At 67.4% G+C, this 56,524-nt stretch carries 49 protein-coding genes (1 of these 49 cut by a window edge); 21 read left to right on the top strand and 28 right to left on the bottom strand.

Annotated features, from left to right (window positions below; all coding sequences use genetic code 11):
• The 4 genes in view from ACF8LI_RS16435 to ACF8LI_RS16420 are tightly spaced (at most 11 nt apart) and all read left to right on the top strand, a layout consistent with a single transcriptional unit that may run on beyond the window.
• Nucleotides 1-73, top strand: partial view of an acetyl-CoA carboxylase gene (locus ACF8LI_RS16435; RefSeq protein ID WP_012201946.1) — the end only. 176 nt of this gene lie to the left of the window's left edge; 73 of the gene's 249 nt are visible here — the last part of the coding sequence; the start codon falls outside the window, past its left edge; its stop codon occupies nt 71-73.
• Nucleotides 74-84: 11 nt separating this feature from the next.
• Nucleotides 85-1,482 (top strand): acetyl-CoA carboxylase biotin carboxylase subunit, encoded by a 1,398-nt coding sequence (locus ACF8LI_RS16430; protein ID WP_047217518.1) that lies wholly within the window; start codon nt 85-87, stop codon nt 1,480-1,482.
• Entirely contained in the window at nt 1,479-2,390 is a 912-nt protein-coding gene (locus ACF8LI_RS16425; protein ID WP_047217519.1) for an allophanate hydrolase subunit 1, read from the top strand. The genes ACF8LI_RS16430 and ACF8LI_RS16425 overlap by 4 nt, the downstream gene beginning before the upstream one ends.
• A complete protein-coding gene (locus tag ACF8LI_RS16420) occupies nt 2,380-3,357 on the top strand; it encodes a biotin-dependent carboxyltransferase family protein (protein WP_047217520.1) in 978 nt (325 codons plus the stop codon). Before ACF8LI_RS16425 ends, ACF8LI_RS16420 begins: the two co-directional genes overlap by 11 nt.
• A gap of 119 nt (nt 3,358-3,476) precedes the next feature.
• On the opposite strand, the gene ACF8LI_RS16415 is transcribed toward ACF8LI_RS16420, so the two are convergent.
• Nucleotides 3,477-4,601: a CaiB/BaiF CoA transferase family protein gene (locus ACF8LI_RS16415; protein ID WP_392413367.1), complete on the bottom strand. Its 1,125-nt coding sequence runs from the start codon at nt 4,599-4,601 to the stop codon at nt 3,477-3,479.
• Nucleotides 4,602-4,734: 133 nt separating this feature from the next.
• On the bottom strand, nt 4,735-5,655 hold the full coding sequence (locus ACF8LI_RS16410) for a LysR family transcriptional regulator (RefSeq protein WP_047468272.1): 921 nt from the start codon (nt 5,653-5,655) through the stop codon (nt 4,735-4,737).
• A 126-nt stretch (nt 5,656-5,781) separates the two neighbouring features.
• On the opposite strand from ACF8LI_RS16410, the gene ACF8LI_RS16405 reads away from it, so the two are divergent.
• The 3 genes from ACF8LI_RS16405 to ACF8LI_RS16395 all read left to right on the top strand — a co-directional run bounded on the left by ACF8LI_RS16405 (nt 5,782) and on the right by ACF8LI_RS16395 (nt 7,757).
• Nucleotides 5,782-6,753, top strand: a complete 972-nt coding sequence (locus ACF8LI_RS16405) for a tripartite tricarboxylate transporter substrate binding protein (protein ID WP_016454189.1) — start codon at nt 5,782-5,784, stop codon at nt 6,751-6,753.
• 11 nt (nt 6,754-6,764) lie between these two features.
• A complete protein-coding gene (locus ACF8LI_RS16400; protein WP_160850985.1) occupies nt 6,765-7,229 on the top strand; it encodes a MaoC family dehydratase in 465 nt (154 codons plus the stop codon).
• Nucleotides 7,230-7,358: 129 nt separating this feature from the next.
• Nucleotides 7,359-7,757, top strand: a complete 399-nt coding sequence (locus tag ACF8LI_RS16395; protein WP_013799932.1) for a YkgJ family cysteine cluster protein — start codon at nt 7,359-7,361, stop codon at nt 7,755-7,757.
• A gap of 7 nt (nt 7,758-7,764) precedes the next feature.
• Here ACF8LI_RS16395 and ACF8LI_RS16390 read toward each other — a convergent pair whose 3' ends face one another.
• The 5 genes from ACF8LI_RS16390 to ACF8LI_RS16370 form a co-directional block, all read right to left on the bottom strand.
• Nucleotides 7,765-9,165: a HAMP domain-containing sensor histidine kinase gene (locus ACF8LI_RS16390; RefSeq protein WP_046239392.1), complete on the bottom strand. Its 1,401-nt coding sequence runs from the start codon at nt 9,163-9,165 to the stop codon at nt 7,765-7,767.
• Between the two features lie 4 nt (nt 9,166-9,169).
• Nucleotides 9,170-9,874 (bottom strand): response regulator transcription factor, encoded by a 705-nt coding sequence (locus ACF8LI_RS16385; RefSeq protein ID WP_017407046.1) that lies wholly within the window; start codon nt 9,872-9,874, stop codon nt 9,170-9,172.
• Between the two features lie 153 nt (nt 9,875-10,027).
• On the bottom strand, nt 10,028-11,233 hold the full coding sequence (locus tag ACF8LI_RS16380; protein WP_070080763.1) for a TolC family protein: 1,206 nt from the start codon (nt 11,231-11,233) through the stop codon (nt 10,028-10,030).
• A 265-nt stretch (nt 11,234-11,498) separates the two neighbouring features.
• A complete protein-coding gene (locus tag ACF8LI_RS16375; RefSeq protein ID WP_016447267.1) occupies nt 11,499-14,612 on the bottom strand; it encodes an efflux RND transporter permease subunit in 3,114 nt (1,037 codons plus the stop codon).
• A 21-nt stretch (nt 14,613-14,633) separates the two neighbouring features.
• A complete protein-coding gene (locus ACF8LI_RS16370; protein WP_392413365.1) occupies nt 14,634-15,782 on the bottom strand; it encodes an efflux RND transporter periplasmic adaptor subunit in 1,149 nt (382 codons plus the stop codon).
• Nucleotides 15,783-16,598: 816 nt separating this feature from the next.
• Between ACF8LI_RS16370 and dinG the strand changes: the two genes are divergently transcribed.
• Nucleotides 16,599-18,773, top strand: a complete 2,175-nt coding sequence (gene dinG / locus ACF8LI_RS16365) for an ATP-dependent DNA helicase DinG (RefSeq protein ID WP_392413363.1) — start codon at nt 16,599-16,601, stop codon at nt 18,771-18,773.
• A gap of 1,523 nt (nt 18,774-20,296) precedes the next feature.
• Here dinG and ACF8LI_RS16360 read toward each other — a convergent pair.
• Entirely contained in the window at nt 20,297-20,929 is a 633-nt protein-coding gene (locus ACF8LI_RS16360) for an acyloxyacyl hydrolase (RefSeq protein WP_016452298.1), read from the bottom strand.
• A 176-nt stretch (nt 20,930-21,105) separates the two neighbouring features.
• Nucleotides 21,106-21,651 (bottom strand): Spy/CpxP family protein refolding chaperone, encoded by a 546-nt coding sequence (locus ACF8LI_RS16355; RefSeq protein WP_047217526.1) that lies wholly within the window; start codon nt 21,649-21,651, stop codon nt 21,106-21,108.
• A gap of 309 nt (nt 21,652-21,960) precedes the next feature.
• On the opposite strand from ACF8LI_RS16355, the gene ACF8LI_RS16350 reads away from it, so the two are divergent.
• Complete coding sequence (locus tag ACF8LI_RS16350; RefSeq protein ID WP_016447273.1) at nt 21,961-22,998, top strand: recombination-associated protein RdgC; 1,038 nt, start codon at nt 21,961-21,963, stop codon at nt 22,996-22,998.
• Between the two features lie 64 nt (nt 22,999-23,062).
• On the opposite strand, the gene ACF8LI_RS16345 is transcribed toward ACF8LI_RS16350, so the two are convergent.
• From ACF8LI_RS16345 to ACF8LI_RS16310, 8 genes are all read right to left on the bottom strand, one after another.
• Nucleotides 23,063-24,250 carry an acetyl-CoA C-acyltransferase family protein gene (locus ACF8LI_RS16345; protein ID WP_047217528.1) on the bottom strand — a complete coding sequence of 396 codons (1,188 nt, stop codon included), beginning with the start codon at nt 24,248-24,250 and terminating at the stop codon, nt 23,063-23,065.
• Nucleotides 24,251-24,349: 99 nt separating this feature from the next.
• A complete protein-coding gene (locus tag ACF8LI_RS16340; RefSeq protein ID WP_047217529.1) occupies nt 24,350-25,138 on the bottom strand; it encodes an enoyl-CoA hydratase/isomerase family protein in 789 nt (262 codons plus the stop codon).
• A 7-nt stretch (nt 25,139-25,145) separates the two neighbouring features.
• The gene (locus tag ACF8LI_RS16335; RefSeq protein ID WP_047217530.1) at nt 25,146-26,981 is read right to left on the bottom strand and encodes a long-chain fatty acid--CoA ligase; all 1,836 of its coding nucleotides are present in this window, start codon (nt 26,979-26,981) and stop codon (nt 25,146-25,148) included.
• Between the two features lie 145 nt (nt 26,982-27,126).
• Nucleotides 27,127-27,945: an ABC transporter ATP-binding protein gene (locus ACF8LI_RS16330; protein WP_016447277.1), complete on the bottom strand. Its 819-nt coding sequence runs from the start codon at nt 27,943-27,945 to the stop codon at nt 27,127-27,129.
• Nucleotides 27,946-27,970: 25 nt separating this feature from the next.
• The gene (locus ACF8LI_RS16325; protein ID WP_016447278.1) at nt 27,971-29,152 is read right to left on the bottom strand and encodes an ABC transporter substrate-binding protein; all 1,182 of its coding nucleotides are present in this window, start codon (nt 29,150-29,152) and stop codon (nt 27,971-27,973) included.
• A 36-nt stretch (nt 29,153-29,188) separates the two neighbouring features.
• Entirely contained in the window at nt 29,189-30,226 is a 1,038-nt protein-coding gene (locus tag ACF8LI_RS16320) for a branched-chain amino acid ABC transporter permease (RefSeq protein WP_046239407.1), read from the bottom strand.
• A 22-nt stretch (nt 30,227-30,248) separates the two neighbouring features.
• On the bottom strand, nt 30,249-31,130 hold the full coding sequence (locus tag ACF8LI_RS16315) for a branched-chain amino acid ABC transporter permease (RefSeq protein WP_017406956.1): 882 nt from the start codon (nt 31,128-31,130) through the stop codon (nt 30,249-30,251).
• Nucleotides 31,127-32,011, bottom strand: coding sequence for an ABC transporter ATP-binding protein (locus ACF8LI_RS16310; RefSeq protein WP_392413359.1), 885 nt, complete (start codon nt 32,009-32,011; stop codon nt 31,127-31,129). Before ACF8LI_RS16310 ends, ACF8LI_RS16315 begins: the two co-directional genes overlap by 4 nt.
• 130 nt (nt 32,012-32,141) lie before the next feature.
• On the opposite strand from ACF8LI_RS16310, the gene ACF8LI_RS16305 reads away from it, so the two are divergent.
• Nucleotides 32,142-32,885, top strand: a complete 744-nt coding sequence (locus ACF8LI_RS16305) for a TetR/AcrR family transcriptional regulator (RefSeq protein ID WP_392413357.1) — start codon at nt 32,142-32,144, stop codon at nt 32,883-32,885.
• A gap of 200 nt (nt 32,886-33,085) precedes the next feature.
• Here the strand turns inward: ACF8LI_RS16305 and ACF8LI_RS16300 are convergent, their stop codons facing one another.
• From ACF8LI_RS16300 to ACF8LI_RS16290, 3 genes are all read right to left on the bottom strand, one after another.
• The gene (locus ACF8LI_RS16300; protein ID WP_392413355.1) at nt 33,086-34,564 is read right to left on the bottom strand and encodes an ATP-binding protein; all 1,479 of its coding nucleotides are present in this window, start codon (nt 34,562-34,564) and stop codon (nt 33,086-33,088) included.
• A gap of 160 nt (nt 34,565-34,724) precedes the next feature.
• Nucleotides 34,725-35,162, bottom strand: coding sequence for a Cu(I)-responsive transcriptional regulator (cueR, locus tag ACF8LI_RS16295; protein ID WP_392413353.1), 438 nt, complete (start codon nt 35,160-35,162; stop codon nt 34,725-34,727).
• Nucleotides 35,163-35,183: 21 nt separating this feature from the next.
• Nucleotides 35,184-35,378, bottom strand: a complete 195-nt coding sequence (locus ACF8LI_RS16290; RefSeq protein WP_392413351.1) for a heavy-metal-associated domain-containing protein — start codon at nt 35,376-35,378, stop codon at nt 35,184-35,186.
• A gap of 300 nt (nt 35,379-35,678) precedes the next feature.
• Here ACF8LI_RS16290 and ACF8LI_RS16285 point away from each other — a divergent pair, with 300 nt between their 5' ends.
• Nucleotides 35,679-37,382, top strand: coding sequence for a methyl-accepting chemotaxis protein (locus ACF8LI_RS16285; protein ID WP_016447285.1), 1,704 nt, complete (start codon nt 35,679-35,681; stop codon nt 37,380-37,382).
• A gap of 105 nt (nt 37,383-37,487) precedes the next feature.
• On the opposite strand, the gene ACF8LI_RS16280 is transcribed toward ACF8LI_RS16285, so the two are convergent.
• The 3 genes from ACF8LI_RS16280 to ACF8LI_RS16270 form a co-directional block, all read right to left on the bottom strand.
• Entirely contained in the window at nt 37,488-38,606 is a 1,119-nt protein-coding gene (locus ACF8LI_RS16280) for an alkene reductase (RefSeq protein WP_392413349.1), read from the bottom strand.
• A 287-nt stretch (nt 38,607-38,893) separates the two neighbouring features.
• Nucleotides 38,894-39,502: a glutathione transferase GstA gene (gstA, locus tag ACF8LI_RS16275; RefSeq protein ID WP_013799958.1), complete on the bottom strand. Its 609-nt coding sequence runs from the start codon at nt 39,500-39,502 to the stop codon at nt 38,894-38,896.
• Between the two features lie 95 nt (nt 39,503-39,597).
• Nucleotides 39,598-40,185: an NADPH-dependent FMN reductase gene (locus tag ACF8LI_RS16270; RefSeq protein ID WP_016447287.1), complete on the bottom strand. Its 588-nt coding sequence runs from the start codon at nt 40,183-40,185 to the stop codon at nt 39,598-39,600.
• Between the two features lie 302 nt (nt 40,186-40,487).
• On the opposite strand from ACF8LI_RS16270, the gene mnmG reads away from it, so the two are divergent.
• The 9 genes from mnmG to ACF8LI_RS16225 all read left to right on the top strand — a co-directional run bounded on the left by mnmG (nt 40,488) and on the right by ACF8LI_RS16225 (nt 51,038).
• Nucleotides 40,488-42,467 carry a tRNA uridine-5-carboxymethylaminomethyl(34) synthesis enzyme MnmG gene (gene mnmG, locus ACF8LI_RS16265; RefSeq protein WP_392413346.1) on the top strand — a complete coding sequence of 660 codons (1,980 nt, stop codon included), beginning with the start codon at nt 40,488-40,490 and terminating at the stop codon, nt 42,465-42,467.
• Nucleotides 42,464-43,126, top strand: coding sequence for a 16S rRNA (guanine(527)-N(7))-methyltransferase RsmG (gene rsmG / locus ACF8LI_RS16260; RefSeq protein WP_016447289.1), 663 nt, complete (start codon nt 42,464-42,466; stop codon nt 43,124-43,126). Before mnmG ends, rsmG begins: the two co-directional genes overlap by 4 nt.
• A 106-nt stretch (nt 43,127-43,232) precedes the next feature.
• A complete protein-coding gene (locus ACF8LI_RS16255) occupies nt 43,233-43,847 on the top strand; it encodes a LysE family transporter (protein ID WP_016447290.1) in 615 nt (204 codons plus the stop codon).
• Nucleotides 43,848-43,860: 13 nt separating this feature from the next.
• Nucleotides 43,861-44,631, top strand: coding sequence for a ParA family protein (locus ACF8LI_RS16250; protein WP_016447291.1), 771 nt, complete (start codon nt 43,861-43,863; stop codon nt 44,629-44,631).
• A gap of 2 nt (nt 44,632-44,633) precedes the next feature.
• Nucleotides 44,634-45,212: an alpha/beta hydrolase gene (locus tag ACF8LI_RS16245; RefSeq protein WP_017405073.1), complete on the top strand. Its 579-nt coding sequence runs from the start codon at nt 44,634-44,636 to the stop codon at nt 45,210-45,212.
• A 13-nt stretch (nt 45,213-45,225) separates the two neighbouring features.
• Nucleotides 45,226-46,161, top strand: a complete 936-nt coding sequence (locus tag ACF8LI_RS16240) for a ParB/RepB/Spo0J family partition protein (protein ID WP_016447293.1) — start codon at nt 45,226-45,228, stop codon at nt 46,159-46,161.
• Between the two features lie 195 nt (nt 46,162-46,356).
• On the top strand, nt 46,357-47,391 hold the full coding sequence (locus ACF8LI_RS16235) for a peptidoglycan-binding domain-containing protein (protein WP_016447294.1): 1,035 nt from the start codon (nt 46,357-46,359) through the stop codon (nt 47,389-47,391).
• 188 nt (nt 47,392-47,579) lie between these two features.
• Nucleotides 47,580-48,401 carry a hypothetical protein gene (locus ACF8LI_RS16230; RefSeq protein WP_047217538.1) on the top strand — a complete coding sequence of 274 codons (822 nt, stop codon included), beginning with the start codon at nt 47,580-47,582 and terminating at the stop codon, nt 48,399-48,401.
• A 336-nt stretch (nt 48,402-48,737) separates the two neighbouring features.
• Nucleotides 48,738-51,038, top strand: a complete 2,301-nt coding sequence (locus ACF8LI_RS16225; RefSeq protein ID WP_162233971.1) for an IPTL-CTERM sorting domain-containing protein — start codon at nt 48,738-48,740, stop codon at nt 51,036-51,038.
• Between the two features lie 16 nt (nt 51,039-51,054).
• Here the strand turns inward: ACF8LI_RS16225 and ACF8LI_RS16220 are convergent, their stop codons facing one another.
• The 5 genes from ACF8LI_RS16220 to ACF8LI_RS16200 all read right to left on the bottom strand — a co-directional run bounded on the left by ACF8LI_RS16220 (nt 51,055) and on the right by ACF8LI_RS16200 (nt 55,071).
• The gene (locus ACF8LI_RS16220; RefSeq protein WP_047217540.1) at nt 51,055-51,402 is read right to left on the bottom strand and encodes a cytochrome c; all 348 of its coding nucleotides are present in this window, start codon (nt 51,400-51,402) and stop codon (nt 51,055-51,057) included.
• Between the two features lie 96 nt (nt 51,403-51,498).
• Nucleotides 51,499-52,746 carry a sulfite oxidase gene (locus ACF8LI_RS16215; protein ID WP_272206649.1) on the bottom strand — a complete coding sequence of 416 codons (1,248 nt, stop codon included), beginning with the start codon at nt 52,744-52,746 and terminating at the stop codon, nt 51,499-51,501.
• A gap of 44 nt (nt 52,747-52,790) precedes the next feature.
• Entirely contained in the window at nt 52,791-53,378 is a 588-nt protein-coding gene (locus ACF8LI_RS16210; protein ID WP_016447298.1) for a hypothetical protein, read from the bottom strand.
• Nucleotides 53,375-53,950 (bottom strand): RNA polymerase sigma factor, encoded by a 576-nt coding sequence (locus tag ACF8LI_RS16205; protein ID WP_016452283.1) that lies wholly within the window; start codon nt 53,948-53,950, stop codon nt 53,375-53,377. Before ACF8LI_RS16205 ends, ACF8LI_RS16210 begins: the two co-directional genes overlap by 4 nt.
• A 98-nt stretch (nt 53,951-54,048) precedes the next feature.
• On the bottom strand, nt 54,049-55,071 hold the full coding sequence (locus ACF8LI_RS16200) for an AraC family transcriptional regulator (RefSeq protein WP_392413342.1): 1,023 nt from the start codon (nt 55,069-55,071) through the stop codon (nt 54,049-54,051).
• A 65-nt stretch (nt 55,072-55,136) separates the two neighbouring features.
• Here ACF8LI_RS16200 and ACF8LI_RS16195 point away from each other — a divergent pair, with 65 nt between their 5' ends.
• A complete protein-coding gene (locus ACF8LI_RS16195; protein ID WP_016452281.1) occupies nt 55,137-56,411 on the top strand; it encodes an MFS transporter in 1,275 nt (424 codons plus the stop codon).
• The last annotated feature ends 113 nt before the right edge of the window (nt 56,412-56,524 follow it).

Below are 56,524 nucleotides of genomic sequence, written 5' to 3'. Positions count from 1 at the left end.
GCGGGGCTTTGCCGTGGAGAACGGCGAACCCGTCGATCCTGGCCAAGCGCTGGCCGTCATCGAAACGGCGTGAGGCCCCGGACCATGACCGCCGCATTCGACAAACTGCTCATCGCCAACCGCGGCGAGATCGCGGTGCGCATCATCCGCGCCGCGAAGGAACTGGGCCTCAAGACCGTCGCCGTCTACAGCGACGCTGACGCGCAAAGCCTCGCGGTGCGCATGGCCGACGAAGCCGTGCGCATTGGCCCGGCGCATGCCACCAGGAGCTATCTGAGCGTAGACGCCATTCTTGAAGCGGCAGCCGACAGCGGCGCCGGCGCCGTGCATCCGGGCTACGGTTTCCTGTCGGAAAACGCCGTGTTCGCCGAGCGCATCGAGGCCGCGGGCCTGGTGTTCGTCGGCCCGACGCCGCACGCGATCCGCACCATGGGCGACAAGGCCGCCGCGCGCGCCGCGGCCATGAAGGCCGGCGTGCCCACCGTGCCCGGCAGCGTGGGCGTGGTGACAGACGCCGACACCGCCGTCGCGCTGGCAAAGGGCATCGGCTACCCCATCATGATCAAGGCCTCGGCCGGCGGGGGCGGGCGCGGCATTCGCGTGGCGCATGACGAAGCCGAGCTGCGCCAGCAGTTCGCCACCGCCACGGCGGAAGCGCAGGCCGCTTTCGGCAACGGCGAGGTATACCTCGAACGCTTCATCCGCCAGGCGCGCCACATCGAGGTGCAGATCCTGGGCGACGGCCAGCGCGTGGTTCACTGCTTCGAGCGCGAATGCTCGCTGCAGCGACGCCGCCAGAAAGTGTGGGAAGAAGCGCCCTCGGCCGCCATCAGCGAGGCCACGCGCGCGGCGCTGTGCGAATCGGCGCTGCGGCTGGCCCATGCCGTGGCCTACCGCGGCGCGGGCACGCTCGAATACCTGTACGACGACGACACGCGCGAGTTCTTCTTCATCGAGATGAACACGCGCATCCAGGTCGAGCACCCCGTCACCGAGATGATCACCGGCATCGACCTCGTGAAGGAGATGCTGCGCATCGCGCTCGGCCAGCCGCTGCGCCTGCAGCAGGAAGACATCCGGCTGACCGGCGCGGCCATCGAGGTGCGCATCAACGCCGAGAACGCCGCGAAGAACTTCATGCCGAGCCCGGGCCTTGTGTCGCAGCTCGTGGTGCCGGGCGGCCCCGGCGTGCGCTTCGACACCATGCTGTTCCCCGGCTGCACCGTGCCGGCGTACTACGACTCGCTGCTGGGCAAGCTGATCGTGCACGACACCGATCGCGCCGGTGCGCTGGCCCGCATGCGGCGCGCGCTCGACGAGCTGCAGGTCGAAGGCATCCACACCACGATCCCGCTGCACCGCGCACTGTGCGAGGACGCGGGCGTGGCGCAGGCCGCATTCCACACGGGCTTTCTCGAAACCTGGCTGGCGGTGAATCCGCTGGCCGACGCACCCGCTCCACTTGCGGAGGTGAACGCATGACCGCTGCCAGCACCCTCCCCGCCCAGGCCCGCTACAGCTTCGGCGGCGACGAGCACCTGTTCGTCGAGATCAGCGAAGAGATGTCGCTGCCCGCGTTCTTCAAGGGCATGGCCATCTGCAATGAGCTGCGCCGCCGCGCACAGGCGGGCGAGATCACGGGCGTGACCGAGATCTGTCCCGCCAACGCCGCCTACCTCGTGCGCTTCGACCCCGATGCGATCGCGCCCGACGCACTGCTCGCCATGCTCAAAGACATCGAAGCGGGCCTGGGCGATGCCGACCTGCAGATGCAGACGCGCATCGTCGAGATTCCCGTGCTCTACAACGACCCGTGGACACACGAGACGCTGATGCGCTTTCGCGAGCGGCACCAGGACCCGTCAGGCACCGACATCGAGTACGCGGCGCGCATCAACGGCCACGTCTCGGTCGAGGCCTTCATCGAGGCGCACTCGTCGGCGCCCTGGTTCGTGTCGATGGTCGGCTTCGTGGCCGGCCTGCCCTTTCTGTTCCAGATGGTCGAGCGCCAGCGCCAGATCCAGGTGCCCAAGTACCTGAGCCCGCGCACCGACACGCCCAGGCTCACGCTGGGCCACGGCGGTTGCTTCAGCTGCATCTACTCGGTGCGTGGTGCGGGCGGCTACCAGATGTTCGGTGTCACGCCCGCGCCCATCTTCGACCCGGCGCAACGGCTGTCCTACCTGAAGGAGCTGATGGTGTTCTTCCAGCCCGGCGACATCGTCAAGTACAAGCCCATTGACCGCGCCGAGTACGACCGCCAGATCGCGCAGGTCGAGGCCGGCACCTACGCGCTGCGCATCGCACCAGTGTCGTTCTCGCTCAACGATTTCCTGGCCGACCCGGGCGGCTACAACCAACAGCTCCTGAAAGTGCTCCATGGCGATTGAAGTGCTCAAGCCCGGCCTCGCGACCAGCGTGCAGGACGCCGGCCGCCCCGGCTACTACCACCTGGGCATTCCGCTGTCGGGTGCGCTCGACCAGCAAAGCCTGGTGCTCGCAAACCTGCTGGTCGGCAACGACGAAGGTGCGGCCGTCATCGAAAGCACGCTGCTCGGGCCCGAGCTGCAGTTCGACGCGCCCGCGCTGGTGGCCGTGACCGGCGCCGACGCGAAGATCAAGCTCAACGGCAATGAGGTGCCACGCAATACCGCATTCGCGGTGCAGGCCGGCGACAGGCTCGGCTTCGACTTCATGAAACTCGGCGCGCGCATGTGCATCGCCGTGGCCGGCGGCATCGACGTGCCGGTGGTGCTGGGCAGCCGCTCGACCTACGGCCTGGGCGCATTCGGCGGCTTCAACGGACGCAAGCTGCTGGCCGGCGACAGACTGCCCGTGGGTGTACCGTCCGCCGCCGCCCGCGCGGGTCGCACGGTGCAGGCCGCATTGCTGCCGGTGCTCGACAAGGAAGTGGTCCTGCGTGTGCTGCCGGGCATCTACTTTCACCGACTGCAGGAGGTGTCGGTGCAAAGCTTCTTTGCCGACACCTGGACCGTCGGTTCCGAGGCCGACCGCATCGGCTACCGCTACAAGAACGGCACGCCGCTGAAGTTCCACGAGCGCACGCCGCCATTCGGCGCGGGCGACGACCCGTCGAACATCGTCGATGCGGGCTACCCGTACGGTTCCATCCAGGTGCCGGGCGGACGCGAACCGATCATCCTGCACCGCGATGCGGTCTCGGGCGGCGGCTACGCGATGGTCGGCACCGTCATCAGCGCCGACATGGATCTCATCGCCCAGATGCAGCCAAACCACAAGGCACGCTTTGTCGAAGTCGATATGGCGCAGGCGCTCGAAGCACGCGCCGAGCGGCGGCGAAGAATCGAGCGCTTGCGCGCAGCGCTCGCGGCCTGAGCGCGACCCTCTTCGTCCCTCTCAAGAGAGCCGATGACAACCAAGGAAGCGGTCGAGTTCGCCACGCTCGAATGGGTTGCGTCGTTCAACCACCATCGCCCGCCTGGACCCATCGGGCATCACTCTTGCCGGCCTCGAGCCTGCCCGCCAAACTCCTCCCACAGCGCCTGCGTATGCTCGCCCAGCGCGGGCACGGCGCCCATGGCGGCTTCGGCATCCGACAGCGTGGCCGGGGGCAGCAGGGCCTGGACGCTGCCGGCGGGCGTGGCGACTTCGCGCCAGCGTTGGCGTGCCTTCAGCTGGGGATGGCTCCAGACCGCGTGCATGTCGTTGAGCGGCGCGTTGGCGATGCCGCCTGCATCCAGGCGCTGCATGGCCTGTTCGCGGCTCAGGTGGGCCAGCACGGATGCGATCACCGCATCGAGTTCCGCACGGTGCGCCACGCGCTGCAGGTTGGTGGCAAAGCGCGCGTCCTGCGCCAGCGCGGGCTGCTGCAGCACATGGGTGCAGAAGCTGTGCCATTCGCGGTCGTTCTGCAGGCCGAAGATCAGGCTCTGGCCATCACCGGCCGTGTACTGGCCATAGGGCGCGATGGAAGGATGGGTCAGCCCGCTGCGCGCAGGCGCCGCGCCGCCGTAGTGGGCGAAGTTCAGCGGGTAGGACATCCATTCGGCCAGCGCCTCCAGCATGGACACCTCCACGCGCAGGCCCCGGCCGGTGCGGGCGCGCTGCAGCAGGGCGGACAAAATGCCCGAGTAGGCATACATGCCGGCCGCGATGTCGGCGATGGAAATGCCCACGCGTGCGGGCTGGTCGGGCGTGCCCGTGACCGAGATCAGGCCGGCTGCCGCCTGGATCAGCAGGTCATAGGCCTTTTTGTCGCTGAGCGGTCCGCCTTCGCCATAACCCGATATATCGCAGACGATGAGACGCGGATATTTTTCATGCAGGCTGTCGAAATCCATGCCCATTCTCTGCATGGCACCGGGGGCCAGGTTCTGGATCAGGATATCGGCGTTTTCCAGTATTTTCCCGACGATATGCTGCCCTTCGGCGGTCTTGATATCTGCTGCCAGGCTTTGCTTTCCCCGATTGGCCCAGACAAAAAAGGATGATTCACCATGGACCTTGTCGTCATAGCCCCGCGCAAAATCCCCATCGGGCAATCGCTCCAGCTTGATGACCCTGGCCCCCAGGTCCGCCAGTTGCCGGCTGGCAAAAGGCCCTGCCACGGCGTGCTCCATGGCCAATACCGTCAAACCATCCAATGGGCGTGTCTGCATTTTCTTGAACGAGGCGAATATTCGATTCGCCGCATTCTAGAAGTGCGACCATCACCCAGCCAGTCGGCATTTTCTAAGCGGAATTCCAAATCTTCTAAGGCAGGGATTCCTGCACGGCGCCTTCCTCGGGCAAAGGCTGGGCCGCCACATAGGCCACGAAATCGCGGGCATAGGCGGGCAGGGTTTCGGGTTCGCGCGTGACCACCTTCTGCTCGCGCTGCGCCCAGGCCTCGTCCAGGCCCACGGCAGCCAGCCTGCGCGCCTGCAGCGCCGGCCGGGCAATGGAGCGCGGCACCAGCGCAATTCCCACGCCTTCCTGCACGCACTGCAGCACGGCCTCGAATGTTGGTGCGTGCACACGTACCCTGGGATTCATGCCCAGCCTGGAGGCCATGCCTTGGAGGTAGAGGAAGTTGCTGGTCTTGCGGCCGATCGAGACCAGGTCGTAGGTCAGCGCGGTTTCCAGCGGCACCCTGCTGCTGGCGGCCAAGGGGTGGCCAGCGGGCACCACGAACACCAGTTCATCGCGGCCATAGGTGATGGCGTGCAGGCCATGCAGATCGATCTGCCCGGCCACCAGGCCCACGTCGGCACTGCCGTCGAGCACGGCGCGCACCGTGTCTTCGCTCAGGCGCTCCTCCAGGTCCACATTGACGTTCGGATAATGGGCCAGATAGCGGCTGAGCACGGGCGCGATTCCCGTCAGCGTGCTGCTGTTGGCAAAGACGCGGATATGGCCTGATATTCCGTTGATGTGTCTTTGCATTTCTCCGTGCAGGCGGTCCACGCTGCCGAAAATGGAATCGGCGTATTTCTTGACCGTCATTCCCGCCGGGGTCAGCACCATGCCTTTGGACGTTCTTTCAAACAGCGATGCGCCCATGGCCTGCTCCAGATTCTTGAGCCGGTAGCTGGCCGATGGCGCCGTCAAATGCATTTCAGCCGCGCCTGCGCTGAGGCTTTTGGCCTGGGCAATCGCAAGGAAAACCCTGAGATCCGTCAATTCATATCGCATCCGTTGCATGCCCGCCTTGGGCATTTCCTTGGTTTTAGACGGTTTCTAACCGCCCTATCAATGATTCGACTGGCCGCATTGGCAGCGCATTTCTATAGTCGGCGCCAGGAGACAACGGAGAAAATTATGGACTTCAAGACGGCAAGACGCCAAACCCTTCTCACCGCCCTGCTTCTGGCCGCCGGCGCGGCCGCAGCGCAGGACTATCCGGCGCGCCCCATCAAGCTGGTGATTCCCTACGCGGCAGGCGGCCCCACCGACACCTTCGGCCGCGCCATGGCCGATGTCTGGAGCCAGAAGCTGGGCACGCCCGTGGTGATCGAGAACCGCACGGGTGCCGGCACCCTGGTGGGCACGGAGGCGGTTGCCAAGGCAGCCCCTGACGGCTACACCCTGCTGCTGACCACGGTGGCGCATGCCGTCAATCCCTACATCCACGACAAGCTGGGCTACCGCACGGAGGAAGACTTCGCGCCCGTGGGACTGCTCGCCAGGGCGCCGCTGGTGCTGGTGGTGGACAAGCGGCTGCCCGTGCAGAGCCTGCCGGATTTCCTGGCCTATCTGCGGGCGCGGCCCGGCCAGGTCAGCTATGCATCGGCGGGCGTGGGCAGCGCTCCGCACCTGGGCGCGGAGCTGCTGAACCTGATGGCGGGCACCCGGGCCCAGCATGTGCCCTACCGGGGCAGTGCGCCAGCCATACAGGACCTCATCGGCGGGCACCTGGCCTTCATGCTGGACAGCGCGCCCACAGGCCTGGCCCAGGTCAAGGCGGGCACGGTGCGCCTGCTGGCCACCACCATGGCCCAGCGCCTGCCGCAGACGCCCGACACGCCTGCCATTGCCGAGCAGGTGCCCGGCTACGAGGCCTATACCTGGAACGCCGTGTTCGCCCCCGCAGGCACGCCGCCAGCGCTGATTGCCCGCCTGCAGTCCAGCCTGCAGGCCACGGTGGACGATGCCGGGCTGCAGAAAAAGGCCTACGACATGGGCCTGGTGCTGGAAAAGCAGCCGCGCCCCCAGGCGCTGGCCGCCTTCCTCAAGCAGGAGCTGGACAAATGGGGCAAGGTCGCCCGGGCCGCCCACATGAGCGCGAACTGAGGAGAGTCGCCATGCCACGCCACCCATCCCTGTGCGCCCAGCGCTACTTTGACGACTTCGCGCTGGGCGAGGTCTTCGCCCTGCCCTCGCGCACCATGACCGATGCCCTGTTCGCCGCCTTCCAGCTGGCCAGCGGCGACAACCATCCCGTGCACTACGACGTGGAGTACTGCCGCGCGCGCGGCATGCCCCATATGCTGGCCCACGGCTACCAGGTGGCCATACAGACGGCGGCAGGCGCCGGCCTGTTCCCGCACATGGTCGAGGAATCGCTCAAGGGCTTTCTGGAGCAGGGCAGCCGCTTCCTGGCCCCCGTTTATGTAGGCGACACGCTGTACTGCACGCTGACGGTGTCCGAGCTCAAGCCCGGCAACACCACGGGCGTGCTGACCCTGGCCACCGAGGTGCTGAACCAGCGCGCCGAGCGGGTGTCCGACGGGTTTCAGAAATACCTGTTGAGGAAGCGGCCGGCCTGAAGGCCAGGGGATGGATGCAGGGGCGGCGTCCCCCAAAGACCCGCCCCCTCGCTTGGCTACGCCGGCGCGGCAACCGCCGCCGGGCTTTCTGGCGAAAAATAGCGGCCCTGCACACGCCCATCGCCCACCATGAGATCCCCCATCAGCATCGTCGACGTCGACCGCCTCGACTCCTGGAGCAAATACAAGCCCGGCATGTGCGACAGCTGTGCGGCCAACTGCTGCACCATGCCGCTGGAGGTGCAGCTGCCCGATCTGGTGCGGCTGGAGCTGGTGGATCCGTTCGAGGTGGACAACGTGGAGCCCAAGCTCATCGCCAAGCGGTTGATGAAGATGCGCTTGATCGACCACTACAACCCCAAGCACAACATCTTCACCATGGCGCGGCGCGCCAGCGGGGACTGCAATTTTCTGGATGCCAAGTCGCGGCGCTGCACGGTCTACGACAAGCGGCCCGAAACCTGTCGCCTGCACCCCAAGAAGGGGCCCAAGCCCGGCTTTTGCGCCTACGGTCACAAGGACCGCTGAAACGGCTTCAGGCCGTGGGCAACCCGGGCAGCCAGATCCTCGCCTGCAGGCCCGGATGCATGTTCTCGAAGCCCAGCTTGCCGCCATGCAGCTGCACGATGGCCAGCACGCTGGCCAGGCCCAGGCCATAGCCTTCGCGGTCCGATTCGGCGCGGTAAAAACGGGTGCTCATCTTCTCGCGCGTCTGCGCGTCCACGCCGGGGCCGCGGTCCTGCACGATGATTTCCACGCCCCATGCGCCGCCGTCCATGCCGTGTTCGTGGGCCACGCCCGCGCGCAGCAGCATGTCGGCGCCGTGGTCGCTGTCGGGCAGTGATCCGTACTTGATGGCGTTGTCCACGAGGTTGGCCACGGCGCTGGCCAGCAGGTCGCCGTCGCCCAGCGCCATGGGCGTGCCTTCGACCTGCAGCCGCAGCACGCCGCCTGCGTCCTCGACCAGCGGTTCGTAGAACTCCACCACGTCGACCAGCAGGGCGCGCAGGTCCACGGGCGCGAAGTTCTTGCGGCTGGCGCCGCTTTCCACTTCGGCAATCTGCAGCAGCTTGTCGAAGACCACGCCCAGCTCGGCCACTTCCTGGGCCACCAGCGCCAGCGTCTCGTTCTTTTCCTCGGGCGTGGCCTGCTGGGCATTGCGCAGGCGCAGCAGGATGCGCGTCAGCGGCGTGCGCAGGTTGTGGGCGATGGTGTTGGAGACATGGCGTATGCCGTCCATCAGCAGTTCCAGCCGGTCCAGCATGGTGTTGATGTCGCGGTTGAGCAGCGTGAACTCATCGTCGCGGCGCGTGACCGGGATGCGCTGGCGCAGGTCGCCCGTGGCCACGCGCGCCATGGTGCTGCGGATGTCGGCGGCACGCTCTTCCACCACGCGCCGGAAGGCCCCGGCGCCCAGTACGGCCATGCCCAGGGCCACCAGGCCGGCCAGCAGGCTGGCGCGGCCGAACAGCTCCTCCACATCGCTTTGCACCTGCATGTCGCTGCCCACGGCCAGCAGCTTGCCGTCGGACAGCTGGGCCACGGCCACGCGGCCCGCGATGATGCGGCCGTTGCGCCGCACCTTGAGATCGCGCACGCCCATCTCCGTCAGGCGGCGTGCGGGCACCACGTCGGCGTTGCCGATGATGGGATTGCCGTCGCCATCCATGAGGATGAGGATTTCGGTATCGGTGTTGACGCCGTCCAGCAGGGTCTGCTGGATCTCGGCCTCCAGCGCGGGCTCGCCGTACTTGTCGCGGTGCTCGACCAGGCGGCGCATGTGGTTCTCGGCCTGCCTGTCCATGCGCATGCGCAGCACGCCCACGGTCTGCACGTAGAACACCGACAGCACGATGGACATGGTCAGCACCAGCAGCACGCCGTAGGTCAGCGCCAGCCGGAAGGCCGTGGAGCTCCAGGGCTTGGCCAGCGACATGGGATCAGGCCACCTGCGGCAGGTCCTGCGGCCGGTCCGACAGGCTGTAGCCCACGCCACGCACGGTGTGGATCAGCGCGGGCTCGAAGCCCTTGTCCACCTTGCCGCGCAGGCGGCTGATGTGCACGTCGATGACATTGGTCTGCGGGTCGAACCGGTAGTCCCACACCGACTCCAGCAGCATGGTGCGCGTGACGATCTGGTGCGCGTGCTGCATCAGAAAGGCCAGCAGGCGGAACTCGCGCGGCTGCAGCGCCAGCGGCTGGCCCGCGCGCTCGGCGCTGCGCGTGAGCAGATTCAGCCGCAGGTCGGCCAGGCGCATCTCGCGCGCGGGGGCCGGGATCTGGGCGCGGCGCACCAGGGCCTCCAGGCGCGCCGAGAGTTCGGAGAAGGCAAAGGGCTTGGTCAGGTAGTCGTCGCAGCCGGCCTTGAGGCCGCGCACGCGCTCGTCCGTGGCCGACAGGGCGCTGAGCACCAGCACCGGCGTCTGCTTGCCCATGGAGCGCAGCGTCTGCAGGATCTGCAGGCCGTCGAAGCCGTTGGGCAGCATGCGGTCGAGGATGATCACATCCCAGCTCTCGCCCACGGCCATGGCGATGCCCTGCACACCATCGCTGCACACCGCCACCTGCGCGCCCTGCTGGCGCAGGCCTTCGGCGATGTAGCGCGCGTTCAGCGCGTCGTCTTCGATGATGAGATAGCGGTACATGCGGGCGGCAGGGCCTGACTCGAAACTGAGGCAGACACTATACGGCGCGCCAGACTCCGCCGAGATCGGTGGGGATGCCGGCATGTTGACCACCTCTTTCCAGCTAGGGGCAGGGCCGCGCGGCATCCCAAAGCACCGCGCCGCATGAAACCGTCAGGGCGCAGCCCACATCGGCAGATCGCCGCTGGCCACGCGCACCTGCCACTCGGCCAGCATCATTTCCTTGACCAGGTCCAGGTGCTCCAGGCGGTGCTCGTTGATCGATCCCAGCGAATCGATCAGCTCCAGGATGGAGCCCTGGCCCAGCTTGTAGGCGTCCTGGGCCATCTGGTTGAGCGGCGCGATCTGCGCCAGGCCCTGCTTTTCGTAGGCGCGCACGGCATCGCGGCGCAGCTTCAGCTGCCTGATGGCGCGCTGCAGCTCGGTACGCGCCTCGATCAGCGCGGCGTCGTAGCGCAGCTGGGCCTGCTCGGCCTCCACCTGGGCACGCGCGATGGGGCCTTCGCGGCGATCGAACAGCGGCAGCTCCACCGACACGCCGATCTGGTTGTAGTTGCCGTCCAGCCGGTTGCGCACCCGCGCCACGCTGATGCTGGGCGTGGGCAGGGCTTCGCGGCGTTCCAGCTCGACCTTGTGGCGCAGCTGGTCCAGCTCGGCCTGGGCGGCCACCAGGGCCGGCAGGCGCAGGCGCGCGGCCTCCCAAAGTTCCTGCTCGTGCAACAGCTGGGCCACGGGAACGGCCTGCAGGCTGCCCGTGGCGCGCGGTGCCCACTGGGGCAGGGCGGCCAGGGCGGCGGCGTGCGAGGCGGCATCCTGCCAGTCCGACTGGGCCTGGCTGACCTGCATGGCCATCTGGGCCTGCTGCAGGCTCAGGCGCGCGCCGTCATAGCGGCTGCGCGCACCGGCCTCGATCTGTCCGCGCACGATATTGCCCGCGCTGTTCAGGGCCTCCTGCGCCTCTTGCCAGACCTTCAGGCGCTGCTGCGTCATCAGCAGGTCGATGAAGGCCGTGGCTGCATCGTTGAGCGTGGTGGCCACGGCCACCTCGACATTGGCGCGCGCCGCCGTCTCGCCCTTGCGCGCGTTCTCCATGCGCAGGCGCCGCTGGCCGAAAATGGGCAGCGGCTGCTCTATGCCCCACTGCTTCTCGCCCGGCTTGCTGCTGTACGACGCCGAAGGATTGGGAAACGCCGCCGCCGTGCGGCTGTCCGCCTGCGCAATCCCGATCTGCAGTCGCTGCGCAGCCAGCTGGGGCTGGTTGCGCACCACCATCTGCAGATACTCCTGCATCCCCACCGGCTGCTGCGGCGCAGCCGCCGGAGCCACCTCGGAGGCAGGCGCCGCAGTGGTGGCCGGCACAGCCGCCCCGCCCGGTACAGCGGGTACAGCGGGTACAGCGGGTACAGCGGGTACAGCGGGTACAGCGGGTACAGCCTGCTGCGCAAGCGCAGAACCCGTCCCCCAGCACAGCGCCACAGCCACAAACAGGGCCCGATAACGGGCGCTGCCTGCAAAACCGGCGCGACCAAAAGCCAGGGACGCCGAGCAAGAGCCGCCTCGCGGCGAGGGCGTCGTCCCCCCCGCGAAGCGAGAGGGGGAAGCGGCGAAGCCGCTCAGGGGGCTATCACTCTTTTTCATCGAGTTCTTCCTGCGTCAACATGTTCTTGGGGCCCAGCAGCGCATAGAGCACGGGCAGCAGCACCAGGGCCACCAGGGGCAGCACCACCATGCCGCCCACGATCACGGAGGCGAAGGGCTTTTGCGTCTCGCTGCCCACGCCCGTGGACAGCGCCATGGGCAGCAGGCCCAGCAGCGCCAGCAGCGCCACGAGCACGATGGAGCGCATGCGCTCGGCAGCGCCCTCGACCAGGGCCTGCATCATGGGCATGCCTTGCCGTCGCAGCTCCTCCACGGCCGAGATCACCAGCAGCCCGGCCAGCGCCACCTGCCCCAGCAAGGCAATGAAGCCGATGGCCGCGCTGATGGACAGCTCGATGCCCGCCAAGTGCAGGGCCGCGATGCCGCCCACCATGGTGAAGGGCGCGCACAGCAAGATGATGCCGGCGCTGCGCGCCTGGCCCAGCGCGCCGAACAGCAGGGCGTAGACGATGATCAGCGACAGCGGCACCACGATCTTCAGGCGCGCGGCCGCGCGCTGCTGGTTCTCCCACTCGCCACCCCAGACGGCCTGGTAGCCCTCGGGGATCTTCACGTTCTTCTTGAACGTGGCCAGCGTGTCCTTGACCACGGAGCCGATGTCGCGGCCTTCCACGTTGAACTTGAGCGCCATGTAGCGCGCATTGCCTTCGCGGAAGATGGAGGAGTTGCCGATCTTGATGGCCACCTGGCCCACGGAGTGCAGCGGCACCGAGCCGCCCGCAGCGCCATTGGGCAGGGGGATGGCGATGTTGCGGATGCGTTCCTCGTCCATGCGGTCCACATAGGGCAGGCGCACGCGCACGGGCACGGGGTACTCGCCTTCCCACAGCGTGGTGGAGATGTTGCCGGCCAGCGCCGCCTCCAGCGTCTTTTGCGCGGTCTCCATGGCAATGCCCTGGCGCGCCAGCGCCTGGCGGTCGAACTCCACGTGCACCTGGGGCGCAGGCGCGTCGCGGTACAGGCCCAGGTCGACCACGCCGTCGATGTCCTTCACCAGGTCCACGGTCTGCTGCAGGATGGAGCGCAGCTGCGGAATGTCGGGGCCGAAGACCTTGAGCACCACCTGGCCGCGCGCGCCGGACGTCGATTCCTCCACGCTGTCGCGGATGGGCTGGGCGAAGTTGAACGACACGCCCGGAATCTCGCTGAGCGTGGCGCGCATCTGCTCGATGAGCTGGGGCTTGGTCAGGCCCTTGCGCCATTCGCCGTGGCCCTTCAGGCGCACCAGCACCTTGGCCAGGTTCAGCGTCTCGTTGTCGGTGCCGGACTCGGGACGGCCCTGCTCGGTGGTGACGGTGATGACCTCGGGGAAGGTCTTCAGGCGCAGGCGCACGTCGCGCAGCACTTCCTGGCCCTTTTCCAGCGAGATCGATGCCGGCATCTGCACCAGCACGTAGGCGTCGCCTTCATCGAGCTCGGGCAGGAATTCCGTGCCCAGCCAGGCGGCCGACAGGCCGGCCGCCACCAGGATGGCCAGCGAGGCGACCACCACCATGACACGGCGCCGCCCGGCGCCCAGCAGGCTGCCGATCCAGTGCTGGTAGCCGTGGTGCGCGCGGTCGAAGATCTTGGGCTCTTCCACCATCACGTGCTGGGGCTTGAGGAACAGCGCGCACAGCGCCGGCACCAGGCCCATGGCGAAGACCAGGGCACCCAGCAGCGCGAAGCTGTAGGTCATGGCCAGCGGACGGAAGATGCGGCCCTCGATGCTTTCCAGCGAGAACACGGGGATCAGCGCCGCGATCACGATGGCCATGGCGAACAGCGTGGGCTTGGCCACGGCCACGGCCGAGTCGATGATGATGTGGCGCATGTCCGCCTGCGTCTGCGGCTTGCGCAGGCGGGCGTTGCGGATGATGTTCTCGGCCAGCACCACGGCGCCGTCCACCATGATGCCGAAGTCGATGGCGCCCATGGAGATCAGGTTGGCCGGCATGCCCAGCAGGTGCAGGCCGATGAAGGCCACCAGCAGCGACAGCGGGATCACCGTGGCCACGATCAGCGAGCCGCGCAGGCTGCGCAGGAACAGCCACAGCACGCCCACGATCAGCGTGGCGCCGAACAGCAGGTTGTGCTGCACCGTGCCCAGCGTGTGGCCGACCAGATCGGAGCGGTCGTAGTTGGTCTCCATGTGCATGCCCTCGGGCAGGCCGCCGTCATTGAGCGCGGCCACCTTGGCATGGATCTGGTCCAGCACCACCGAGGGGTTCTCGCCGCGCTTGAGCAGCACGATGCCCTGGACCACGTCGTCGGCATCGTCCATGCCCACCGAGCCCTGGCGCGGCGTGTGCGACTGCACCACGCGCGCCACGTCGCCAATGGTCACGGGCGCGCTGCCGCGCATGGCCACGACCACGCCCTGGATCTCCTGCGGCGTGCGCAGCAGGCCGATGCCGCGGATGATCAGCGACTGCTCGCCGCGGCGCATCAGGCCGCCGCCCACGTTGCGGTTGGACTTGGACAGGGCATCGCTCACGTCTTCCAGCGACAGGCCCAGCGCATACAGCTTCTCGGGATCCACCTCGACGTGGTACTCCTTGACGAAGCCGCCGATGCTGACCACGTCCGCCACGCCCTGCACCTGCTTGAGCACGCGCACCACGCGCCATTCCTGCTCGGTGCGCAGCTGCGCCAGCGTGTGGCGGTCGCTCTTCAGGCGGTAGTAGAAGATCTTGCCCAGCGGCGTGTAGTCGGGCGCCATCTCGGGCGTGACGCCGTCGGGCAGATTGGCCTGGGGCAGGCGCTGCGACACCTCGGCGCGCGCATGGAAGCTGTCGGCCTCGTCATTGAAGACGAGGTTGATCATGGCCAGGCCGAAGTAGCTCTCCGAGCGCAGCGACACCAGGCCCGGCGTGCCGTTGAGCTCGCGCTCCAGCGGCTGGGTGATCTGGCGCTCCACCTCCTCGGGGGCCAGGCCCGGCGCCTGGGCAATCACGCCCACCTGCACATTGGTCACATCGGGATAGGCCTCGATGGCCGTGTGCAGGTACGAATACACGCCATAGATGGCGATGATCAGGGTGGCACACAGGGCGACGAGCCGCCGGTGCACCACAAACGCTATCAGGGAACGCAGCATTGATGGGACTCCTTGCCGCGATCAGAGCAGCTGGCTGGCTGCGCCGTCGAGCAGCAGACCACCGCGCACGACGATCTTCTCACCCGACTTCAGGCCCGACACCACGGGCACCATGCCGCGCGAGGGCCGGCCCAGCACCACGGTGCGGGCCTCGAACTGCAGCTCGCCGGTCTGCACGAAGACGATGCTGCGGCTTTCATCCTTGATGAGCACGGCCGTCACGGGGATCAGCATCTCGTGCTCGTTGGAGACCTGCAGGCCCACGCGCGCCTGCATGCCGGAACGCAGCACGGGGTTTTGCGCATCGAGCTGCACGATGACGGAGGCGCGGCGCGATTCCTTGTCCAGCGTGGCGCCCAGGTGGCGCACCGTGCCGGTCAGGGGCTTGGGCAGCTGCGGCACATCGACCTGCACGGCACTGCCCAGGCGGATGCCGGGCAGATCGCTTTCGAAGACATCGGCCACCACGTTCATGGCGGCGGGATCGCCGATCAGGAACAGCTCGCCGCTGGGCTCGACCGAGGCGCCGACCACGGCCTTGCGCTCGGCCACCACGCCGGCGCGCGGCGCACGCAGCACCAGCCGGTCGCCGCCGCCTTGCCCCAGCAGCGCCGACGTGCCCTGGGCACGCGCCAGCTCCTGGGCCGACTCGCGCAGCTTGGCCTGGGCCGCGCGCAGATCCACCTCCACGCCCACGCCCTTGTCCACCATGGTCTGCTGGCGCCGCACTTCCACGGTGGCCACGTCATGCGCGCTGCGGGCAGCTTCCACCTCGTAGCGCACGCGCAGCGCCTCGGGGCTGACCAGGGTGGCCAGCTCGTCGCCGGCCTTGACGATGTCGCCCACGTGGGCACGCACGGACACCACGCGCGCGGCCAGCGGCACCGAGACGGTGGCCACGCGGTCCTCGGCAAAGGTCACGCGCGCCGGCGCCCAGGCCATCTGCGTGCCCTGCGGATCGGCCACCGCGGCGATGTCCAGCATCTTCAGCGACTCGGGCTTGACCCGCACCACGCCGGCGGGCGTGGGTGCCTGCGCGGCAGGCTCGTTCTGTGCCGATGCCTTGGATGCATCGCAGCCCGCCACAAGGCAGGCCACGGCGATGACGGCGCATGCCGAGGCCGCCGGAAACCGGGCTGCCGTGGGCAGGCCCGCAAGTGTCTTGATCATTCTTGCCCCTTCAATCCATGCCTGGAGCGCAGGGACTGCAGCGAGCCGACCCTTGTCTCCTGAGATGAAACAGATGCTAGAAAACGCATCTTCCGGCGTGCGTGAAGCCTTCATTACCGTTTGGTAAGGCACTCGCATGCCCTGGGCTCGCCCCCGGGACCTGTCCCCGGCAGGGATGGTCTGTGCCTTTGGCGGACTTTTGCGAGATCCGGCGCGGTCCGCGGCGCACAGCCTGCGCGGTCCCGGACCTGCCGCCTGGCGTGGGACCCAGGCCAGGCCGCAGCGGCGGCAGACCTGTGGATATCCCGGGGAAAAATGCGCCCTGCAAAGCCAGAGATCTGCACAGGCCCTGTTTTCCACAGTGGTGACAACTTCCATCACCTTCTGCAAATTGCAGCAAACCTGAATTCTCGAAAAATTCGTTGCAAATCAACGATGAATCGCGAAAATCACTCCATCAATCCACAGGCATGCCAACAGCATGCACACAAGATTGACCACAGGCCGCACACCCTGGCAGCTGTGGGCAAGACTGTGGATGCAGCCACGCGCACAGCCATCAACGGCCATGGGAACAATCCAGGAACAGCCGGTGGACAGATGTCCATCCCGGCCACCGATACCCACCTGTACGCACATGCGATTGGCGGGTGCAGTGATCCATATGACGTGCAGCTTGTAGGCTGTACGGCATACGAAAAACGCGCTTTGTGCGCTGTATTCCATAAGATTTCGCATCTTATTTAATACATATCACTGTACGAATCCTTATAAACAGACGGACCAAAGTGATCCATCTGGTCGAAATACGCCGAAATGCATGAAAAAAAATGGGCTGACCAAGCCCTGAAATCCTTCGATGACGTGGTCGGAGCCATCCCGGGGTTCCGAAATCGTGAGGGGCAGCGAAAAATGGCAGCCCAGGTCGCGCAGACCTTGAGCCAGGCCCAGCTGGGAAAAATCGATGAGGGCGCGCCGGAGCCCACCCGGTCCATTGCCGTGGTGCAGGCCGGAACGGGGGTGGGCAAATCGCTGGCGTACAGCATTCCCGCCATTTCGATGGCGCTGGCGCGCGGCACCCGGGTGCTGATTTCCACGGCCACCGTGGCGCTGCAGGAACAGCTGGTGAACAAGGATCTGCCCGCGCTGGCCCAGCAGCTGGAGCAGCCTTTCAAGTTCGCGCTGGCCAAGGGCCGGGGCCGCTTTGTCTGCAAACTGAAGCTGGAGCGGCTGGCCAGCACCGGCGAGGCCCAGGACGAGGATCTGGACGATCTGTTCGCCGAAGAAAAGGCGCAGGCCCAAAGCCGCGTGGCACGCCCGGCCCAGGAGCTGGAGGCGCGCATGCAGTTCTACAAAAGCATGGCCAACGCACTGGCGTCCCAGGCCTGGGACGGCGACCGCGACTCTCTGGAGACCCCGCCCGAGGCCGAGGCCTGGAGCCCCGTGGCGGCCGAATCCTCGTCCTGCACCGGCAAGCACTGCCCGGCCTTCAGCAACTGCGTCTATTACGAGCGCCGCAAGGACCTGGTGGCCGCCCAGGTCATCGTGGCCAACCACGATCTGCTGCTGTCCTCCCTGGGCGCGCGGCTGCTGCCCGAGCTGGACAACTGCCTGCTGGTGCTGGACGAAGCCCACCATCTGCCCGCCACGGCGCTGGGCCAATTCGCCGGCGAGATGGACCTGAGCCGCCTGGGCTGGATAGACAAGCTGACCAGCCGCGCCCTGCGCGTGAACACCCTGGTCGAAGTGGAGGAACTGGCCGACCTGCCCAGCCATGCCAGCCAGTTGCGCCAGCAGCTGCAGGAACTGGCGCGCCTGGTGATGGAGCTGTACGGCGATACGCTCAAGTCACAAAAGGACAGCTGGGGGCCGGCGCGGGTGCGCGCACCGCGCGGCATGCTGCCCGAGCCCCTGCTGGAGCCTCTGGGCAAGGCCGCCCACCATGCCAACAGCTTTCTGGATGCGCTGCGTGCCATCTCCAAGGCACTGCGCGCCGCCATCAAGGACAATCCAGAGGAAGCACGCAGGCTGTCTACAGCTTATGCACAGGTTGGCGCACTGGCTCCCCGCCTGGAATCCGTCTATGACACGGCCCAGCTGCTGATGCAGCAGCCGGCGCAGGATGACGACAGTAGCCGCGTGCCCAATGCCAAATGGTTCACGTTGGAGACAGATGGCGAGTACATCGTGGTCAAGGCCCATGCCAGCCCCATCCTGCCCGGCGCCACGCTGCGCCATCACCTGTGGTCCCAGGTGCGCGGCGCGGTGCTCACGTCGGCCACCCTGACCAGCTGTGGACAATTCGACTTCTTCCTGCGCGAGGCCGGCCTGCACGACGATGCGGCCGTGACCACGCTGGAAGTGCCCAGCCCCTTCGACTACGCGCGACAGGGCACGCTGGTGGCGCGCGAAACCGTGGCCGATCCGAAGGAAGCCGCCCGCTTCACCCAGGAGATGGTGGACGCGCTGCTGGGCGACCTGTCCCGTGTGCAGGCCGGCGCCCTGGTGCTGTTCACCTCGCGCGAGCAGATGCGCCTGGCGGTGGATGCGCTGTCCACGGCCATGCGCTCGCAGGTGCTGGTGCAGACGGCCATGCCCCGCGCCCTGCTGCTGGCACGCCACCGCGATGCCGTGGAGATGGGCGAGCCCTCCATCATCTTCGGCATGCAGTCCTTCGGGGAGGGACTGGACCTGCCCGGCGCACTGTGCGAGTCCCTGTTCATCACCAAGCTGCCCTTTGCCCCGCCCGACGACCCCGTGGGCGAGGCCCGCGCCGAATGGCTGCGCAGCAGCGGCCGCAACCCCTTCAACGAACTCGTGGTGCCGGCCACGGCGATACGGCTGGCCCAGTGGGTGGGCCGCGCCATCCGCACCGAGGAAGACCAGGCCCATGTCTACTGCTATGACCGGCGCCTGGTGAACACCAGCTATGGCCAGCAGCTGCTCAAGGGCCTGCCGCCCTTTGCCCTGCAGCGCCGCCCGGCACGCTGAGACGAAAGCTGTGGAAAGAACGGGGAAACCAGCCCCTCTCCGTTTCCTCCACCTTCCCCCACCCACACAAGCCCTTGATTTCAGGCAATTTTCCTGAAAACCATCCTCCCGATTGCCCACAGGCCATTTGCACACAGCCTGTGGGCAACTTCACTCCACGGGATCCGTTCATGCATGCGGCGCCCGGCAACAGGTTCAAAGGACCTGCGCGACCTCGCAGGCCACACCTGCCGACCACCCCCGGAGATCACGGCCCACAGGCCATCAGGCGGCCCCAGGAAGCGCTTTGGCGCCCCTGCAGGGGTCCTGGCATCTGCCTGGTGTTTGCGCTGTCTGCGGGCCGTTGGAGAGACGGCCTGATTCCCATCCTTTCTACCTGCAGTGCTGCAGCCATCACTTTTCGTGATTGCCCTTGCCAGTGCTGGATCAACTGCTCCTGATTCGGATGCACAGGCCGCTTGCAGGGCCCAGATCAAGGATTGAATTTTTTTGAATGAGCAACGGCGGCCTCTGGCGTGTCCGCATGTGCCCGTGCGAGAGACGCCGTTTCCTCGAAGTTTTCCCTGGTTGTTCACAGCCTGGCGTGAAAAAGGCCGTCGTTCACCTGCATGCCAACCGGGTGACGGGTGAAGTCTTGTCTTCATGAGCAAGGCCATCGCCCAGGAGCCTTGCGGATTTTTTGCAGGCAGGCGCGCCAATTTCGCTGGAGCGCAGTCCTTCTTTGCACATGCCTGGCTCCAGCCAAGCTCACGCGTCTGTTTTTTTGGCAAACCTGGCTGCCTTGGCTTCCCGGCGTGACTTCGCCTTTGGTTGTTCTTTGATCTTCTTATAAAGAATAGTCGTAGTAGTAGAGGCATGATATCTCTGTGGATAACAGCCATTACCTTAAAAAAAACAAGGATCTAGCGTACTGAAAAACATGTGGTCAACGCCCTGTTCCCGGTGTCTTGCCAACGGGGATAGATTGCATGTCACGGATTTTTCTGTGGATAACTTGAAAGTTGATCATCTTCTATCCACAGTTTTGCATGACAGGCTTTTTTTGTGATGTTTTCTCGTAAGTTATTGATTTAAAAGAAATTTAAGCGTTTATCAGTCAGAAGACAGACCTGTGATGCATGGATGAACACAGGGTCTGACCATGCTGTGATCTGTTGACAAGCAGCTTTTCCTGGGCAAGGGGGCTGCTTTTTTTATCCAGATCGGCGTTCGTGCTGTGAAAAACCGAGCTCGGCTGTTATTCCTATTTCTTCTATTTTTTAATTAGTAGTAGTAGTAAGTGAAGCGCTTAATTGTTGATAACTGATTTTTCACATGGAAAATCAATAAGTTATGATTATGCAAACCCTGTGGTGGATGCTGCCTTGCAGCTGCACCCGTTTTGGGAACAACTTTCCGCGATGCATCCATCCTGTGAATAAGCATGGATTTACAAGGTTTTTATACCCAGGTTTTTCCACAGGCCTGCAGCGGGCAAAAAAAAGACCACCTCGCGGGTGGTCGGGGCTGGGCTGCAGCGATGGTCAGAAATGGTGGGCGTAGCGCAGCTGCAGGAAGTTTTCGCCGGGGTTGGGCTTCTTGATGCCAGCGTTGGAATGGTGCTCCAGCCTCAGCACCAGTTCATGCTGGCCTTGGTTGCCAAACAGGTAGCCCACGCCGATATGGGTGGCGAAGTTGTAGCGGGTCGGGAATTCCTTCTCGTCCGTGACGTAGCGCCGGTTCAGTGCCCAGCTCAGACCCACGCCGGTTTCTGCAAACCAGGGCGACTGTCCGTTGCTGCCACGCCAGCGCAGCGTGGGATTGATGCCCACCACCCAGGTGCTGCGGTGGCTGCCTTCCAGGGGGGCGGACCATCGCGCGCCCCAGATATCCCAGTAGCCGCTGAGCTGGCCGCCCCACAGCGCATGGCGCCAGTTGCGCCAGGGCACGGTAACGCCCAGGGTCCAGCTGTCGGCGCTGCGCTCGGCCGCGCCATATTGCAGGTACAGGGAAGGGGTGGATTCCGGCGCCAAGGATTGCGCCTGGGTCGCCATCGGCAGGACAGCGCCTGCGCAGGCCAGCATCACGGTCGCTACCAGGCGTGCTGGCGGATGGATGCGTGCCTTGGCGAGGCGCTGGTAGCTGGATGGCGTCGTTTGAATGATTTTGAGGGCCATGATCTTCTCCGGGGGCGGCACACGTTGCTGTGCCTGTAACACTCTAGGGAGGCTGGTGAAGACCAGGGCGTCAGCAAAAAAGCCCTTGCACTGTCGGTCGCCCGACAAGGCGTCCGTGCAAGGGCTGGCTCAAGCAATCCGGCTGCCCGCCGGTGGCAGGCAGGCCAGGCTGGCGCTTACTGGGCAGGTGCCGGGGCAGGGCGGGCCTGGCCGCTCTTGTGGTCATAGCGCGGGCCGTGGCCCATGCCGTGGTGGCCAGGGTGTCCCTTGTGCAGCGTGGCGGCATCGAAGGTCTTTTGCTGGTTGGCGTCCAGCTGGGCGTAGAAGGCCTTGGTGGCTTCGCCGCGGCGATCGGCATCGGCCGCGCGCTGGGCGCGCATTTCACGCATCTTGTCGATGCGCTGGGGCGTGGTCAGCTTGGCGAAGTCCTCGCGCTCCATGCGCTGGGGACGCTCGCCGGGCTTGAAGGTGGCCGCATAGGTGTTCCATGCGGTCTCCTGGGCCGGCGTGAGCTTGAGGTCGGCCTTGAGCTTTGCGATGCGCTGCTGCATGTGCTCGCGGCGCTCGCCGGGCTTGTGCATTGGACGTTCGGGCTTGGGCGTGGTGGCTGCAGCCGGTGCTGCCGGCGCGGCGGTCTGGGCGTACGAGGGCAGGGCGAACGATGCCAGCAAGGCGGTGGCAGCTGCGGCGCTGGCGAGGGTGCGGCGGAAGGTGGTGGTCATTCCAAAATCCTTTCTGGAGAGGGTGACTGAAGGCCGCCGTCAAGGCACTTGGCGGGCCCTGTGCAGCGGATGGTTGAAGTGTGGTCGTCCGATGTATCGGGGCCGTGAGGTTTTGCGCAGGGCTTGTAAAGAATTGACAAGCTTGTGCAGCGCTGTCCGGTGCCAGGCATGCACAATGGCCGGGCGGGGCGCCAAGGCATGGCGCCCCTGCTGTTTTTTCTGTTTTCTCCCTCTGGATGGAGGCGGCGCAGCCCGGTGTTGCACACCCTCTTGCGGCACGGCCGCAGTCCGTCCGAGCAAAGGTTCGCTATGTTCAAAAACATGATCGTCTATCGCATTGCCGAGAGCTGGCAGGGCGATTTGCAGCAGCTTGAAGAAGCCCTGGGCAAGAGCCCGTTTGCCGAGTGCGGCGCCACGCAGGAGCGCAGCGCCGGCTGGGTGCCGCCGCGCGGCGAGCCCCATGGCCCGCTGGCCGAGTCCGTGGCCAATCAGTGGGTGATGCGCTTCATGACCGAGGCCAAGATGTTGCCGGCCAGCGTGCTCAACCGCCGCGTCAACGAGAAGGCCGCCCACATCGAGGCCACCGAAGGCCGCAAGCCCGGCAAGAAGGAAAAGAAGGAACTCAAGGACGAGGCCAAGCTGGACCTGCTGCCCATGGCCTTCACCAAGCAGGGCTCCATGTGGGTCTGGCTGGACCCGCAGGCCCGCACCCTGGTGCTGGACACCGGCAGCCAGGCGCGCGCCGACGAGGTGGTCAGCTCGCTGGTGGAGGGCCTCACAGGCTTTGCGCTGGCCCTGGTCGATACGCAGACCAGCGCACAGGCCGCCATGGCGCACTGGCTGACCACGCAGGAAAGCCCGGCCGGCTTTTCGATTGACCGTGAATGCGAACTCAAGGCCGCCGACGAATCCAAGGCCGTGGTGCGCTATGCGCGCCATCCGCTGGACATCGACGAGGTGCGCCAGCACATCGAGCACGGCAAGCTGCCCACGCGCCTGGCGCTGACCTGGGATGACCGCGTGAGCTTTGTACTGACCGAGGGTCTGCAGATCCGCAAGATCGCGCTGCTCGATGCCGTGATGGAAGGCCAGTCGCAGGACGACGGCGGCTTCGATGCCGACGTGGCGATTGCCACGGGCGAGCTGTCCAGGCTCATCCCCGATCTGATCGAGGCGTTGGGCGGGGAAGGGCGCACGGGCCTGGGCCAGGATCTTCCCGCATCGCTGCAGACGCCTGCTGCCCACGCTCCCGCGACGGCACCGCGCGCAGCGGCATCGGGCCGTGGAGCGCTGACGGGGCCGGCCACGGCACCCGTGGACACGGCGCCTGAAGAAGCGCCGTTCTGAGCCAGCAGCAAGGCACCCGGGCCGGCAATGTTTCATGTGAAACATCGCCACGCCCCCAGGGCGCTCAGACCCTTTCGAAGATGGCTGCGATGCCCTGGCCGCCGCCTATGCACATGGTCACCAGCGCATAGCGGCCGCCCGTGCGCTGCAGTTCGGCGATGGCCTTGGTGGTGATGATGGCGCCCGTGGCGCCGACCGGGTGGCCCAGCGAGATGCCCGAGCCGTTGGGATTGACCTTGGCCGGGTCCAGCGCCAGTTGCTGGATCACGGCGCAGGCCTGGGCCGCAAAGGCCTCGTTGGCCTCGATGACGTCCATGTCTGCAATCTTCAGGCCCGTGCGCTGCAGCACCTTCTGCGTAGCCGGCACGGGGCCTATGCCCATGTAGGCGGGGTCCACGCCGGCATGGGCGTAGCCCACCAGGCGCGCCAGCGGCTTCAGTCCCAGGGCAGCCACGCGATCGCCTGCGGCCAGTGCCACGGCGGCGGCACCGTCGTTGATGCCCGAGGCATTGCCGGCCGTCACGGTGCCGCCTTCCTTGCGGAAGGCCGGCTTCATGGCGCTGAGCACTTCGATGGTGGTGGCCGCGCGCACATGCTCGTCGGTGTCGAAGACCACGACGCCCTTGCGCGTGGCGATTTCCACGGGAACGATCTGCTCCTTGAAGTGGCCGGCCGCGATGGCAGCGGCCGCGCGCTGGTGGCTGGCCGCTGCCAGTTCATCCTGCATTTCGCGGCTGATGTGGTAGCGCTCGGCCACGTTCTCGGCCGTGATGCCCATGTGCATCTTCTGCCAGGGATCGTGCAGGATGCCCAGCATGTAGTCGATGCTCTTGGCGTCGCCCATGCGCGCGCCCCAGCGCGCGGCCTGGTCGAAGTAGGGGCCGCGGCTCATGGACTCGCTGCCGCCGCCGATGGCCACGTCGCAATCGCCCAGCGCAATGGCCTGGGCGGCAGAGACGATGGCCTGCAGGCCGGAGCCGCACAGCCGGTTGACGTTGAAGGCCGGCGTCTCGATGGGGCAGCCCGCATCGATGGCGGCCACGCGCGAGAGGTAGGCGTCCTTGGTATCGGTGGGGATCACATTGCCCATGACCACGTGGCCGACGGCGTCGGGCGCCAGGCCCGCGCGCTCGATGGCGGCCTTGACGGCCGTGGTGGCCAGCTGGGTGTTGGGTACGTCCTTGAGGCTGCCGCCGAAGGTGCCGATGGCGGTGCGCGCAGTGCCGACGACGAAGACGTCGCGTGGGGTCATGGTGAAGCTCCTCGAAGCGATGAACACGGGGGATGGAGTGCATTGTGCCGGGCAGGCGGCAGGCAGCGCAGCCGCCTCGGCGTCAGTTCCGGGCGCAGGTCAACGTCCCTCGAATTGCGGCGCCTGCCTGGCGTGGAACGCCGCAATGCCGCGCGGCAGGTCGGCCGTGCGGGCACAGGCGTCGAAGGCGCAGGCCTCGGCGGCCAGCTGGTCGCGCAGGCTGCGGTCCAGACCGGCGCGCATGAGGCGGCGCATATGGCCCAGCGCCACCGTGGGGCCGGCGGCCAGGCGCTGGGCCAGCTGCTGCACGGCGGCGTCGAGTTCGGCGGGCGGCAGGACGCGGTTGATGAGGCTCAGGCGCTGCGCTTGGGCGCAGTCCAGGGTCTCGCCCAGCATGGCGATCTCCAGCGCGTTGCGCAGGCCCACGATGCGCGGCAGCGCCCAGGAGGCGCCCACGTCGCAGCTGGCGCCCAGGTTGATGTAGGCCAGGTTGAAGCGCGTGCCCTCGGCCGCGTAGACGAAGTCGGCCTGCAGCATCAGCGACAGGCCTGCGCCTGCCGCCGCGCCATGCACCTTGGCGATGACGGGCGCATCGAGCTGGCCCAGCAGCGCCACGGCCTCGTTGAGCGGGCCCAGCAGTTCGGCGGCGCCGCGCACGGGGTCGGCGGCCAGCGTGTCCAGGTCACCGCCCGCCATGAAGGCGCGGCCCGCGCCTTCCAGCACCACGCAGCGCAGCGCGCGGTCCTGGGCCAGGGCGCGCACGGCGTCGCGCAGCGCCAGTGCCATGGGCACGTCGATGGCATTGAGGGCGGCGGGGCGGTGGAAGGTCAGCGTGGCGATGGCGCCTTCGCGCTGCAGCCGCAGCGGGGTGTCTTGCGTATCGGTCATGGGAGGCTCAGTGGTACAGGGCGTCGATTTCGGCGGCGTAGGTCTTGTAGATGGAAGAACGGCGCACCTTCATCGTGGCCGTGACTTCGCCGTCGTCGTGGTCCAGCTCCTTGGTCAGCAGATGGAAGCGCCGCACATGCGAGACCTGGGCCAGGCGCGCATTGCCCTGCGCGATCTCGGCCTCGATGAGCGCGCGCACCTCGGGCATCTCGGCCAGGGAGCGGAAATGCGTGAAGGCAATGCGCCGCGCCTGGGCCCATTGGCCCACGGTCTCGTAGTCGATCTGAACCAGCGCGCCCACGAACTTGCGGCCCTCGGCCACGACGATGCACTCCTTGATGAAGGGGCTGGCCTTCATGGTGTTCTCGATCTCCGAGGGCGTGAGGTTCTTGCCGCCGGCGGTGATCATGATGTCCTTGAGGCGGTCCACGATGCGCAGCTGGCCGCCCTGCACGCGCACCACGTCGCCCGTGTGCAGCCAGCCGTCCTGGATGCTTTGCGCCGTGGCCTCGGGGTTCTTGTAGTAGCCCGCGAAGACCATGTCGCCCTTGATCTGCAGTTCGCCGCTGTCGTCACCCTCGTGGCCCGCGCTGCTGCCGAGGCTGGCAATGCGCCACTGCACGCCTTCGGTGGCCACGCCCACGGTGCCCACAGACACGTCGTCCAGCCGGTGGCCCGTGACCATGCCCGTGGATTCGGTCAGGCCGTAGACCTCGATCAGCGGCACGCCCAGCGTGCGGAAAAAGCGCACCACGTCGGGCGGTATGGGCGCGGCGCCGGTGAGCGCCACGCGCGCCTCGCGCAGGCCGATGAAGTTCTGCAGCGCGCGCAGCACGCTCCAGTAGCTGGCCGCCCAGGCCAGGCGCTCGGCCAGGCTCCACTGCCTGCGGGGCTTTTCGGCCAGCGGCGCGCAGGCCGCCATGGCGCGCCGGTAGAGCGCGCGGCGCAGCGGCCCGGTCTCCTGCATCTTGATGCTGATGGCCGCATGCAGCTTTTCCCAGATGCGCGGCACGCCCAGGAACATGTTCGGCGCCACTTCGCGCAGGTCTTCCTGCACCGTGCGGATGGACTCGCCGAAGTGCACCTGCGAGCCCAGGTAGACGGGCACGAAGCTGGTCAGCATCTGCTCGGCCACGTGGCACAGCGGCAGGTAGGACAGGTGGCGCGTGCCGCCATCCAGCCCCAGCCGCTCGGCAATGCCGGGCACCACGCCGCGGATGTTGCGGTAGGTGATCATGGCGCCCTTGGGCTTGCCGGTGGAGCCCGAGGTGTAGATCATCAGCCCCACGTCATCCAGCGTCTGGCGTGCCAGCGCCTGTTCGATGGGGGCGCGGCTGGCGGCCTGGGCGCCCAGGCGCTCGACCTCGTCGAAGGTGGTGATCAGGGCGCGCAGCTCGGGCGCAAGGCTGCGCAGGCCCTTGGTCTCCATGACGATGATTTTCTGCAGCTGCGGCAGCTCGGGCAGGGCGGCCAGCAGCTTGTCGGTCTGCTCCTGGTCCTCGCACACCATGATGGCGATGTCCGCGTGTCCGGCCACGTAGGCGACCTCGGGCGTGGGACTGGTGGGGTAGACGCCCACGGTGATGGCGCCGATCAGGCCCGCGCCCATCTGGGCCAGCACCCACTCGATGCGGTTCTCGGAGATCACGCCCATGTGGCCGCCTGGCGGCAGGCCCAGCTGCGCCAGGCCCAGCCCGAAGTGGCTGGCACGCTCGTGGTAGCGCGCCCAGCTGGTGGGCTTCCAGATGCCGAAGTCTTTTTGCCGTATGGCCACGCGCTGGGCATCGCTGCGTGCGCGTTCGGCCAGCATCTGGGGCAGGGTGAGTTCGGGAAGGTTCTTCATATCAATGACCCATCGCGCTGCCTGTGACACTGGCGTGCCCCCACACGGGAGCACCGAGGAAGGGCCGCCCCGCACCGAGGGTGCTGTCCCCCTCCCTCGCGAAGCGGGAGAGAGGGGGAAGGCGCGAAGCGACTCAGGGGGTGCTTCATGACAACCAGCGCTTGCGGCGCTTGTAGTGCTTCAGGTCGCGAAAACTTTTTGCCTCGCCGCCACCACCCATGCCCAGGTAGAACTCGCGCACGTCGGCATCCTGGGCCAGGCGTTCGGCCGGGCCGTCGATGACGATCTTGCCGTTCTCCATGATGTAGCCGCTGTGCGCCACGGCCAGGGCCACGGTGGCGTTCTGCTCGACCAGCAGCATGGAGGTGCCGCGCTCGGCATTGATGCGCGCGATGATGGTGAAGATGTCCTCCACCAGCTTGGGCGCCAGGCCCAGCGAGGGCTCGTCCAGCAGCATGAGCTGGGGCTCGGCGATCAGCGCGCGGCCAATGGCCAGCATCTGCTGCTCGCCGCCCGACAGGTAGCCGGCCAGGCCTTTGCGTCGCTCATGCAGGCGCGGGAAGTAGCTGTAGACCAGGTCGAAGTCGGGCTTGACTTGATGGCGGCCCGTGAGCGCGTAGGTTGCGGCCACGAGGTTTTCCTCCACCGTGAGGTCCTCGAACACGCGCCGGCCCTCCATCACATGCGACAGCCCCAGGCGCACCAGCTGCTGGGGCGCGTACTGCGCGGTGGACTGGCCGTTGTAGCGCACGCTGCCGCTGGCCAGCAGGCCGTCCTCCAGCGCCAGCAGTCCGGAGACGGCCTTGAGCGTGGTGCTCTTGCCCGCGCCGTTGCTGCCCAGCAGCGCCACGATCTGGCCGCGCGGCACGGCCAGCGACAGGCCGCGCAGGGCCTGCACGACCTTGTTGTAGATGACCTCGATGTTGTTGATTTCGAGGACCTTGTCCGTGGGCTGCTCGGTCATGTGCGGGCGTCTGTTCGGACGACGGTCAAAGTGCGATCCAGTCGGACGCAGGCAGCATCTTCTGCGCCTTCATGTCCGCCTTGTAGACGCGGCCCACGGGAATCGAATTGCCCTTGATGGTGATGGGCACGCCGATCAGTCCGCCCGTGTCGAAGTCCTTGATGGAGTTGAGCGCTGCCTTGAGGTTGGGGCCGGTGAGCGGCTTGCCCGCGTCCAGGCAGCGCCTGGCCGATTCCACGAACAGCATGGCCGCCAGAAAGCCCTGGATATAGGCCGTGCTCTGGTACTCGGGGCGCAGCGCGCGGATCTTGTCCAGCATGGGCGCCTTGGCCGAGGTGTCGTAGTAGTAGCGGTAGGGCATGACGCCCATGAAGCCGTCGCCGGCCTCGCCCATCTTCATGACGGTGGAGCTGTCCATGGTCCAGAAGGTGCCCATCCATCGGCTGGTCATGCCCATCTGCTTGCCCTGCTGGATGAACTCGGGAATGGGCGCGAGGATGTAGCCGTGGAAGATGGTGTAGTCGGGCGCGGCGCGGCGCAGCTTGATGACTTCGGTGGACACGTCCACGCTGCCGGGCGGCGTCATCAGCTTGGCCACCATGTTCAGGCCCAGCTTCTTGGCGGCCGCTTCGCTGGCCTCGATGGGGTCGCGGCCGAATTCGGAGTCGGAGTAGACGAAGGCCACCTTGGCGCCTGGTTTTTCCTTGGCGATGTGCTTGAGCAGGATGCCGAACATCTCCGTGTAGTCGGGCCCCACGAGGAACTGGTTCGGGTACTTGGCCGGGTTGTTGAGCTCGGTGGCGAAGGAGGCGCCCGCCATGAGGATGGCGCCGTTGCGGTCCAGCTCCGGATTGATGGTCTTGGAAAAGCCCGTGGAGTCGCCGTAGTAGAGGTTGACCTTGTTCTGGCTGGTGATCTTCTTGAACGCGGCCACCGAGACATCGACCTTGTAGCCCGTGTCCTCGGGCACGTAGCGGACCTTGCGGCCCTTGATGCCGCCGGCCTCGTTGACGATCTTCACGTAGTCGCCCATGCCGGCATTGATGCCCACGCCCGCGAAGGCGAACACGCCCGTCATGGGGATGGAGCCGCCGATCACGATGTCTTCGCCGCCAGCCTGGGCGCGGGCGGCCAGCGGCGCGGCCAGGCTGGCGCCGGCCGCCAGCAGCAGGCTGCGGCGGCGCGAGGAAGTCGGGTGTTGCTGCATGCTTGTCTCCTTTTGCTTGTCGTGCGCGGCGCCGCCTCAATTGCGGAAGGGCCACAGGTGGAAGAAGCGGCGCAGGCGCCGCCACATTTGTGCGAGCCCCTGCGGCTCGAAGACCAGAAAGACGATGATCAGCAGCCCGAACACCATGGTGCGCACGGGCGACAGGAAGACGGTGAGCTCGGAGCCGCCGGGCAGCAGGTCCACGATGAGCTTGAGCAGCTCCGGCACCATGGTCATGAAGACCGCGCCCAGGATGGAGCCCAGGATGGAGCCCATGCCGCCGACGATGATGGCCGCCAGAAAGAAGATGGACATCAAGAGCGGAAAGCTCTCGGGCGTGACCACGCGGAAGAAGTACGCCCACAGCCCGCCCGCCACGCCCGCGTAGAACGAGGACAGCCCGAACGACAGCAGCTTGTAGCGCAGCAGCGGTATGCCCAGCACCTCGGCCGAGATGTCGCGGTCGCGGATGGCGATGAAGGCGCGGCCTGTGCGCGTGCGAAACAGGTTGGCCGCGCCCAGCAGCATCAGCAGCGTGACCGGCACGATCACCCAGTACAGCCGGAACGACGTATCCAGCGCCACGCCGAACACCGTGGCCGGCTGCAGCGTCAGGCCGGCCGTGCCGCCCGTGAGCCTGAGGTTGGCGAACAGGAAGTGCGCGATGAACGAGGCCGCGATGGTGGCAATCGCCAGGTACAGGCCCTTGACGCGCAGCGAGGGCAGGCCCACCACGATGCCGCCCAGCATGGCCACGAAGCCGCCCGCCAGCAGGTTGAACAGCACGGGCGTGCCCCAGCGCGCCTGCACGATGGCCACCGTATAGGCGCCCAGGCCCATGAAGGCGGCCTGGCCCAGGCTCACCAGGCCCGTGTAGCCCGTGAGGATGTTCAGCCCCGTGGCGCTGGCCACGTTGATGCTGACCAGGCAGGCCAGGTACAGCCAGTAGTCGCTGGCCATGAAGGGGAACAGCACCAGCAGCGCGCCGGCCACGGCCAGCCAGATGCGTTGCGTGCGGGAGTCGAACAGCGCCGCATCGGCGATGTAGCTTTCCTTGAGGGTGCCTATGCGCATGCTGCCGTCTTTCTGAAGCTGTCTAGAGTCGCTCGATCTCGTGTGTGCCGAACAGGCCGTAGGGCCTGAGCATCAGCACCACGACCAGCACGATGAAGGTGGCCAGCAGCTTGTATTCGCCGCCCAGGTAGGCGCCGGCCAGCGCCTCCACCAGGCCGATGAACAGGCCGCCGACCAGGGCGCCCAGCACGCTGTCCAGCCCGCCCACGATGACGACCACCAGCACCGACAGGCCGAACACGCCCATGCTCGACGAGATGCCGCCGATGGAGCCGACGATGATTCCCGACACGGCGGCGATCATGGCCGACACCGCCCACGCCAGCGAGAACACGCGCGGCACATTGATGCCCACCGAATAGGCCGCTGCCTGGTCGCTGGCCGTCGCACGCAGGGCCACGCCGCCGCGCCAGTAGCGGAACACCAGCAGCACGGCCGCGATGAAGACCACGGCCACGGCTGCGCCCCAGGCCACCTTGGGCGCGAGAAAGGCCTCGCCGATCATCACGGGCTGCGTGGGCATGAACTCGGGCAGGCGGCGCTGGTCGGCCGTCCAGATCAGCTCCACCAGGCCCACCAGCACCGAGGCCAGGCCCACGGTGACCATGAACACCGAGATCGGCGGCTCGCCCAGCAGCGGCCGGATCATCGTGCGCTCGATCAGCGCGCCCAGCAGCCCCGTGCCCAGCACGGCGGCGGGAATGGCCAGCCACAGCGGCAGCGCGAACATGGCCGCGAAGGTGAAGAACAGGTAGGCGCCCACCATCAGCAGCTCGCCGATGGCGATGTTGACCACGCGCGTGGCCTTGTAGACCACCACGAAGGCCAGCGCGGCCAGCGCATACAGGCCGCCGCCGGCCAGGCCCGTGAGGGCGATCTCGAACAGGTAGGCCCAGTCCATCATGCGGCCCTCTGTGCCATGGCGGGCAGGTGCTCGGTGGACGCTGGCCGTTCGGCTGCGCCGCGCAGCCGCTGGCGCAGCTCGCCCACGTCGCCCGCGCCCAGGTAGGCCCGGTTCACCTCGGGATCGGCCTGCACAAGGGCGGGCGTGCCCTGGGCGATGACCTGGCCGAAGTTGAGCACCACCACATGGTCGGACAGGTCCATGACCATGCCCATGTCGTGCTCCACCATGAGCACGGTCACGCCCCATTCGGCGCGCACGTCCAGGATGAAGCGCGCCATGTCCTCGGTCTCCTCGCGGTTCATGCCGGCCACGGGCTCGTCCAGCATCAGGATGCGCGGCTGCATGGCCAGGGCGCGCGCCATCTCCACGCGCTTTTGCAGCCCGTACGACAGGGCGGCCACGGGCGCATGACGGATGTGGTCTATCTCCAGGAAATCGATGATGCGCTCCTCGATGTCGCGGCGCAGCTCGGCCTCTTCGCGGCGAGCGCGGCCCAGATAGAGCAGGGCATCGAACACGTTGGTGCGCAGGTGGGCGTGGCGGCCCAGCTTGATGTTGTCCAGAACCGTCATGCCCCGGAACAGAGCAATGTTCTGGAAGCTGCGCCCCAGGCCCAGCCGCGCGCGGCGCGGCGCCGGCACGCGCGTGATGTCCTCGCCCTGGAAGCGGATGGAGCCGCCCGTGGGCCGGTAAAAGCCCGAGATGGTGTTGAACAGCGACGTCTTGCCCGCGCCGTTGGGACCGATCACGGCCGTGATCGAGCCGGGCTGCACATCGAAGCCCACGCCCGACAGCGCCTTCACTCCGCCAAAGGCGAGCGTGATGCCATCGACCTGCAGCAAGGGGGCGGGCCGGCCGCCGTCGGGGTGTGTCTCCATGGCTGTCTCGTGCGTTGGTTCGTCGAGCCGGGCAGGAGCCTACTGGTGCGTAGACTGCTTACTTTGGAGTAGATTCTGGTTGTCGCCCACCGCATGCAGCATCGGTGATTTCCCCGGTGCACCCGCCGCCATGAAGCCATCGAGCCCTGAAACCAAGACCCGACCCAGCCCCGGAACCCGCGCCCGCAAAGGCCGTGCGGCGCCCGCCGTGGACTCGCCCTGGAGCGGCACGCCCGACCGCGAGCAGCAGCGCGAGGCCAAGCGCCAGGCCGTGCTGCAGGCCGCCGCGCAGCTGTTCAACGAGCGCGGCTTCTCCGCCACCTCGCTGGACGACATCGCCGCGCGGCTGGGCGTGAGCAAGCCCACGCTGTACTACTACGTCAAGAACAAGGACGAGATCCTGCTGCAGTGCGTGAACCAGGGCCTGGCCATGACGCTGGAAGGCATCGAGGCCTCGCGCCGCGCAGGTGGCCAGGCCGTGGACCAGCTGCGCGCCTGCATGCAGGTCTATGCGCGCATCGTCACCATGGACTTCGGCATGTGCCTGATCCGTGTCGGCGACGAACAGGTCCCCCCCGACAGCCGCCGCGAACTGCGCCGCCAGAAGGCCGCCATAGACCAGGCCTTCCGGCGCCTGGTGGCCGCTGGCGTGCAGGAGGGCTCCCTGGCCCCCTGCGACCCCAAGATGACGGCCTTCGTGATTGCTGGCGCGCTCAGCTGGATAGGCCGCTGGTACCAGCCCGGCGGCCAGTACTCGGCCGATGAAGTGGCGCAGCAGTGCATTGATACCTTGATGGGGGGGGTGTTGCGCAGGGCGGAGCCTGCTCGGCGCGCGGCCTCCGCAAAGCGCGCGGCAAACCCTTCCAAGGATTGAGCCGAAGCCGCACATGCCCGCAGAGCTTTGGTTCTATAGAGGTGTTTCCAAGAGCCTAAAAGAGCCTCCGGCAATTTTGGGGCGCTTTATAAGTCGTTGTGGGGAAACAGTTTTTCGCACTCTCTAAAAGAGGCTAAAGAACTTGGCATCTTTTGGACTCATAGACCGGTCTTGATGCCACGGCCCAAACGCTGCAGATATCAATCCGACAAATGCCATCGTGCCCAACGGCGCGCACCCATCAGCTGGAGGCGCCCCTCATTGCGCAGCTCTTTCAGCAGATCCTGAACGGCACTCATTGGCAAGGACGGCAGCACCTGCCGCAGTTCGGCCAGCGCAGCACCATGCTCTCTGTGCTTTGTGAGGTGTTTGAGCAGCAGCGCCTTGTTGGTCTCTCTGTCCAGGCCGCGTTGCCGGGTATGCGTTCCTTTGGCGCCCAAAGACGCATACAAGGCCTCGGACAGGATGTAGCGCGTCCCTTTGCCCCGACCTATGGATTCCACCGCTCCCGCCGCCAGCAGGCCTGCAAGGCGTTCCCTCAAAGGGGCAGACAGCGGCTTTTCCTGTTGCAGGCATTCCAGCGCGAGGTAGTCCAATGTCGAGAAGCTGCTCAGCTTCTCTTCGCCGAGGTGCTCCATGAAGCGTACGAAGGCCGGGTTGCGCACTCCGCCTTCCAGGGTCAGCCGTACTTCGTGGGCGGATGTTCCTGCAAGGCTGGGCAGGGGCTTGCCTTGTCGCACCGCGCTTTCCACCATGAGATTCAGGCCTTGACCAGAGCGCTCGATCAAGCCGCAGCGGGCGAGGGCTTCGGCGAGTCTGCGATTGCGCGGATTCTGTTGGTCAATGATGTTCTCGGGCGTGATTCCGGGCGGCAGCCCTCCCGGGCTGATCACCTCCAGCCGCTTGGAAAATTGCCTGACGAAAATCGAACCACCCAGGCGATAGTCCCTATGGGCAACCGCATTCAGGAGCGCTTCCCGGACCGGAACCTCGGCAAATGTCGGCAGGTCCATGCGGAAAAAGTCGTCCTGGTAGCTTTGGCGGTCATTGCGCAAGTTGATCTTTTTCCAGAGCGCGTCCTGCCACGCAAAAAAGCCCTCTCGAAACTCTTCGCGATCGGCAGCCGGTCCTGCCGCTTCGGACGACCGGTATTCAAAGACCAGCTCCGCCTGGGCCAACCATCTTGTCAGAGCCGCTCTTTTGCCGAACAGGATGAGCGCGGCATAGCTCACCTGATTGCCTTCTACGAGCAACTCTGCATCCCGCAGGGTCTGTTCGTCGCTCAGTTCGCGTCTGCGAGGGGTATTGCCTTTGCGAGCCCAGCGCTCCCGGAACAATGCAATGGATGACGGCTCCAGATCCTCCAGCGTGGCCCCTTGGCATGGCTGTGCCGAGAAGTCGGGGCCGGTTTCATCGAAGATGGCCCGCAGTTCTTGCGCGCTCATTGCCGCCAGATCATCGCCGGCCCGTTTGAGAAAGCTGCCGTCGATCTGCCATGCCGTGCCCGGCAGCCGGGAGGGCACACGCACAACCAGCACACGGCCTTGCGGCAGGCGCAGTTCCTCAACAGGGATACGGTGGCCCAGTCTCTGGTGCAATCCGGCCTCGGTGCGGCCCGGGTCTTCGAACGCCTGCGTACCTACGATGAGGCGAGGTCGTTTGTCGGTCACGCCCAGCACGATGGCGCCGCCGCCTTCGTTGGCCAGGGCTACGCAGTACTTGAGCAGTTTTCAAAGTCATAGCGCTGCTTGGCTTCCTTGAACTCAAGCCGCTGACCTTCAGGCTCAAGCAACCATTGGTGAAGCTGGGTGGGCGTGGTAAGCATGCCCACAGCTTAAATTAAGCGCCACTTCCCACTGTGTCGGGCGCCGCCAGATCATCCAAGATCGGGCAGTCCGGCCGGTCGTCGCCGTGGCAGCAGTGCACAAGTGTCTTGAGCGTGCGCTGCATGGCCTGCATGGCGGCGATGCGCTCGGTCAGTGCGTCGATGTGGCGCTGGGCGATGTCCTTGACCTGGCTGCTGGCACGGCTCTTGTCCTGCCACAGGCCCAGCAAGGTGGCGATCTCGTCCATGGAGAAACCGAGGTCGCGGGCGCGGCGGATGAAGCGCAGGGCGTGCACGTCGGCCTCGGCGTACTGGCGGTAGCCGCCGTCCGTGCGGTGCATGGGCGGCAGCAGGCCCTGGGCTTCGTAGTGGCGCACCATGCGCGCCGAGACACCGGCGCGGCGCGCGGCCTCGCCGATGGAGACGGGCCAGTGCTGTGCTTGGGCGGACATGGTGCGTGTCACTCCGGGGACTCAGGCGACCTTGTAGCCTTCTTCGGCGATGGCCCCGCCCAGCGCCTCGCGGCTGGCGCTGCTGTCGACTTCCACGCGCTGGGCGGCGCGATCGATTTTTACCTGGGCCTGGTCATCCACGCCCTGCACGGCCTGGGTGACGGCGCGTTCGCAGTGGCCGCAGGTCATGCCCTGCACGGTGAAAACATGTTGCATTTCTAGCTCCTGGTTGGGGCGCGCCGAAGTGGCGCAAGCCATGGACGGCATGTTGAACCCTGACACCATGGCAAGGTCAAGCGCCTGGCTGGGCAAGGGTTGATTTGGCCCAACTCGATGTGAGTCGGCCGGCTCAATGATCCGCTGCAATGGCCGATAGATCGAAAAGAGCCGTGAATATGCAAAAACCGTCATAGACCATTGGCGATCATCTGACAAACTGCAACAATTTGTATTTACGTTGGCGCTATGCATTTGGAGACCGTGCGTGCGCCCTGACTGACAGAGAGGAAAACGGTCATGAACTTGTTGGGAATGATGCGGGCTTTCACGATCCGCACGCGGATGCTGGGTGCCATCGCCATGGTGCTGGTGCTGCTGGGTCTGCTGGGCGGAGCCGGGATGCTGGGCATGTTCCGCATCCATGGCATGAGTCAGCAGTTCATGCATACCTCGTACGCCAAGATGGGCTACATGGTGGAGTTGCGCGCCGAGCTGGGCGCGGTGCGCGCCCATGAAAAGGACATGATCATCCAGTACGAGCGTGCCGACGAGGTGCGCAAGGCCCACGGGCAGTGGCTGGCGGCCATCGAGCGCGTCAAGGCCGTGGCGGGGCGTTTTCTGAAGGACGAGGACCCTGCCGACGATGCCATCGTCAGCGGCATCTCCGATCGTGTGGACCGTTACCGCCAGCAGTTCGAGCACATTGCGCGCCAGCTGGAGGCCGGTGGCTACGACACGGCCACCACGGCCAACCGCATGAGCGGCAAGGCCATGGCCGAGGTGGCCGAGGTCGAGAAGCTCATCGCCCAGCTCGACCAGCTGCTGCGCCAGCAGGTCGATGCCATGGCCGCCGAGGAGCAGGGCGTGGCCGAGCAGACGCAGTGGATCTTCGTCGCCGCCGTGGTGCTCACGGTGCTGGTGGTGGTGCCGCTGACGCTGATGAACATGCTGTCCATCTGCCGCCCCCTGGTGCAGGCGCGCCAGACGGCGCTGACCATCGCCCAGGGCGACCTGTCGCAGAGCGTGAAGGTGGAGGGCAAGGACGAGGTGGCCGACCTGCAGCGCGCGCTGGACCAGATGCAGCAGAGCCTGGGCTCCATGGTGACCCAGGTGCGCGACGCCAGCGGCAACATCGCCACGGCCAGCCAGGAGATCGCCACGGGCAACCAGGACCTGTCCTCGCGCACAGAGCAGACGGCCAGCAATGTGCAGGAGACCGTGGCCTCGCTGTCCCAGCTCACGGCCACGGTGCAGCAGACGGCATCGTCCTCGCAGCTGGCCAACCAGCTGGCGGCCTCTGCCTCGACCACGGCCACGCGCGGTGGCGACGTGGTGGCCCAGGCCGTGGTGAGCATGCAGGAGATCACGACCTCCAGCCGCAAGATCGGCGACATCATCGGCCTGATCGACTCCATCGCCTTCCAGACCAACATCCTGGCGCTGAACGCCGCCGTGGAAGCGGCGCGCGCCGGCGAGCAGGGCCGCGGCTTTGCCGTGGTGGCGGCCGAGGTGCGATCCCTGGCCCAGCGCTCGGCCCAGGCGGCCAGCGAGATCAAGGCGCTGATCCAGACCAGCGTGCAGGCCGTGGACGTGGGCGTGCGCCAGGTCGAGGACGCGGGCAAGACCATGAAGGAGATCGTGGACAGCGTGCAGCGCGTGGGCGACATCATTGGCGAGATCACGGCGGCTTCCAGCGAGCAGTCGGGCGGCATCGGCCAGGTCAACCAGGCCGTGGGCGACATCGACCGCATGACGCAGCAGAACGCAGCCCTGGTCGAGGAATCGGCCGCCGCTGCCGAGTCGCTGCGCGAGCAGGCCGCGCGCCTGGCGCAGGTGGTGGGCCAGTTCCGCATTGCCGGTGCGGCCGTGGCATCCATGGGCTCGCATGCTTCCTACGGCCGTCCCTCCCAGGGCCAGCCCAGCCTGGCACCGGCCGCAGGCCGCGCCTCGCTGGCCTCTGGTCGGGACACGCGCGAGACCCAGCTGCTGGAACACGCCTGAGATAGCGGCCGCAGGGACAGGGGCCCGGCCCCTGTTCCACGTGAATCGTCTGGATAAAAAAAGCGGAGTGCGATGCACTCCGCTTTTTGTTTGTGCGGCCGCCAATCAGGCCTGGCGCGCGAACGGGTAGTCGATATAGCCCTCTGCGCCGCCGCCGTAGAACAGGCTGGAGTTCCAGGGGTTCAGCGGCAGGTCGTCGTGCAGGCGGTGGACCAGGTCGGGATTGGAGATGAAGGCCTTGCCGAAGGCCACGATATCGGCGTGGCCGTTTTCCACGGCGCGCAGCGCCATGTCGCGGTCATAGCCGTTGTTGACCATCCAGGCGCCCTGGCCACCGGCCTGGCGGTAGGCGGATTTGAGGGCCGCGTAGTCGAAGGGCCGGTCCGGCAATTCACGCGGGCCGCCGGTGGAGCCTTCGATGATGTGGATGTAGGCCAGGCCCAGCGGCGCCAGCTGGCGCACCACGTATTCGAACAGCGGCTGGGGATCGGCATCGGCGATGTCGTTGGCCGGCGTCACGGGCGACAGGCGGATGCCCACGCGGCCGCCGCCCACGGCATCGGCGGCGGCGCGCGTGCATTCGAGCAGCAGGCGGGCGCGGTTCTCGATGCTGCCGCCGTAGTCGTCATCGCGCTGGTTGGCACCGGTCTTGAGGAACTGGTCCAGCAGGTAGCCGTTGGCGCCGTGCAGCTCCACGCCGTCGAAACCGGCCGTCTCCACGGCATTGCGCGCGGCCACGGCGAAGCTGTGGACGATGGCGGGAAGCTCCTGCTGGGCGAGCGCGCGCGGCGCGGAGGTGGGCACGAACTGGCCCTTGCCCGAGTCCTCGTCGATCACATAGGTCTTGGATCTGGCCGCCACCGGGGACGGTCCCACGGGCGCCTGGCCTTCGGGCTGCAGCGAGGTGTGCGAGACCCGGCCCACATGCCACAGCTGGGTGACGATGCGCCCGCCCTCCTTGTGCACGGCGTCGGTCACGCGCCTCCAGCCGTCGAGCTGCTCGCTGCCGTACAGGCCCGGCACATGGGCATAGCCCTGGCCCTGGTGGCTGATGGCCGTGCCTTCGCTGATCAGCAGGCCGGCGCTGGCGCGCTGGGCGTAGTAGGTGACCATGATGTCGTTGGGCAGGGCCTGGGGTGCGCGGTTGCGCGTCAGCGGCGCCATGGCGATGCGGTTGGGCAGGCGCAGTTCGCCAGCCTGTATGGGATCGAACAGAGAGGTCATGCAACGGGGCTTTCTGTGCGTGAAGCAAAAGCGCCACCTGTGCGGGCGGCGCGGCGTACGGCACAGATTACGCCCATGGAATCAATCGTGCAGGCCAGGGATTTGCGCGCTGTCGTGCAGGCGACGCCCGCATGCCGCATGGCCCGGCAAATGCGCGCGGCACCCGCCGAGGTGCAGCCGCGCATCCGCAGGCGCCAGGCCTGCGCCGCAGGCACCAAAGACAAAGGGCCGGCCGGTTCCACGCCAGCCGGACCCGTCAGGCCTTGAGCGCAGCAGCGCGGCGCTGCTTACTTGAGCAGGCCTTCGGCCTTCATCGCGGCCTGCACGGCAGGGCGGGCCAGCACGCGCTCGCGGTAGGCCAGGAGGTTGGTCAGCTCGGAGATGTCCACGCCCACGAACTGGGCCCAGCCCGTCACGGTGAACAGGTAGGCGTCGGCCACGGTGAACTGCTCGCCCATCAGGTAGTCGCGGCCATTGAGCTCGCCGTCCACCCACTTGAGGCGGTCCAGCACGCGCTGGCGCACCACGGGCTTGTAGTCGTCGGGCGTGGCGGGGTTGAACAGGGGACCGAAGCCCTTGTGCAGCTCGGTGCCGATGAAGTTCAGCCACTCCTGCAGGTGGTAGCGGGCCATGGTGCCGTTGGCCGGGGCCAGCTTCTTCTCGGGGACCAGATCGGCCAGGTACTGGACGATGGCCGGGCCTTCATGCAGCGTGTCGCCGTCGTCGAGCACGAGGAAGGGAACATAGCCCAGCGGGTTGATGCCGTAGTAGTCCGTGCCGTCCTGCAGCTTGTGCGTCTTGGTGCTGGCCAGGACCGGCTCGTAGGCCAGGCCTGCCTCGTGCAGGACGATGTGGGGAGACAGAGAGCAGGCGCCAGGGCTGTAGTAGAGCTTCATGGTGGATGGCTTCCGATCAGGGTAAGAAAGACAAGCGCCCATGCTAACCCCATGTGGCGGGGCTGCGCATGATGGGACCGCGCTGGCGCCAGGGTTCAGGCCGACAGGCGCTGTGCAGCCCAGAGCACCTGTTCCAGCACGGCCTTCATGCCCTGCTGGTCCTGGGGCCGCTGCAGGCGGCCGGCGTCGTCAAAGGCCTGGCCTGCCTGGCCCACGGCATGGCTCACGGGGGCCAGCCAGCACTGCAGGTTCAGCAGCAGCGGCGCCAGGTGCGACTGGGCGCGCAGGCCGCCCAGGCCGCCGGGCGAGGCGCTGGCCATGCCCACGACCTTGCCGCGAAAGGGCAGGGTGCCATCGGACCAGACCGGATCACCGGCCACGGGGCTGGAAGCCCAGTCGATGGCGTTCTTGAGCAGGGCAGGGTAGCTGCCGTTGTACTCGGGCGAGCAGATCAGCCAGGCCGGGTGGCTGTGCAGCGCGGCCTTGAAGCGCAGCACGTCGGGCGGCGTGCCGCTGGCCTCCAGGTCGGCGTTGTACATGGGGATGTCGAAATCCGACAGCTCCAGCAGCGTGGGCTGGGCGCCCAGTTCGCGCGCCATGTCGGCGGCGGCGGCGGCCAGGCGCCGGTTGTGCGATTGTTGGCGGGTACTGCCCGCGAAGATGAGGATCTGCATGGCCGCCATTGCATCACAGGCCCTGCACATGTTTCTTGCAAGCGGGCCGCGTTGCGGGCGGCGGCGCGCAGCATCCTGTGGAGAATGCCGTCGCCCGCCGCACTGTTTCACGTGGAACACCGGCACAGTGCCGGCCCGGTGGCAGGGCCGGCCGACCCCTTGCAAGGCACTGGTGCGGCAAAGGTGGGAAAATCGCGGGTTCCCCGCTGGGTTCCCCTCGCTACATGAACGAGGGCCACCTGCCATGAGCGCCGGAGCGTGAGTGCTCCGTGTCGGGGGCTTGGGCCGGGCAGGCCCCCGGAGTGATAAGCATGTTGTACCCACAGGAATTTGATGTGATCGTGGTCGGTGGCGGCCACGCCGGCACCGAGGCCGCGCTGGCCGCTGCGCGCATGGGCTGCAGGACGCTGCTGCTGAGCCACAACATCGAGACCCTGGGCCAGATGAGCTGCAATCCCAGCATCGGCGGGATCGGCAAGGGCCATCTGGTCAAGGAAGTGGATGCGCTGGGCGGCGCCATGGCGCTGGCCACCGATATCGGCGGCATACAGTTCCGCATCCTCAACAGCTCCAAGGGCCCGGCCGTGCGTGCCACGCGCGCCCAGGCCGACCGCATTCTCTACAAGGCCGCCATCCGCGACATGCTGGAGAACCAGCCCAACCTGTGGCTGTTCCAGCAGGCGGTGGACGACCTCATGGTCGAGGGCGACCGCGTGGTGGGCGCCGTCACCCAAGTGGGCGTGCGCTTTCGCAGCCGCACCGTGGTGCTCACGGCGGGCACCTTCCTGGACGGCAAGATCCACGTGGGCCTGAACAACTACGCGGCAGGCCGCGCGGGCGACCCGCCGGCCGTCAGCCTGTCGTCGCGGCTCAAGGAACTGCAGCTGCCCCAGGGCCGCCTGAAGACCGGCACGCCGCCGCGCCTGGATGGCCGCAGCATCGATTTCTCGCAGTGCGAGGAGCAGCCCGGCGACGGCATGCCCGGCGGTGTCAACGAAGGCGTGCTGCCCGTGTTCAGCTTCATCGGCAATGCGGCCATGCACCCGCGCCAGATGCCCTGCTGGATCACCCACACCAACGAGCGCACGCACGACATCATCCGCAGCGGCTTTGACCGCAGCCCCATGTTCACGGGCAAGATCGAGGGCGTGGGCCCGCGCTACTGCCCCAGCGTCGAGGACAAGATCAACCGCTTTGCCGACAAGGAAAGCCACCAGATCTTCCTGGAGCCCGAAGGCCTGACCACCAACGAGTTCTATCCCAACGGCATCTCCACCAGCCTGCCCTTCGACATCCAGTACGAACTGGTGCGCAGCATGAAGGGGCTGGAGAACGCGCATATCCTGCGCCCCGGCTACGCCATCGAGTACGACTACTTCGATCCGCGCTCGCTCAAGAGCAGCTTCGAGACGCGCCAGATCCAGGGCCTGTTCTTCGCGGGCCAGATCAACGGCACGACCGGCTACGAGGAAGCGGCGGCCCAGGGCCTGTTCGCCGGCCTCAACGCCGCGCTGCAGTGCCGCGGCCAGGAAGCCTGGCTGCCGCGCCGCGACGAGGCCTACCTGGGCGTGCTGGTCGATGACCTGATCACCAAGGGCGTGACCGAGCCCTACCGCATGTTCACCAGCCGCGCCGAGTTCCGTCTGCAGCTGCGCGAGGACAACGCCGACATGCGCCTGACCGAGGCCGGCCGCGCCATGGGCCTGGTGGACGATGCGCGCTGGGATGCCTTCAGCCGCAAGCGCGATGCTGTTTCACGTGAAACAGAGCGCCTGAAGTCCACCTGGGTCAATCCGCGCATCGTCGCGCCCGAGGAATCGGAGCGGGTGCTGGGCAAGTCCATCGAGCGTGAATACAACCTGTTCGACCTGCTGCGCCGCCCCGATGTGGGCTACGGCAAGCTGATGAGCCTGAACGAGGGCCGCTATGCCTCGGCCGATGTGCAGCCCGAGGTGCTGGGCGATCTCAGCGCCTCCGTCGTCGAGCAGGTGGAGATCGCGGCCAAGTATGCAGGCTACATCGACCGCCAGAAGGACGAGGTGCAGCGCGCCGCCCACTTCCAGAACCTGCGCCTGCCGGCCGAGCTGGACTATATGCAGGTGCCGGCCCTGTCCTTCGAGGTGCGCCAGTCGCTGCAAAAGCACAGGCCCGAGACGCTGGGCCAGGCATCGCGCATGTCGGGCGTGACGCCAGCGGCGATCTCCCTGCTCATGGTGCACCTGAAGAAGGGGGGCTTCCGCGGCTTTGCCCCTGATGTGACAGACGCGAAGGGCGAGGAGGCATCCGCATGAGCCAGGAACTGCGCGCTCCTCTCGAGGCCGGCCTGCGGGCGCTGGGCCTGGAGCTTTCCCCTGCCCAGGTCGATACGCTGATGGAATTCCAGGCCCTGCTGGGCAAGTGGAACAAGGTCTACAACCTCACGGCAGTGCGTGATCCGCAGGAAATGCTGACCCACCACCTGCTCGACAGCCTGGCCGCCGTGCCGCCACTGCAGCGCCATCTGGCCCAGATGCCTGCGCGCGCAGGGCGCACCGCCATGCTGGACGTGGGATCGGGCGGCGGCCTGCCCGGCGTGGTCTTTGCCGTCTGCTGCCCGCAGATCGACGTGCACTGCGTGGACACGGTGGGCAAGAAGGCGGCCTTCATCCAGCAGGCGGCGGCCACTCTGCGCCTGCCCAACCTGCGCGGCATCCACAGCCGCGTGGAGCAGCTGACCACGCGCTATCCGCTGATCAGCTGCCGTGCCTTTGCCTCGCTGGCGGACTTCACCAGCTGGTCGCGCCAGTCGCTGGAGGAGGGCGGCACATGGCTGGCCATGAAGGGCAAGCACCCCGACGAGGAAATCGCCGCGCTGCCTGCCGACGTGCAGGTGTTTCACGTGGAACCATTGAAGGTGCCGGGCCTGGATGCCGAGCGCTGCATCCTCTGGCTGCGCACTGCTGCAGCCTGATTTTTTTACCGAATAGCACACTGCCGCGTTGCGGCGGGGCCATGTTCCCCATGCGCTGGCCATGGCCCTCGCATAAACTCCCAGCTTTCATCGCTCAGGGGTCAGCATGTTCGGCATCTCCGATTTCAGCGCATTCGTTGTTGCCATTCTTCTGTTTTTGCTGATTCCGGGGCCGGGCAATCTGGCGCTGATCACCTCCACCGGCAAGGGCGGCATACGGGCCGGAATGGCGGCCTGCGCCGGCGTGCTGGCGGCCGACCAGGTGCTGATCTGGATGGCGGTGGCGGGCGTTGCCGCGCTGCTGGCCTCCTATCCCGCGGCCTTCCATGCCGTGCAGTGGCTGGGCGCCGCCTACCTGGGCTGGCTGGGTTTCAGGATGCTCACGGCCAGGCCCGGCGACAAGCCCGTGCTGCACATCGAGCCGCGCCACTACTTTCGCCAGGCTGGCCTGATCACCCTGATGAACCCCAAGTCCATCGTGTTCTACATGGCCTTCTTCCCGCTGTTCGTGGATCCCGCAAGCCACCAGGGCCTGCTCACGTTCGCGGTGATGGCGGCCACGGTGGCTGCTCTGACCTTTCTCTATTGCCTGATCGTGGTGCTGCTGACCGCGCATCTGGCCGAGCGCATGCGCGCCAATCCTGCGGTTTCCCGGGTTCTCGAAAAGACTGCGGGCGTGTTTCTGATCGGTTTTGGCCTCAAGCTGGCCATCGCCAAATAAGCGTGTAAATACCATGGCCAAAATCTTCTGTGTCGCCAATCAAAAGGGTGGGGTCGGCAAGACCACCACCGCTGTCAACCTTGCTGCGGGCCTGGCCAAGATCGGCCAGCGCGTGCTGATGATCGACCTGGACCCCCAGGGCAATGCCACCATGGGCTCGGGCGTGGACAAGCGCGCGCTGGAGCTGTCGGTCTACGACGTGCTGCTGGAGAACGCCAGCGTCAAGGAAGCCGCCGTGCGCTCCGAGGCCGTGGGCTATGACGTGCTGGGCGCCAACCGCGAACTCAGCGGCGCCGAGATCGAGCTGGTCACGCTGGAGCGCCGCAACGAGCGCCTGAAGGGCGCCCTCAGGGCGGCCGATGCCGACTACGACTTCGTGCTCGTGGACTGCCCGCCCAGCCTGTCCATGCTCACCTTGAACGGCCTGTGCGCGGCCCATGGCGTGGTCGTGCCCATGCAGTGCGAGTACTTCGCGCTCGAAGGCCTGACCGACCTGGTCAACACCATCAAGCAGGTGCACGCCAACATGAACCCTGACCTGCAGATCATCGGCCTGCTGCGCGTGATGTTCGACCCGCGCACCACGCTGCAGCAGCAGGTCAGCGACCAGCTCAAGGAGCACTTCGGCGACAAGGTGTTCGACACCGTCATCCCGCGCAACGTGCGCCTGGCCGAGGCGCCCAGCTATGGCGTGCCCGGCGTGGTCTTCGACCCGGGCGCCAAGGGCAGCAAGGCCTTCATCGATTTCGCGCACGAGATGGTGCGCCGCATCAAGAAGATGTAGTCATGCAAGGTTCACATGAAACGGCAGGGCAGGGCGTGCCGACCGGGTGGGCTGCCGAGGACGTCTGGCTGCTGCCCGGCTGGCAGAACTCGGACGCCGGCCACTGGCAAAGCCGCTGGGAGCAGCGCCACGGCTACCGCCGCCTGGAGCAAAACGACTGGGACCGTCCGCTGCGCGGCGACTGGAGCGCCAGGCTGCAGGAGACGGTGCTCGACGCGCCGCGCCCGGTGGTGCTGGTGGCCCACAGTCTGGGCTGCATCCTTGTGGCGTGGTGGGCGGCGCATTCGCCGCTGGCCGCCCGCAAGGTGCGTGGCGCGCTGCTGGTCGCCCCCGGCGATACCGAGCAGCCCCAGCTGCGCGAGCAATTGCCTGGCTGGTCGCCCGTGATGATGCAGCGCCTGCCGTTTGCCTCCATCGTGGTCGGCAGCAACAACGATATCTATTGCAGCGCGCAGCGCGTGCAGACCCTGGCCGATGCCTGGGGCGCGCGCTTTGTCGATGCAGGGCCTTCGGGCCATCTCAACACGGCCAGCGGGCTGGGCGACTGGGACAGCGGACACGCGCTGCTGGCGTCGCTTTGACAAGGACAACACCATGGTGACCAAGAAACCCAAGGGACTGGGACGCGGACTCGAAGCCCTGCTCGGCCCCAAGGTCCACGACAAGGAAGAGGCCGGCGGCCCCGTGGCCGAGACCGGGCTGCCCAGCATCCTGCAGCTGGACGTGATGGTGCCCGGCCAATACCAGCCGCGCACCCACATGGACGAGGGCGCGCTCTACGAGCTGGCCGAAAGCATCAAGGCCCAGGGCATCATGCAGCCCATCCTGGTGCGCCGCCTGGCCAAGGGCGAGCACGCCGGCAAGTACGAAATCATCGCGGGCGAGCGGCGCTTTCGCGCAGCCCGCATCGCCGGCCTGGCCGAGGTGCCGGTGCTGGTGCGCGAGGTGCCCGACGAGGCCGCCGCCGCCATGGCGCTGATCGAGAACATCCAGCGCGAGGACCTCAACCCGCTGGAAGAGGCCCAGGGCCTGTCGCGCCTGGTCAAGGAATTCGGCCTCACGCACGAGCAGGCGGCCCAGGCCGTGGGACGCTCGCGCAGCGCGGCCACCAACATCCTGCGCCTGCTGAACCTGGCCGACCCGGTGCAGACCATGCTCATGGCCGGCGACATCGACATGGGCCATGCGCGCGCCCTGCTGTCGCTGGACCGCGCGGCCCAGATCACGGCCGGCAACCAGATCGCGGCCAAGAAGCTGTCGGTGCGCGAGGCCGAGGCCCTGGTCAAGAAGATCGGCGCCGACTTCAGCCTGGTGCGCCAGAAGTCCAAGAAGGAAGGCAAGACGCGCGACATCAAGCGCGTGGAGGAAGAGCTGTCCGACCTGCTCATGGCCGATGTCGAAGTGCGCATCAAGAAGTCCGTGCGCCGGGGCGGCAAGCTGCAGGAAATGGGCGAAGTGGCGATCCAGTTCGGCTCGCTCGATGCGCTCAACGGGCTGATCGAACGTTTGCGCGGCGATGCACCCGAGTGATGACAACAGCTTGTAACCGTCTGTGATCTGTCGTTCTCCAGCAAAGCAGCGCTTTTTCGCGAGGGTGAATCCCGGTATATTTGCGCGCTGTTATGCGGGGTAATTGTGTGTAATCGCTGACTGGCGACGCTGCCAGTGCGTGGACGCCATTGCCCTGGCGCTGATTCACCTAGACCAGACCAAGAGGATTACAACGTGAAGAAGTATCTTGCCCTGACTGCCATCGCCGCCGTGGCGCTGACCGGCTGCGTGACCACCGACATGCGCATGGGTTCGCCGGAAGCCAAGACCGTGGCCACGGGCGCCGCGGGCGGTGCCAGCGCCGAGAACGCCAACACCGAGCTGGAGCGCTGCGACTCCTCGCTGGGCACCATCTCCCTGGTCGAGAACCAGACCGCCGGCTGGTACACCATCCTCACCCAGCAGTACCGCCTGCCGCCCACCTCGCAGCTGCTGCGCCTGATGATCCAGCAGTCCAACTGCTTCATCGTCGTGGAACGCGGCGCGGCCGGCATGGGTGCCATGGCGCGTGAACGCGCGCTGATGGACTCGGGCGAAATGCGCGGCGGCAGCAACCTGGGCAAGGGCCAGATGGTGGCCTCCGACTACGGCCTGTCCCCCGAAGTGATCTTCAACCAGAGCGATGCCGGCGGCATGGGCGGCGCCATCGGCGGCCGCGCCGGCGGCATCTTCGGCGCGCTGGCTGCAGCCACCAAGACGCGCGAGGCCTCGGTCATGCTGGCCCTGGTGGACAACCGCTCGGGCGTGCAGGTGTCGGCTTCCGAAGGCTCGTCTTCCAAGACTGACTGGGGCGGCATGGGCGCGCTGTTCGGCGGCTCTGCCGGCGCCTCGCTGGGCGGCTACACGCGCACGGCCGAAGGCAAGGTGATCGCCGCCGCCTTCATGGACGCCTACAACCAGATGGTGCGCTCGCTGCGCAACTACAAGGCACAGACCGTCAAGGGCCAGGGCCTGGGCGGCGGTGGACGCCTGGGCGTGGACGGCGGTGCCGCACCGTCGCAGACATCGGCTCCGGGCGCCAATGCCGCCGGCATGTCGCTGCGCGCTGCCCAGCAAAAGCTCAATGCCCTGGGCTACACCGCAGGCACGCCTGACGGCGCCATGGGCAAGAACACCCAGAACGCCCTGCGCGAATTCCAGCGCGACCAGAGCCTGCCGCAGACCGGCCGCCTCGACCGTGCCACCTCGCAAGCACTGCAACAGCAATGAGATGCAGCACCCCCTGAGTCGCTTCGCGCCTTCCCCCTCTCCTGCGGGAGGGGGGCATACGGGCGGCCGGCGACAGCCTCGCTGCGGGGCGGCCCTTGCTCGCTGTCCCTGGTTTGGGGCGTTTCGGGCGCATAGGTCGCGCTCGTTTCATGGGCTGTGGGAGGCGCGTCGCGCAATGAGGCTCTGACATGCGGCGCCTTCCCTGGCCGGCCCCGGCCCTTCTTGCCTGGGCAGGCGCCTGGCTTGTGTACGCCGCGCTGCAATCGACCCTAGGGCCGCTGGCCGCCTGGCTGGCGGCCTGTTTTTTGGGCGTGCTCGCCAGCCTGCTGGCCACGCCCTGGTGGCGGCGCCTGGCCGTGGCGGCGGGCTTTCCGCTGTCCTGCCTGATGCTGTGGGGGCCGGGCGGCCTGGCCGCCATCAGCCCCTGGCTGTGGCTGGCGGCGCTGGGCCTGCTCGCCCTGGTCTACCCGCTCAACGCCTGGCGCGATGCGCCGCTGTTTCCCACGCCCGCCGATGCGCTGCAAGGCCTGGCCGATGCCGCGCCGCTGCCGGACGGCGCGGCCGTGCTCGATGCCGGCTGCGGCCTGGGCGACGGCCTGCGCGCGCTGCGCGGCCAGTACCCGCAGGCGCGGCTCAACGGCATGGAGTGGAGCTGGCCGCTGCGCTGGCTGTGCGCGCTGCGCTGCCCCTGGGCCCGCGTGCGCCGCGCCGATATCTGGCTGGCCGACTGGAGCGGCTACCAGATGGTCTACCTGTTCCAGCGCCCCGAAAGCATGGGCCGTGCGGCCGTCAAGGCCGCCACGGAGCTGCCTGAGGGCGCCTGGCTGGTCAGCCTGGACTTTGCGCTGCCCGGCGTGGAGCCCTCCTGGCAGCGCCAGGGCCCGGGCCGGCACAGCCTCTGGGTCTACCGCATGCCGCTGGGCGGTGCCGGCGAGGCCGTGGTGCATGTTCCCGAGCCCGAGGAGACGCCCTACGAAAAGGCGCGGCGGGAGCTGCAGCAGCGCCGATGAGAGCCTGTGCCGCTCCAGCCGTGACGTTGCACGGCCGGGGCCTGGCACTGAGTCCGGACGGCGGGCCCACACACTTCGCGCCTTTGTCTTACAGGAGAAAGGCGGGCTCTCCATGCTCCCCGGAATTGACTCTTTGTGTACGTGCGCAAGACTTGCTGTGCCTGCCATCCACAGATGCAGGACCTGCAAGCCTTGACCCATCTGCTGCGCCAGGCTGCGGTGCAGATGACAAACACAAAGATCGCCAAGATGGATATGGAACTGTCTCGTGCATGCACGGCCCGCAGCCGCATGCGTTCGCCTTCTTCTTCGCTGCCTGTGCCCCCTCGGTCCGTGTTGAAAATCCTGGCATGGGGCGTGGCCTTGTGCTGCACCCAGGCGCAGGCCCAAACGGTCACTTCCACCGGCGATGTGGTGCCTGTCCAGGTGCCCAACCCCTCGCCCAGCTGGAATGCGGGCACCACGCTGCACGTCGGCAGTACGGGCACGGGAACGCTCACCATGGACAGCGGAGGCTCAGTGACCCACTCCGGGGTCGGCACCGTGGGCTACGACCTGGGCAGCAATGGCACGGTCACCGTCCGGGGCGCGGGTTCCACGTGGAACGGTTCAAGCAGTCTCGTGATTGGTGGCAGGGGCACAGGCACCTTGAAGGTCGAAGATGGGGGCGTGGTGTCAGGTGTGGTGGGTGCTTTGGGCGATGTCCCTGAAGGCGTGGGCACGGCGACAATCAGTGGAACAGGCTCGGCCTGGCGCAGCACCCAGGATTTCTTCACCAGCTTCAACGGAACAGGCACGGTCACCTTGCGCGATGGTGGTGCGCTGTCTGTGCAGGGGGGCGCCGGGACCATCACCATGGATGCTGACGCGGGCGCTGTCGGAACCCTCCAGGTGGGCGGTGGACCGGCCGACGCCGCCATGGCGCCCGGCGTGGTCGATGCGGCCCGCATCAACTTCAGCCTGGGGACCGGCACCCTGCATTTCAACCATACGGGCGCCAACCTGGGCTTTGGGCTTGCGCTGTCCAGCGTCGATCCCGGCACGCACCGCATCACCCATCAGGCCGGCACGACCACGCTGTCGGCCGACAGCTCCGGTTTCTCGGGCAGCACCGCGGTCTCCGGGGGGCGGCTGGTGGTCGCCAATGCGCTTGGCGGCACGGCGTCGGTCACGGGCGGGCAGCTGGATGTCGATGGGACGCAGGGCGGCACCGTCACGGCCAGCGGCTCCGGCGTGGTGACCGGGGCGGGCACGGTCTCTGGCGACCTGGACCAGACCGCCGGCGGCGTGCTGCTGGGCCAGCAAGGCCGCAAGCTCAGCGTTGCAGGCCTGGCGACGCTGGGCGGCGGTGCTGTGGTACAGGCCGGCCTGGGAGCGCCTTCGGCCACGGCCTTGTTCGATGTGAACGGCAATCTCACGCTGGGCGGCACGCTTGGCATCAATGACCTGGGCGGCTTTGGCGCAGGCGTGTACCGGCTGTTCGACTATCGCGGCACGCTGGCCGGGAGCCTGGCCTTCGGCGCGCTGCCCGCAGGCGTGGTGGCGGACAACCTGACCCTGCAGACTTCGGTGCCCGGGCAGGTGAACCTGCTCTCCACGGTCGGCGTGGCCCTGGGCTATTGGGATGGTGGCAATGCCGCGCTCAGGGACAACAACGTGGTCAACGGCGGCACAGGCGTCTGGCGCGCCGATGGCCGCAACTGGACCGGCGCGGGCGGCGCGCTCAACGGCCCTTATCAACCCAACCCCACCGTGGCCCGGTTCCAGGGCCTGGCCGGTGTGGTGACGGCGGATGCCGGTGCGGGGGCCATCGGCATTACCGGCATGCAGTTCGATGTCGATGGCTACCGCCTCCAGGGTGCGACCCTGGGATTGCTGGGCGCGGGAGCCAACACGGTCAACGTGGCCAGCGGCGCGACGGCGACGGTGGCATTGGTGCTGTCCGGCCCGGGTGGCCTGGCCAAGGCCGGCGCCGGCACGCTGGTGCTGGAAGCTGCCGGCAGCTACGGCGGCGCCACCACGGTCCAGGGCGGCAGTCTGCGTGCCGGCGCTGCCAATGTGCTGACCAGCGTTTCGGCCCATGAGGTGCAGGCTTCGGGCGTGCTGGATCTCGACGGCCTGGCCCAGACCGTGGCCAGCCTGGTGAACGCGGGCACGGTGCGCCTTCCCAGGAACGGCGCTCCGGCCGTACCCGGCACCACGCTGAGCGTGACAGGCAACTACAGCGGCGGCGGCGTGCTGGCCATGGCCACGCAACTGGGCAATGAAGCGTCGCCCAGTGACCGCCTGGTGGTGAACGGCAGCGTGACGGCAGGTGCGCCCACGCGCCTGGACATTGCCAACGCCGCAGGCCTGGGCGCGGCGACCGCGGGCAACGGTATTTTGGTCGTGCAGGTCAATGGTGCGGTATCGCCTGCAGGTGCCTTCGTGCTGGCGGCGCCGCTGCAGGCTGGAGGCTACAGCTACCAGCTGGTGCAGGTGGGCAGCCACTGGTATCTGCAGTCACGCCTGGCGGGTGCCACAGGGGTGCAGCAGATTCCCGCGCTGGGCACGGCGGGCCTGGCTGGCCTGGCCCTGATGCTGGGCGGGCTGGCTGCCTGGCGGCAGCGCCGCCGTCCGGGCGCCGTGCGGGACTGAGCACGGCGGCCTGCCTCTACTTCTTCGCGCTGGCCTTGCTCACATAGAGCGACAGCGCGGCGATATCGGCCTCGCTGAGCGTGGCCTTGAACGAGGGCATGGCGCCTATGCCGTCGCGCAGGGCACGGGCCACGCGCGCGGCGTCGGGCTTGAGCTCGTCGAGCACGGGGCCGATGGCGCCCTCGGCACCCGCGTCCTTGAGCGTGTGGCACAGCGCGCAGGCAGGCGTGGCCGTGGTGAACAGCTTCTTGCCCAGGGCCATCTGGGCCGCTTCATCGGCAAAGGCGGGGGCGCACAGCAGGGCGCTGCCGAACAAAGTGCTGCCCAGCAGGGCGGTGTGGATCAGGTGTTTCATCGTGAACATGGCAATGGGGGTACGGGCCCGCCACGGTCTGGCGCCGTGTGCGGGAGGTGACGGTAGTGAAGAGAAGGGGGGGCGGGATGAGCGCGCGGGCCGTGTTCAGGCCACGGTGACGGTCACGGCGTGGTCGGCCCAGCTGGTGTTGTTGTAGCCACTCTGGTTTTCGCCGCGCGTCTCGGGCTGGACCCGGCCGCGCGCGTCGGTGGCGCGGCTGGCCAGCACATGCGTGCCCTTGGGCAGGCGCGCCTGCAGCACGAACTGGCGCCAGGCGTACTTGCCCAGGTCGGGGCCGACCAGGCGCGCGGCCTGCCAGCTCTTGCCGCCGTCCGTGGACACCTCCACGCCCTTGACGGCATCCATGCCGCCAAAGGCCACGCCGTGGATCTGCACCAGGCCGGCGGCCTGCCCGCCGTCCTCGGGCAGGGGCGAGTTGATCCAGGACTTGACGCTCATCTCCTGCACCGAGGGCTGGCTCGGATCGCCCTTGCTGCCGGGCGGCGAGATGCGGTAGCCGTGGGACATGATGTGGGCCTCGCTCTCGCGCGGCGTGAAGGCCAGCTGCTTGATGTACTTGATGTTGTTCACGCCGGTGTAGCCGGGCACGATCAGGCGCAGCGGCCCGCCATGGGCCAGCGGGATGGGCTCGCCGTTCATCTCCCAGGCCAGCAGCGCGTCTTCCATGGCCGACAGCGGCACCGAGCGCTCGACGATGACGCTCTTGGGGTCCAGCCCCGCAGGCAGCACCTCGCCGCCCGTGCCGGTCATGTAGAGGCCGCCGTCGGCCACGCCGCCCAGGGCCTTGACCACCTCGCGCACGGGCACGCCGCTCCAGACCACGCAGCCGGCCGCACCCACGGTCCAGGCCGTGCCGCTGGGCTTGCTGGGAAAGAAGGCCCGGCCATTGCCCGAGCACTGCAGCACCATGGCCACGGTCTCCAGGCCCAGGGACTTGAGCTCGCGCACGCTGAGGCTGCGGGGCTGGCGCACGCCCTCCACCTGCAACTGCCAGGCATCGCGGTCGGCCACGATGGATTCGGGCGGTGTGGGCAGGTTGTTGCGCACATAGAGCTGGTCGCTGGGCGTGATCACGCTGGTGCCGAAGGCGCCGCGCCGCGTCTCTATGGTGGTGGAGCTGTGGACGATGAGGGCATCGGCCTTTTTCCAGCCCGCGTAGCCGGGCAGGGGCTTGGCCGCCGGTGCTGCCGCAGCTGCGGGTGCCTGGGCCTGGGCTTGGGCCAGTGCGCCCTGGTGCAGGCCGGCCAGGCCTGCGGCGGCCAGTGCGCTGGCGCTGCCGGCCAGCAGGCTGCGGCGCGCGGGGGAGGTGGGCGATGTCGGCAAGTGGTTCATGGGTGTCTCCTCGTGGTGGTTGTCAGGGGGCGTGTCGTGGCGTCTCATGGGGCAGGGGTGCCCAGGGCCTTGCTGGCCACGGCCAGGGCCTGTTTCTTCTGGGCCACCAGCACCAGCGGCCGGCCTTCGCGCGAGCGAACGACCTGCCAGTGCATGTTGGCCCACCAGCCCTGGCCATCGGCCAGGCGCTGGGGCTGGTCGAAGGCCAGCACGGTGACGATGCCGCCCTTCTCGAAGAAGGTGGTCAGGTGGTAGGCGCGCGTGCCGTCGATATCGCAGGGCCGCATCAGCTGGGTGTAGCCGGGCAGCTTCTCGCCGGCCGGCAGGTCCAGGCGGCGCGCCACCTCGGCCTCGGGCATGAAGCTGCCGCGCAGCGTGCGCTCGTAGTACTCATGCTCGATGGCGGCGCGCACCAGCTCGGGCGGGCGCATGGCGAACACGGCGGTGGCGGCCGAGCTGCCCACCAGCAGCGCGGCGATCAGCCGGCGCACGCCGCTGCGCGCATGCCAGGGCGTGTGGCGCAGCAGATGGGCGGGCGGCTCGCCGTGCGGCCCGGGGTCGAAGGCCAGGGCCAGTTCGGCGCGTGCGCGCAGGTCGAAGGCCGATTCGTCGGTCGTGTCCGGGGCAGTCATTTCAAGCCTTGGTATCGGGTGGCGCGCAGCGGGGTGGGGCGCAGCGGGATCACGCTGGCAGTCTCTGGGGCAGGCGCCGGGGCGGCCTGCTCCAGCGCCGCCTTCAGCGCATCGCGGGCGCGTGACAGGCGCGACAGCACCGTGCCCGGCGCAATGTCCAGGGCCTCGGCCATCTGGGCCGTGGGCATGTCGTCGAAGTAATAGAGCACCAGCACCTCGCGGTGGATGGGGGCGATGCGCGACAGCGCCTTGACCACGTCGAGCCGGTCGTCCAGCGCCGAAGGCGAGGGGGAGGGGGCGGGATGCTGGTCCAGCGCCTCGTCATCGCTGACCAGATGGGCCGATGGCGCAAGGTGCCGGAAGGCATGGCGGCGCATGATCTGGAACAGCCAGGCCCGCGCCATCGCGGCCTCGCGCAGTTGGTGGCGAAAGCGCCAGGCGCTGGTGAAGCAGTCCTGAACCACGTCCTCGGCCAGCGCGCGCGAGCCGGTCAGCGCCCAGGCGCTGCGCAGCAGGAATCGGTAGTGCTCGCGCACCCACTGGTTGTAGCGCGACTCGGCGGTGGAGATCATGCGGCATAAGAGCACGCAGGGCGCCGCCCTATTCCATGGGCTGGCCTTAGGCAAACCCTATATCGGATCAGCTATCGCGAAGAGGCGATGGTTCCCAGTCATTCCCTGGTCGGCCGCGATACAGCGCCTGATCCGACCCTGTGGGCAGCGGAGCCGGCCTGCTGCCCGAAGAACCGTGCCGGGGGCATGCCCACCGTGCGGTGCACCATGGCGCTGAAGGCGCTGGGGCTGTATCCCAGTTCGGCCGCGATCTGCTGTATGGGAAGGCCGCGCGCGGCCAGGCTCAGGCCGTGGGCCAGCACCACTTGCTGGCGCCAGGCGGTGAAGCTGCAGCCCAGCTGCTGCTGGAACAGCCGGGCCACGGTGCGCGGGCTGGCGCCGGTGTCTGCCGCCCAGTCGGCCAGGCTCTCGTGCTGGGTGGGGTCGGCCACGACGGCCTCGCAGAGCATGCGCAGCCGCTTGTCCTGGGGCATGTTCACGCCAAGGTGGACTTCGCTGGCCCGGCGCAGTTCTTCCAGCAGCAGGGCGCTGAGATGGTGCTCGCGCTGCAGGGTGGCGGCGTCCGGGGCGGGCTGGTCATCGCTTTGCTTGGGCAGGGCCGTGATCAGCTCGCGCATCAGCGGCGAAACCTCCAGCACGCGGCAGCGTGCCCAGTCCTGCGGGTTGCAGGCCACGCCGCAGGGCGGGAGGTCCGGCAGTACGGGGCCCTGGGCCGGATCGTCCTGCAGCACGTAGATGGAGACGAGATCGGCTTCCTCGACCATGGCCACGGCGTGGACCAGGCCGGGCGGAATCCACACGGCCTTGGAGGGTGGGGCGATCAGCGTGCCCTGGGGGGCCGACAGGTGCAGCACGCCGTCCAGCGAGATGGCGATCTGTGCCCAGCTGTGGCTGTGCGGTATGACGCGCGTGCGTGCCGACAGGCGATGCTGCTTGGCGCGCACGGGGCGCTGGGGCGTGGGCACGAACAGGTGCGGATGCAGGGCCTCCACCGGCTCCATCGGCCGGGCCCTGCGCACCGACCGCAGTGCGGCTGCGGGGCAGGTGCTGGGCAGGGTGTCGGCAAGAGTGTCAGCAGGGGTGTGGGCAGGGGTGCCGGGCGTGGAGACAGGCTTTGGCATGTTTGCGATAGAAGTTGGCAGACTATCGCATACAAGACGAAACGCTGCTGCCTAAGATGCGGCCCATGACCGCCTCTTCCTCTTCCATGCCGGACGCCGTGGCGCCGGACCCGCTGCGCAGCGATGTGCGCACCATCGGCCTGATCGGCCTGGCGCATGGTTCCTCGCATTTCTTCCACCTGCTGCTGCCGCCGCTGTTCCCGTGGCTGATCGCCGAGTTCGGCTACAGCTATGCCGAGCTCAGCGTGATGGTGTCGCTGTTCTTCGTGGTCTCCGGCGTGGGACAGGCCATGGCCGGCTTTGCCGTGGACCGCTTCGGCGCGCGCCCCATTCTGTTTGCGGCGCTGGGCAGCTTCACCGTGGCGGGCGTGGTCGCCAGCCTGGCACAGGGCTATGGAATGCTGCTGCTGGCGGCCTTCTTCGCGGGCCTGGGCAATGCGCCCTTCCACCCGGTGGACTTCACCATCCTCAACAAGCGCGTGTCGGCCAAGCGCATCGGCCATGCGTTCTCGGTGCACGGCCTGTCGGGCAATATCGGCTGGGCGCTGGCGCCGCTGTTCATGGCGGGCATCACCACGGCCACGGGCTCGTGGCGCCTGGCCTGCCTGTGCGGCGCGGCCCTGGCCGCCGTCATCCTCACCATCATGGTGCTCAACCGCGAGGCGCTGGACGACCGTGCGGCCGATGCCCAGGCTCCGGCGGCGCGTGCCGCTGCGGCCGCCGTGCCGCAGGAGCATCCCATGGCCTTCCTGAAGCTGCCCTCGGTCTGGCTGTGCTTCTCGTTCTTCTTCTGGAGCACCTGCGCGCTCAGCGCCATCCAGAGCTTTGCCAGCCCCGCCATGCAGTCCATGTACGGACTGCCGCTGAGCGTGACGGCGCTGATCGTCACGGGCTACATGCTCTGCGGCGCGGCAGGCATGCTGGCCGGCGGCTTCCTCGTGGGCCGTGTGCAGCGGCTGGAGAAGGTGATCTCCATCTGCATGCTGGGCTCGGGTGTTGCGCTGTTCTTGGTCGGCACGGGCTGGCTGCCGGCCATGGCGGCCGTGGCCGTGGCCTCCATCGCGGGCCTGGGCACGGGCCTGGCCGGTCCCTCGCGCGACATGCTGATCAAGCGCGCCGCGCCCCCCGGCGCCACGGGCCGCGTCTACGGCACGGTGTATTCGGGCCTGGACCTGGGCTTTTGCCTGGCCGCGCCGGTGTTCGGCTACATGCTGGACCATGGCATGAGCCACGGCGTGTTCTACGGATCGGCCATTGCCTTGGTGCTGAGCGTGGTGTCGGCCGTGGTCGTGGGCGATGGCGTGAGCCGGAAAAGCGGCATGGCGCTGAGCGCGGGCTGATACCGGGTCGCACTCCCCACAAGGCCCCGCAGGCCACAGCTTGCGGGGCCTTTGCTTTGGGCAGTGAGATGGACAAAACAGGCACGGCAATTGCGTGCGCCCTGCGCGGCGCC

Source organism: Delftia sp. WSY_12 (genome assembly GCF_043104645.1).
Lineage (GTDB): Bacteria > Pseudomonadota > Gammaproteobacteria > Burkholderiales > Burkholderiaceae_C > Comamonas > Comamonas tsuruhatensis.
The sequence above is the reverse complement of the archived record's forward strand: the minus strand, read 5'-3'. Positions and strand labels throughout refer to the sequence as shown.

Coding starts and splice junctions, on each gene's coding strand:
- ACF8LI_RS16410 (WP_047468272.1), bottom strand. CDS start 5,655: ATGCGATATGAATTGACGGATCTCAGGGTTTTCCTTGCGATTGCCCAG.
- ACF8LI_RS16255 (WP_016447290.1), top strand. CDS start 43,233: ATGTTCGGCATCTCCGATTTCAGCGCATTCGTTGTTGCCATTCTTCTG.
- ACF8LI_RS16400 (WP_160850985.1), top strand. CDS start 6,765: ATGCCACGCCACCCATCCCTGTGCGCCCAGCGCTACTTTGACGACTTC.
- ACF8LI_RS16420 (WP_047217520.1), top strand. CDS start 2,380: ATGGCGATTGAAGTGCTCAAGCCCGGCCTCGCGACCAGCGTGCAGGAC.
- ACF8LI_RS16360 (WP_016452298.1), bottom strand. CDS start 20,929: ATGGCCCTCAAAATCATTCAAACGACGCCATCCAGCTACCAGCGCCTC.
- ACF8LI_RS16220 (WP_047217540.1), bottom strand. CDS start 51,402: ATGTTCACGATGAAACACCTGATCCACACCGCCCTGCTGGGCAGCACT.
- ACF8LI_RS16305 (WP_392413357.1), top strand. CDS start 32,142: ATGAAGCCATCGAGCCCTGAAACCAAGACCCGACCCAGCCCCGGAACC.
- ACF8LI_RS16195 (WP_016452281.1), top strand. CDS start 55,137: ATGACCGCCTCTTCCTCTTCCATGCCGGACGCCGTGGCGCCGGACCCG.
- ACF8LI_RS16280 (WP_392413349.1), bottom strand. CDS start 38,606: ATGACCTCTCTGTTCGATCCCATACAGGCTGGCGAACTGCGCCTGCCC.
- ACF8LI_RS16285 (WP_016447285.1), top strand. CDS start 35,679: ATGAACTTGTTGGGAATGATGCGGGCTTTCACGATCCGCACGCGGATG.
- ACF8LI_RS16430 (WP_047217518.1), top strand. CDS start 85: ATGACCGCCGCATTCGACAAACTGCTCATCGCCAACCGCGGCGAGATC.
- ACF8LI_RS16345 (WP_047217528.1), bottom strand. CDS start 24,250: ATGACCCCACGCGACGTCTTCGTCGTCGGCACTGCGCGCACCGCCATC.
- ACF8LI_RS16350 (WP_016447273.1), top strand. CDS start 21,961: ATGTTCAAAAACATGATCGTCTATCGCATTGCCGAGAGCTGGCAGGGC.
- ACF8LI_RS16320 (WP_046239407.1), bottom strand. CDS start 30,226: ATGCGCATAGGCACCCTCAAGGAAAGCTACATCGCCGATGCGGCGCTG.
- ACF8LI_RS16215 (WP_272206649.1), bottom strand. CDS start 52,746: ATGAACCACTTGCCGACATCGCCCACCTCCCCCGCGCGCCGCAGCCTG.
- ACF8LI_RS16210 (WP_016447298.1), bottom strand. CDS start 53,378: ATGACTGCCCCGGACACGACCGACGAATCGGCCTTCGACCTGCGCGCA.
- ACF8LI_RS16405 (WP_016454189.1), top strand. CDS start 5,782: ATGGACTTCAAGACGGCAAGACGCCAAACCCTTCTCACCGCCCTGCTT.
- ACF8LI_RS16395 (WP_013799932.1), top strand. CDS start 7,359: ATGAGATCCCCCATCAGCATCGTCGACGTCGACCGCCTCGACTCCTGG.
- ACF8LI_RS16310 (WP_392413359.1), bottom strand. CDS start 32,011: ATGGAGACACACCCCGACGGCGGCCGGCCCGCCCCCTTGCTGCAGGTC.
- ACF8LI_RS16425 (WP_047217519.1), top strand. CDS start 1,479: ATGACCGCTGCCAGCACCCTCCCCGCCCAGGCCCGCTACAGCTTCGGC.
- ACF8LI_RS16340 (WP_047217529.1), bottom strand. CDS start 25,138: ATGACCGATACGCAAGACACCCCGCTGCGGCTGCAGCGCGAAGGCGCC.
- rsmG (WP_016447289.1), top strand. CDS start 42,464: ATGAGCCAGGAACTGCGCGCTCCTCTCGAGGCCGGCCTGCGGGCGCTG.
- ACF8LI_RS16205 (WP_016452283.1), bottom strand. CDS start 53,950: ATGATCTCCACCGCCGAGTCGCGCTACAACCAGTGGGTGCGCGAGCAC.
- ACF8LI_RS16390 (WP_046239392.1), bottom strand. CDS start 9,165: ATGTCGCTGGCCAAGCCCTGGAGCTCCACGGCCTTCCGGCTGGCGCTG.
- ACF8LI_RS16315 (WP_017406956.1), bottom strand. CDS start 31,130: ATGATGGACTGGGCCTACCTGTTCGAGATCGCCCTCACGGGCCTGGCC.
- ACF8LI_RS16415 (WP_392413367.1), bottom strand. CDS start 4,601: ATGGAGCACGCCGTGGCAGGGCCTTTTGCCAGCCGGCAACTGGCGGAC.
- ACF8LI_RS16375 (WP_016447267.1), bottom strand. CDS start 14,612: ATGCTGCGTTCCCTGATAGCGTTTGTGGTGCACCGGCGGCTCGTCGCC.
- ACF8LI_RS16330 (WP_016447277.1), bottom strand. CDS start 27,945: ATGACCGAGCAGCCCACGGACAAGGTCCTCGAAATCAACAACATCGAG.
- ACF8LI_RS16290 (WP_392413351.1), bottom strand. CDS start 35,378: ATGCAACATGTTTTCACCGTGCAGGGCATGACCTGCGGCCACTGCGAA.
- ACF8LI_RS16245 (WP_017405073.1), top strand. CDS start 44,634: ATGCAAGGTTCACATGAAACGGCAGGGCAGGGCGTGCCGACCGGGTGG.
- ACF8LI_RS16335 (WP_047217530.1), bottom strand. CDS start 26,981: ATGAAGAACCTTCCCGAACTCACCCTGCCCCAGATGCTGGCCGAACGC.
- ACF8LI_RS16240 (WP_016447293.1), top strand. CDS start 45,226: ATGGTGACCAAGAAACCCAAGGGACTGGGACGCGGACTCGAAGCCCTG.
- cueR (WP_392413353.1), bottom strand. CDS start 35,162: ATGTCCGCCCAAGCACAGCACTGGCCCGTCTCCATCGGCGAGGCCGCG.
- ACF8LI_RS16385 (WP_017407046.1), bottom strand. CDS start 9,874: ATGTACCGCTATCTCATCATCGAAGACGACGCGCTGAACGCGCGCTAC.
- ACF8LI_RS16325 (WP_016447278.1), bottom strand. CDS start 29,152: ATGCAGCAACACCCGACTTCCTCGCGCCGCCGCAGCCTGCTGCTGGCG.
- ACF8LI_RS16200 (WP_392413342.1), bottom strand. CDS start 55,071: ATGCCAAAGCCTGTCTCCACGCCCGGCACCCCTGCCCACACCCCTGCT.
- dinG (WP_392413363.1), top strand. CDS start 16,599: ATGCATGAAAAAAAATGGGCTGACCAAGCCCTGAAATCCTTCGATGAC.
- gstA (WP_013799958.1), bottom strand. CDS start 39,502: ATGAAGCTCTACTACAGCCCTGGCGCCTGCTCTCTGTCTCCCCACATC.
- ACF8LI_RS16270 (WP_016447287.1), bottom strand. CDS start 40,185: ATGGCGGCCATGCAGATCCTCATCTTCGCGGGCAGTACCCGCCAACAA.
- ACF8LI_RS16230 (WP_047217538.1), top strand. CDS start 47,580: ATGCGGCGCCTTCCCTGGCCGGCCCCGGCCCTTCTTGCCTGGGCAGGC.
- ACF8LI_RS16355 (WP_047217526.1), bottom strand. CDS start 21,651: ATGACCACCACCTTCCGCCGCACCCTCGCCAGCGCCGCAGCTGCCACC.
- ACF8LI_RS16370 (WP_392413365.1), bottom strand. CDS start 15,782: ATGATCAAGACACTTGCGGGCCTGCCCACGGCAGCCCGGTTTCCGGCG.
- mnmG (WP_392413346.1), top strand. CDS start 40,488: ATGTTGTACCCACAGGAATTTGATGTGATCGTGGTCGGTGGCGGCCAC.
- ACF8LI_RS16250 (WP_016447291.1), top strand. CDS start 43,861: ATGGCCAAAATCTTCTGTGTCGCCAATCAAAAGGGTGGGGTCGGCAAG.